The 53,437-nt window shown below is 62.9% G+C and carries 57 protein-coding genes and 2 pseudogenes; 19 read left to right on the top strand and 40 right to left on the bottom strand.

Features of this window, described 5'->3' with window-relative positions; genetic code table 11:
- Window positions 1-308, bottom strand: a 308-nt coding sequence (locus IQ26_RS29985) for an IS5 family transposase (protein ID WP_145722043.1), incomplete at its 3' end; no start/stop codon positions are given.
- A 347-nt stretch (window positions 309-655) separates the two neighbouring features.
- Here IQ26_RS29985 and selD point away from each other — a divergent pair.
- Window positions 656-1,732 carry a selenide, water dikinase SelD gene (gene selD / locus IQ26_RS29990; protein ID WP_145721949.1) on the top strand — a complete coding sequence of 359 codons (1,077 nt, stop codon included), beginning with the start codon at window positions 656-658 and terminating at the stop codon, window positions 1,730-1,732.
- A gap of 28 nt (window positions 1,733-1,760) precedes the next feature.
- On the opposite strand, the pseudogene IQ26_RS29995 reads toward selD, so the two are convergent.
- The 4 genes and pseudogenes from IQ26_RS29995 to IQ26_RS30010 all read right to left on the bottom strand — a co-directional run.
- A pseudogene (locus IQ26_RS29995) lies at window positions 1,761-2,246 on the bottom strand (SRPBCC family protein); the annotation flags it as partial.
- 313 nt (window positions 2,247-2,559) lie between these two features.
- Window positions 2,560-3,186: a LysE family translocator gene (locus tag IQ26_RS30000; RefSeq protein WP_145721950.1), complete on the bottom strand. Its 627-nt coding sequence runs from the start codon at window positions 3,184-3,186 to the stop codon at window positions 2,560-2,562.
- Between the two features lie 141 nt (window positions 3,187-3,327).
- Window positions 3,328-3,744 carry a GFA family protein gene (locus IQ26_RS30005; protein ID WP_145721951.1) on the bottom strand — a complete coding sequence of 139 codons (417 nt, stop codon included), beginning with the start codon at window positions 3,742-3,744 and terminating at the stop codon, window positions 3,328-3,330.
- 23 nt (window positions 3,745-3,767) lie between these two features.
- The gene (locus IQ26_RS30010) at window positions 3,768-4,244 is read right to left on the bottom strand and encodes an SRPBCC family protein (RefSeq protein ID WP_145721952.1); all 477 of its coding nucleotides are present in this window, start codon (window positions 4,242-4,244) and stop codon (window positions 3,768-3,770) included.
- 267 nt (window positions 4,245-4,511) lie between these two features.
- Here IQ26_RS30010 and IQ26_RS30015 point away from each other — a divergent pair, with 267 nt between their 5' ends.
- Both IQ26_RS30015 and folP read left to right on the top strand, forming a co-directional pair.
- Window positions 4,512-5,963 (top strand): aminotransferase-like domain-containing protein, encoded by a 1,452-nt coding sequence (locus IQ26_RS30015; RefSeq protein WP_145721953.1) that lies wholly within the window; start codon window positions 4,512-4,514, stop codon window positions 5,961-5,963.
- A gap of 88 nt (window positions 5,964-6,051) precedes the next feature.
- On the top strand, window positions 6,052-6,885 hold the full coding sequence (gene folP / locus IQ26_RS30020) for a dihydropteroate synthase (RefSeq protein ID WP_145721954.1): 834 nt from the start codon (window positions 6,052-6,054) through the stop codon (window positions 6,883-6,885).
- Window positions 6,886-6,894: 9 nt separating this feature from the next.
- Here folP and pqqE read toward each other — a convergent pair whose 3' ends face one another.
- The 9 genes from pqqE to IQ26_RS30065 form a co-directional block, all read right to left on the bottom strand.
- Window positions 6,895-8,016: a pyrroloquinoline quinone biosynthesis protein PqqE gene (gene pqqE, locus IQ26_RS30025; RefSeq protein WP_145721955.1), complete on the bottom strand. Its 1,122-nt coding sequence runs from the start codon at window positions 8,014-8,016 to the stop codon at window positions 6,895-6,897.
- The gene (pqqD, locus tag IQ26_RS30030; protein WP_145721956.1) at window positions 8,013-8,309 is read right to left on the bottom strand and encodes a pyrroloquinoline quinone biosynthesis peptide chaperone PqqD; all 297 of its coding nucleotides are present in this window, start codon (window positions 8,307-8,309) and stop codon (window positions 8,013-8,015) included. Before pqqD ends, pqqE begins: the two co-directional genes overlap by 4 nt.
- Entirely contained in the window at window positions 8,306-9,064 is a 759-nt protein-coding gene (pqqC, locus tag IQ26_RS30035; protein ID WP_145721957.1) for a pyrroloquinoline-quinone synthase PqqC, read from the bottom strand. The genes pqqD and pqqC overlap by 4 nt, the downstream gene beginning before the upstream one ends.
- A complete protein-coding gene (gene pqqB / locus IQ26_RS30040; RefSeq protein ID WP_145721958.1) occupies window positions 9,061-9,999 on the bottom strand; it encodes a pyrroloquinoline quinone biosynthesis protein PqqB in 939 nt (312 codons plus the stop codon). Before pqqB ends, pqqC begins: the two co-directional genes overlap by 4 nt.
- A 153-nt stretch (window positions 10,000-10,152) precedes the next feature.
- Complete coding sequence (locus IQ26_RS30045; protein WP_101954564.1) at window positions 10,153-10,248, bottom strand: pyrroloquinoline quinone precursor peptide PqqA; 96 nt, start codon at window positions 10,246-10,248, stop codon at window positions 10,153-10,155.
- A gap of 164 nt (window positions 10,249-10,412) precedes the next feature.
- Window positions 10,413-10,970, bottom strand: a complete 558-nt coding sequence (locus tag IQ26_RS30050; protein WP_145721959.1) for a PQQ-dependent catabolism-associated CXXCW motif protein — start codon at window positions 10,968-10,970, stop codon at window positions 10,413-10,415.
- 10 nt (window positions 10,971-10,980) lie between these two features.
- Window positions 10,981-11,844: a substrate-binding domain-containing protein gene (locus tag IQ26_RS30055; RefSeq protein WP_167522713.1), complete on the bottom strand. Its 864-nt coding sequence runs from the start codon at window positions 11,842-11,844 to the stop codon at window positions 10,981-10,983.
- Window position 11,845: 1 nt separating this feature from the next.
- Complete coding sequence (locus IQ26_RS30060) at window positions 11,846-12,370, bottom strand: c-type cytochrome, methanol metabolism-related (protein WP_145721961.1); 525 nt, start codon at window positions 12,368-12,370, stop codon at window positions 11,846-11,848.
- 176 nt (window positions 12,371-12,546) lie between these two features.
- On the bottom strand, window positions 12,547-14,400 hold the full coding sequence (locus tag IQ26_RS30065; protein WP_208760245.1) for a methanol/ethanol family PQQ-dependent dehydrogenase: 1,854 nt from the start codon (window positions 14,398-14,400) through the stop codon (window positions 12,547-12,549).
- A 722-nt stretch (window positions 14,401-15,122) separates the two neighbouring features.
- On the opposite strand from IQ26_RS30065, the gene IQ26_RS30070 reads away from it, so the two are divergent.
- Entirely contained in the window at window positions 15,123-15,476 is a 354-nt protein-coding gene (locus tag IQ26_RS30070) for a hypothetical protein (RefSeq protein WP_145721963.1), read from the top strand.
- A 25-nt stretch (window positions 15,477-15,501) separates the two neighbouring features.
- On the opposite strand, the gene IQ26_RS30075 is transcribed toward IQ26_RS30070, so the two are convergent.
- From IQ26_RS30075 to IQ26_RS30100, 6 genes are all read right to left on the bottom strand, one after another.
- Complete coding sequence (locus tag IQ26_RS30075; protein ID WP_145721964.1) at window positions 15,502-16,365, bottom strand: quinoprotein dehydrogenase-associated SoxYZ-like carrier; 864 nt, start codon at window positions 16,363-16,365, stop codon at window positions 15,502-15,504.
- A 202-nt stretch (window positions 16,366-16,567) separates the two neighbouring features.
- Window positions 16,568-17,539, bottom strand: a complete 972-nt coding sequence (locus IQ26_RS30080) for a quinoprotein relay system zinc metallohydrolase 2 (RefSeq protein ID WP_145721965.1) — start codon at window positions 17,537-17,539, stop codon at window positions 16,568-16,570.
- A 30-nt stretch (window positions 17,540-17,569) separates the two neighbouring features.
- Complete coding sequence (locus IQ26_RS30085) at window positions 17,570-18,310, bottom strand: ABC transporter ATP-binding protein (RefSeq protein WP_145722045.1); 741 nt, start codon at window positions 18,308-18,310, stop codon at window positions 17,570-17,572.
- Entirely contained in the window at window positions 18,279-19,100 is an 822-nt protein-coding gene (locus IQ26_RS30090; protein ID WP_145721966.1) for an ABC transporter permease, read from the bottom strand. Before IQ26_RS30090 ends, IQ26_RS30085 begins: the two co-directional genes overlap by 32 nt.
- A complete protein-coding gene (locus tag IQ26_RS30095; protein WP_145721968.1) occupies window positions 19,097-20,101 on the bottom strand; it encodes an ABC transporter substrate-binding protein in 1,005 nt (334 codons plus the stop codon). The genes IQ26_RS30090 and IQ26_RS30095 overlap by 4 nt, the downstream gene beginning before the upstream one ends.
- A gap of 38 nt (window positions 20,102-20,139) precedes the next feature.
- Window positions 20,140-20,349, bottom strand: coding sequence for a hypothetical protein (locus IQ26_RS30100; protein WP_145721973.1), 210 nt, complete (start codon window positions 20,347-20,349; stop codon window positions 20,140-20,142).
- A gap of 406 nt (window positions 20,350-20,755) precedes the next feature.
- On the opposite strand from IQ26_RS30100, the gene IQ26_RS39825 reads away from it, so the two are divergent.
- Together IQ26_RS39825 and IQ26_RS30105 are read left to right on the top strand one after the other, a co-directional pair.
- Window positions 20,756-20,929 (top strand): hypothetical protein, encoded by a 174-nt coding sequence (locus IQ26_RS39825; RefSeq protein WP_167522714.1) that lies wholly within the window; start codon window positions 20,756-20,758, stop codon window positions 20,927-20,929.
- 402 nt (window positions 20,930-21,331) lie between these two features.
- Window positions 21,332-21,712 carry a c-type cytochrome gene (locus IQ26_RS30105; RefSeq protein WP_145721978.1) on the top strand — a complete coding sequence of 127 codons (381 nt, stop codon included), beginning with the start codon at window positions 21,332-21,334 and terminating at the stop codon, window positions 21,710-21,712.
- A 108-nt stretch (window positions 21,713-21,820) separates the two neighbouring features.
- On the opposite strand, the gene gph is transcribed toward IQ26_RS30105, so the two are convergent.
- The 10 genes from gph to IQ26_RS30155 all read right to left on the bottom strand — a co-directional run bounded on the left by gph (window position 21,821) and on the right by IQ26_RS30155 (window position 31,829).
- Complete coding sequence (gene gph, locus IQ26_RS30110) at window positions 21,821-22,522, bottom strand: phosphoglycolate phosphatase (protein WP_145721983.1); 702 nt, start codon at window positions 22,520-22,522, stop codon at window positions 21,821-21,823.
- Window positions 22,519-23,076 carry a thioredoxin family protein gene (locus tag IQ26_RS30115; RefSeq protein WP_145721987.1) on the bottom strand — a complete coding sequence of 186 codons (558 nt, stop codon included), beginning with the start codon at window positions 23,074-23,076 and terminating at the stop codon, window positions 22,519-22,521. The genes gph and IQ26_RS30115 overlap by 4 nt, the downstream gene beginning before the upstream one ends.
- A 38-nt stretch (window positions 23,077-23,114) precedes the next feature.
- Complete coding sequence (gene rpe / locus IQ26_RS30120; protein ID WP_145721988.1) at window positions 23,115-23,801, bottom strand: ribulose-phosphate 3-epimerase; 687 nt, start codon at window positions 23,799-23,801, stop codon at window positions 23,115-23,117.
- Window positions 23,802-23,864: 63 nt separating this feature from the next.
- The gene (gene cbbX / locus IQ26_RS30125) at window positions 23,865-24,803 is read right to left on the bottom strand and encodes a CbbX protein (protein ID WP_145721990.1); all 939 of its coding nucleotides are present in this window, start codon (window positions 24,801-24,803) and stop codon (window positions 23,865-23,867) included.
- Window positions 24,804-24,811: 8 nt separating this feature from the next.
- Window positions 24,812-25,246 (bottom strand): ribulose bisphosphate carboxylase small subunit, encoded by a 435-nt coding sequence (locus tag IQ26_RS30130; RefSeq protein ID WP_145721992.1) that lies wholly within the window; start codon window positions 25,244-25,246, stop codon window positions 24,812-24,814.
- 18 nt (window positions 25,247-25,264) lie between these two features.
- On the bottom strand, window positions 25,265-26,758 hold the full coding sequence (locus IQ26_RS30135) for a ribulose-bisphosphate carboxylase large subunit (protein ID WP_145721997.1): 1,494 nt from the start codon (window positions 26,756-26,758) through the stop codon (window positions 25,265-25,267).
- Between the two features lie 21 nt (window positions 26,759-26,779).
- Window positions 26,780-27,859: a class II fructose-bisphosphate aldolase gene (gene fba / locus IQ26_RS30140; RefSeq protein ID WP_145721999.1), complete on the bottom strand. Its 1,080-nt coding sequence runs from the start codon at window positions 27,857-27,859 to the stop codon at window positions 26,780-26,782.
- A 13-nt stretch (window positions 27,860-27,872) separates the two neighbouring features.
- Complete coding sequence (gene tkt, locus IQ26_RS30145; protein ID WP_145722001.1) at window positions 27,873-29,894, bottom strand: transketolase; 2,022 nt, start codon at window positions 29,892-29,894, stop codon at window positions 27,873-27,875.
- A 10-nt stretch (window positions 29,895-29,904) separates the two neighbouring features.
- Window positions 29,905-30,777: a phosphoribulokinase gene (locus IQ26_RS30150; protein ID WP_145722003.1), complete on the bottom strand. Its 873-nt coding sequence runs from the start codon at window positions 30,775-30,777 to the stop codon at window positions 29,905-29,907.
- Window positions 30,778-30,782: 5 nt separating this feature from the next.
- On the bottom strand, window positions 30,783-31,829 hold the full coding sequence (locus IQ26_RS30155) for a class 1 fructose-bisphosphatase (RefSeq protein WP_145722004.1): 1,047 nt from the start codon (window positions 31,827-31,829) through the stop codon (window positions 30,783-30,785).
- Between the two features lie 121 nt (window positions 31,830-31,950).
- On the opposite strand from IQ26_RS30155, the gene IQ26_RS30160 reads away from it, so the two are divergent.
- Window positions 31,951-32,910, top strand: coding sequence for a LysR family transcriptional regulator (locus tag IQ26_RS30160; RefSeq protein WP_145722005.1), 960 nt, complete (start codon window positions 31,951-31,953; stop codon window positions 32,908-32,910).
- Between the two features lie 30 nt (window positions 32,911-32,940).
- Here the strand turns inward: IQ26_RS30160 and IQ26_RS30165 are convergent, their stop codons facing one another.
- The 3 genes from IQ26_RS30165 to IQ26_RS30175 form a co-directional block, all read right to left on the bottom strand.
- Window positions 32,941-33,555, bottom strand: a complete 615-nt coding sequence (locus IQ26_RS30165; RefSeq protein WP_145722007.1) for a TetR/AcrR family transcriptional regulator — start codon at window positions 33,553-33,555, stop codon at window positions 32,941-32,943.
- A 140-nt stretch (window positions 33,556-33,695) separates the two neighbouring features.
- Window positions 33,696-36,806: an efflux RND transporter permease subunit gene (locus IQ26_RS30170; RefSeq protein WP_145722009.1), complete on the bottom strand. Its 3,111-nt coding sequence runs from the start codon at window positions 36,804-36,806 to the stop codon at window positions 33,696-33,698.
- On the bottom strand, window positions 36,803-37,915 hold the full coding sequence (locus IQ26_RS30175) for an efflux RND transporter periplasmic adaptor subunit (RefSeq protein WP_145722011.1): 1,113 nt from the start codon (window positions 37,913-37,915) through the stop codon (window positions 36,803-36,805). The genes IQ26_RS30170 and IQ26_RS30175 overlap by 4 nt, the downstream gene beginning before the upstream one ends.
- Window positions 37,916-38,002: 87 nt before the next feature.
- On the opposite strand from IQ26_RS30175, the gene IQ26_RS30180 reads away from it, so the two are divergent.
- The 4 genes and pseudogenes from IQ26_RS30180 (at window position 38,003) to IQ26_RS30195 (ending at window position 40,765) form a co-directional block, all read left to right on the top strand.
- The gene (locus tag IQ26_RS30180; protein ID WP_145722013.1) at window positions 38,003-38,581 is read left to right on the top strand and encodes a TetR/AcrR family transcriptional regulator; all 579 of its coding nucleotides are present in this window, start codon (window positions 38,003-38,005) and stop codon (window positions 38,579-38,581) included.
- A 47-nt stretch (window positions 38,582-38,628) separates the two neighbouring features.
- Window positions 38,629-39,933, top strand: coding sequence for a beta-ketoacyl-ACP synthase II (fabF, locus tag IQ26_RS30185; RefSeq protein ID WP_145722014.1), 1,305 nt, complete (start codon window positions 38,629-38,631; stop codon window positions 39,931-39,933).
- A 135-nt stretch (window positions 39,934-40,068) separates the two neighbouring features.
- Window positions 40,069-40,260: pseudogene (locus tag IQ26_RS30190) on the top strand (cell division protein FtsZ); the annotation flags it as partial.
- 46 nt (window positions 40,261-40,306) lie between these two features.
- On the top strand, window positions 40,307-40,765 hold the full coding sequence (locus tag IQ26_RS30195; RefSeq protein ID WP_145722016.1) for a nuclear transport factor 2 family protein: 459 nt from the start codon (window positions 40,307-40,309) through the stop codon (window positions 40,763-40,765).
- A 67-nt stretch (window positions 40,766-40,832) separates the two neighbouring features.
- Here the strand turns inward: IQ26_RS30195 and IQ26_RS30200 are convergent, their stop codons facing one another.
- Complete coding sequence (locus tag IQ26_RS30200; RefSeq protein WP_145722018.1) at window positions 40,833-41,264, bottom strand: winged helix-turn-helix transcriptional regulator; 432 nt, start codon at window positions 41,262-41,264, stop codon at window positions 40,833-40,835.
- 89 nt (window positions 41,265-41,353) lie between these two features.
- Here IQ26_RS30200 and IQ26_RS30205 point away from each other — a divergent pair, with 89 nt between their 5' ends.
- The 3 genes from IQ26_RS30205 (at window position 41,354) to IQ26_RS30215 (ending at window position 43,049) form a co-directional block, all read left to right on the top strand.
- Window positions 41,354-41,770 carry a hypothetical protein gene (locus tag IQ26_RS30205; protein ID WP_240547301.1) on the top strand — a complete coding sequence of 139 codons (417 nt, stop codon included), beginning with the start codon at window positions 41,354-41,356 and terminating at the stop codon, window positions 41,768-41,770.
- A 92-nt stretch (window positions 41,771-41,862) separates the two neighbouring features.
- Entirely contained in the window at window positions 41,863-42,678 is an 816-nt protein-coding gene (locus IQ26_RS30210) for an oxidoreductase (RefSeq protein WP_145722020.1), read from the top strand.
- Between the two features lie 170 nt (window positions 42,679-42,848).
- Window positions 42,849-43,049, top strand: a complete 201-nt coding sequence (locus tag IQ26_RS30215; RefSeq protein ID WP_145722022.1) for a hypothetical protein — start codon at window positions 42,849-42,851, stop codon at window positions 43,047-43,049.
- 26 nt (window positions 43,050-43,075) lie between these two features.
- Here IQ26_RS30215 and IQ26_RS30220 read toward each other — a convergent pair whose 3' ends face one another.
- From IQ26_RS30220 to IQ26_RS30245, 6 genes are all read right to left on the bottom strand, one after another.
- Window positions 43,076-43,705, bottom strand: coding sequence for a hypothetical protein (locus tag IQ26_RS30220; RefSeq protein ID WP_145722023.1), 630 nt, complete (start codon window positions 43,703-43,705; stop codon window positions 43,076-43,078).
- The gene (locus IQ26_RS30225; RefSeq protein WP_162458118.1) at window positions 43,705-44,538 is read right to left on the bottom strand and encodes an ABC transporter permease; all 834 of its coding nucleotides are present in this window, start codon (window positions 44,536-44,538) and stop codon (window positions 43,705-43,707) included. The genes IQ26_RS30220 and IQ26_RS30225 overlap by 1 nt, the downstream gene beginning before the upstream one ends.
- 35 nt (window positions 44,539-44,573) lie before the next feature.
- Window positions 44,574-45,362 carry an ATP-binding cassette domain-containing protein gene (locus IQ26_RS30230; RefSeq protein ID WP_145722027.1) on the bottom strand — a complete coding sequence of 263 codons (789 nt, stop codon included), beginning with the start codon at window positions 45,360-45,362 and terminating at the stop codon, window positions 44,574-44,576.
- A 139-nt stretch (window positions 45,363-45,501) separates the two neighbouring features.
- Window positions 45,502-46,002, bottom strand: coding sequence for a cupredoxin domain-containing protein (locus IQ26_RS30235; protein WP_145722028.1), 501 nt, complete (start codon window positions 46,000-46,002; stop codon window positions 45,502-45,504).
- A 38-nt stretch (window positions 46,003-46,040) separates the two neighbouring features.
- Window positions 46,041-46,967 carry a YVTN family beta-propeller repeat protein gene (locus IQ26_RS30240; protein WP_162458119.1) on the bottom strand — a complete coding sequence of 309 codons (927 nt, stop codon included), beginning with the start codon at window positions 46,965-46,967 and terminating at the stop codon, window positions 46,041-46,043.
- 66 nt (window positions 46,968-47,033) lie between these two features.
- A complete protein-coding gene (locus tag IQ26_RS30245; RefSeq protein ID WP_145722032.1) occupies window positions 47,034-48,275 on the bottom strand; it encodes an ABC transporter substrate-binding protein in 1,242 nt (413 codons plus the stop codon).
- Between IQ26_RS30245 and IQ26_RS39545 the strand changes: the two genes are divergently transcribed.
- Genes IQ26_RS39545 through IQ26_RS30265 form a run of 5 tightly spaced genes read left to right on the top strand, consistent with a single transcriptional unit; the run spans window position 48,253 to window position 52,941 of the window.
- The gene (locus IQ26_RS39545; RefSeq protein ID WP_162458116.1) at window positions 48,253-48,582 is read left to right on the top strand and encodes a hypothetical protein; all 330 of its coding nucleotides are present in this window, start codon (window positions 48,253-48,255) and stop codon (window positions 48,580-48,582) included. The two genes, IQ26_RS30245 and IQ26_RS39545, sit on opposite strands and share 23 nt — an antisense overlap.
- Window positions 48,579-50,405, top strand: coding sequence for a (5-formylfuran-3-yl)methyl phosphate synthase (locus IQ26_RS40695; protein WP_145722034.1), 1,827 nt, complete (start codon window positions 48,579-48,581; stop codon window positions 50,403-50,405). The genes IQ26_RS39545 and IQ26_RS40695 overlap by 4 nt, the downstream gene beginning before the upstream one ends.
- 3 nt (window positions 50,406-50,408) lie before the next feature.
- Window positions 50,409-50,960: a flavoprotein gene (locus IQ26_RS30255; RefSeq protein WP_145722036.1), complete on the top strand. Its 552-nt coding sequence runs from the start codon at window positions 50,409-50,411 to the stop codon at window positions 50,958-50,960.
- The gene (locus tag IQ26_RS30260; protein WP_145722038.1) at window positions 50,953-52,347 is read left to right on the top strand and encodes a DUF6513 domain-containing protein; all 1,395 of its coding nucleotides are present in this window, start codon (window positions 50,953-50,955) and stop codon (window positions 52,345-52,347) included. The genes IQ26_RS30255 and IQ26_RS30260 overlap by 8 nt, the downstream gene beginning before the upstream one ends.
- A gap of 3 nt (window positions 52,348-52,350) precedes the next feature.
- Complete coding sequence (locus IQ26_RS30265) at window positions 52,351-52,941, top strand: DUF447 domain-containing protein (RefSeq protein ID WP_145722040.1); 591 nt, start codon at window positions 52,351-52,353, stop codon at window positions 52,939-52,941.
- Window positions 52,942-53,437 lie beyond the last annotated feature (496 nt).

Consider the following 53,437-nt stretch of genomic DNA (forward strand, 5'->3'; position numbering starts at 1 on the left):
CGATGCGCCTTGACGTGGCTGCTATCGATGGAAAGCTCATCCGGAACGGGCCCGGCAGCCGCCATCTTCTCGAAGATACGCTGCCAGATGCGGCGCTGCGACCACCTGTTGTAGCGATTGTAGATTGTGGTTGGCGGACCATAGGCTGCAGGCACGTCGCGCCAGCGGCAGCCGGTCTTGAGAACATGCAGGATGCCCGAAATCACCCTGCGATCATCAACCCGAGGTTTCCCCGCTTTGCCGCGAGGAAGATGCGGTTCCATCGCACTCCACGCCTCATCCGACAACCAAAATAAGCTCTTCGACATCACTTCGGCCTCCAGCGACTCATTGAGGGCGAAGAATATCAATGAAAAGCAGTCAATTGTATGAGTTCTCAACCTAGAGATAATCTTACAGTGCCGCGTGGTATTGGAAACGGCTCCCGCGTGCCGGGGCGCTTTTCGGACGACGGCCGACGGTGGCGTAAGCGCGCGCTCCGAGGCTGGATATTTGTCCCGCTTTTCCCCTCCCGCCAAGCGTCTTTTGACCGCTCTCACCGTTTCCGCGTCTGATCTCTCCGTTCCGTCCAATCGATCCCCGAACGATCGCCAGCGTGCGGCCAAGGTCAATTCCGCTTGGTATCTCGCTCGGTGCCAATCCAAGGAGGCTTGCCATGGCAATCGCCGTCTCGCCTGAGGTCGCCGACGCTCCTGTGTTGCGCCTGACCAGCCTTGCGCATGGCGGTGGCTGCGGCTGCAAGCTGGCGCCGTCCGTCCTTCAGCAGCTTCTCGCGGACCAGGTCGAGGCCAACCCCTTTCGCCGGCTTCTTGTCGGCACCGAGACCGGAGACGACGCCGCCGTCTGGCAGCTCGACGACGACATTTGTGTCATCGCCACCACCGATTTCTTCATGCCCATGGTGGACGATCCGTATGATTTCGGCCGGATCGCCGCGACCAATGCGATCTCCGACGTCTATGCAATGGGTGGCCGGCCGATCATGGCGCTGGCCATTCTCGGCATGCCGCTCGACAAGATGCCGACGCATATGGTCCGAGACATTCTGAAGGGCGGCCGGGCCGTTTGCGCCACGGCCGGAATCCCGGTCGCCGGCGGCCACTCGATCGACTCACCGGAGCCGATCTATGGTCTTGCCGTGATCGGCACATGCCGGCCCGAAGACATCAGGCGCAATTCGGGTGCGAGGCCGGGAGACGCCTTGATCCTGACGAAGGCGCTCGGCGTCGGCATCTACTCCGCCGCCATCAAGAAGCAGGCGCTGCCGCCCGGCGGCTATGCCGAGATGATCGCCTCGACCACCCTGCTCAACCGGATCGGATCGGATCTCGCGCAGGATGAGAGCGTCCATGCGATCACCGACGTGACCGGTTTCGGCCTGCTCGGACATGCGCTCGAGATGGCGCGCGGCTCAGGCTGTGCGCTCGTCATCCGTGACCGCGACGTTCCGCTCTTTTCCGAAGCCGCGCTGCTGGCGGAGCAAGGCTTCGTCACCGGCGCGTCGCGGCGCAACTGGGCAAGCTATGGCGATGCGGTGCTCCTGCCTGCCGACATGCCGGAGTGGCGGCGCCATCTTCTCACCGATCCACAGACTTCGGGCGGGCTGCTCGTCGCCTGCACGCGCGACAAAGCGGCGGCCCTGGTCGAAAAGATGGTCGCGGACGGTTACGCATCGGCCTGCGTGATCGGCGATGTCGAGTCCGGCGCGCCCGCCATAACGGTTCAGGCATGAAGCCGTCAAAGCGCGCGTCATGGCCCTTTCAGCCTAGCCACATCTCCTTTGGACCCCTGTTGAACCCTTGTGCATGAAACTTGGGAAGAGGGCAGAGAGGTCGACCCTGCCTCCTCACCCGCATCTCTCCTCCGCGACGACGAGGCGCTGATATAGGTGTGCGGAGTAAATCGGCTGGCCTCCGCGCCGCTTCAGTCAAGTCGATACTGATCAGGAAATCGTTCGGATAGGGGCTGCCCTTGCCGTTTTCGAGCTGTGCCTTGAGGCTGAACAGGAAGCTGGCCCATTTGGTGCTGCAGTGGTGCATGAAGTCCACGGGCTCCCGCCAGCCCTGCTGCTTGAAGCGGATGGTCGTTCCCGCGCCTTCCGGCGAGAGGTTCCAGATGACCTTGATGCCGATCCACTCCTTCGGCGCGTCCACCACTTCCCACATCACGTGCCTTTCCGGCTCGAGCTCGAGCACCTTCATGTCGAAGAAGCTGCGGTCGCCGAACCTGAATTTGATCACGCCCCCGGTCTCGGGCCGCCCCTGAGTATCGCTCGTTCACCAACTGGAAAGCCCGTCGAGGGTGGTGAGGGCGTTATAGACATCGCGAGGCGAAGCATTGATGCCCACTCGGTGCAGAATGTCGACCATTTCAGTGCTCCTTGGGTTGGCGCCGGCGTGGGACCGGTGGTCTCCAGCGGGGTATGAACGGGCGCGGGCTAGGTCCGTCTTGCTCACATTCCGCTCTTCGGACCGACCGAGCGGTGTCTAGGGCGATCTTTCGGGTCGGCGGCGGCTGGCAGCCGTCACGCTTCCGGGAATGGCCCGAAAAACTAATCGCTCAGTTTGGTTTGATGGCTGCGGCAGACAGTCCCGTGGTCACGAAAGTCAGGCCTGCACCGATATTGATCCCGGCCACCACCAGCGGACGGCGAAGCAGCCAATTGCTCAGGGCCGAAGCGAAGCCGCCGATGATGGAGAGACCGACGACCGCGATGACCGCGAGCCACGCGCCGTAGGTCATCATCTGAACCTCGACCGGGCCGCGTTCGGCGCTGACGAACTGCGGGATGAACGCCAGGACAAACAAGCCGATCTTGGGGTTCAATACGTTGGACATCAGGCCGGTCAGATAGATCGCATGCAGCGGACGCCTGGCGGCCGGCGCAAAGGTGACGAGGTTGCGGTAGAGCAGAGCCCTGGTACCCAGCCAGATCAGATAGGCCGCTCCCACCAGCTTGATCGCCAGGAAAGCCATGGCGGAAGTCTGGATGACCAGAGCGAGGCCGTAGGCGGCGGCGACCGTGTGGAACAGGATGCCGGTGCCGGCTCCCAATCCCGAAAGCACTGCCGCGAGCCGGCCCTGGCTCAGACCGCGCGCGATCGAGAGAACGATGTCGGGCCCAGGCGCCAGGACAATCAGGACGCTGGCAAGGGTGTAGGCCAACCAGATGTCGATCGGAAACATGGTTTTTTCCTTTGCTTGGGTTCGGGCCGCGCATGGACGTGAGCTGACGACCGCGCCGGCGGTGGGGCGCAGGGGATCGGTTTCCCGAAGGCAGGAGCCGGAATGTCGTGGAGCGCGTCCGCTATGATGACGCCGGTCCGGTTAGCCAGGCGGCATCTTCTCGAACGTCTTCAGCGCGGTATCCATCTTGTCCCAGGGGAGAGCCCGGATACCGTAGGTCACGACGGTCGGATTGAACCGGCCCGGATCGTCGAGACTTGCGGCATGCACCGAGATCGAGTCCGGCATGGCGGCGAACGTCACGTAGACCGGCGTGCCGCAGACCGGGCAGAAGGAATGGATTTTCTCGTTCCCGCTGTCCGCCACGACGCGCCAGTCCGTCGCCGTGCCGGTGATCTTCACGTCCGCTCGCGACGGAAACGTCAGATAGGATCCATGACCGGTGCCGCTTCTTTTCTGGCAATCGCGGCATTGGCAGTGGTTCTCGAAGACGGGGGCTGCCTTTGCCTCGTAGCGGACCGCGCCGCACGCGCATCCGCCGCTATAGGAAGTGCTCATGTGCTCGGCTCCTTGCTGCGGTGTCATGCCGCCAGTTCGGACGCGCGCGGCTTCGCGAAGACATCGATCGCCTGGCCCGTTTCGAGGAAGGATTTCAGGCTGGAGAGAACGATCGGCCAACCGCGTCTGATGCCGTTTGCCATTCCGCTGCCGGCTTCGAGTTCGTCATGGGTGACGGTCAGCCGGACCATGGCCTCGTATTCCTCGATCTCGAAGGTTACCCGGCTGTAGCTCGCCGGATCAGACGCCTGCGAAGCGTTTGCCCAGGTGATGACGAGACGGGTCGGCGGGGAGACCTCGATGACCTCGCCGACGAGTTCGACGGTCCGTTCATCATTGGTGCGGATATGCTCCCATCTCGAACCGGGCTTCCAGTCAGAGACGTTCTCGTGGCCCCAGTAGCGCCGTGCGAGGTCTGGTTTCGTTATGGCCTCGAACACCTTCCCCGGCGTCGAGACGATATAGGTCGTGTAAGTAAAGCTGATCGCTTCGTTGGTCATTGCTACGCTCCTTTTGTTTCACCAGTACAGGTAGATGGGGGAACGGGACTCGTGTGAGTGACAATCCTGTCGCGATTGATCGCTTCGATCGCAACGCTCGGCTGCTTGCCGGACAGGGATGAACGATAAATCCCCACCCGTGGCGCGGACAGTCACAGTGACCAGGCATCTGATATGGTACAGTGTTGTGTCTGAGCGAACTGTACCATCCAAGAAGACAGCCATCTGTACCAGTCGGCGTCGGTGGATTCGCGGTAGGTAGGGAGCATGCAAGATCAAGAACCCGTCGAGATTCTGTATCTGCAGGTAGCGGAATCGCTCGCAACACCGATCCGCGCCGGAACACTCGTTCGCGGCGAACGCATCCCCTCGGTGCGTGAACTGGCGCGCAGCCGCGACGTCTCTGTTGGCACTGTCCTGCAGGCCTACCGGATACTGGAGGACGCACATCTGATCGAGGCGCGGCCGCGCTCGGGCTATTTCGTCGCCGCGCGGCCGCCGCGCCTCCCCGAACCCGAGACCTCAAACCCCCCGGCGGATTCCATGGCAGTGGACGTCAGTTCGCTCGCGGCGCGCGTGATGCACCTAGCGCACGATCCCGGTTACGCATCGTTCGGCGCGGCCTGTCCGGGCGCGGAGCTGTTCACCGAGGAACGGGTGCGCCGTGCGGTCAGCCGCGCCGTGCAACACCATCGCGCGACGTTATGTCAGTACACGACCGGCTACGGCGACGAGAGCCTGCGCCGGGCAATTGCACGCCATGCGCTGCGCATGGGGTGCCAGATCGACCCGCGCGACGTCGTGGTGACTAATAGCTGCCTCGAGTCGATTACGCTGTGCCTGCGCGCGGTGACGCGACCCGGCGACATCATCGCGCTCGAATCGCCGACCCTCTTCGCTTTTCTGGAGATCCTCGAGAACCTGCACCTGCGCGCGCTCGAGATTCCGACGCATCCGCGCACCGGGTTCTCGCTCGACGCCCTGCAGCTCGCCTTTGACACGCAGCCGATCAAGGCCGTGCTTGCGGTGCCCACGCTCTCCAATCCGATCGGATCGAGCATACCTCTGGCTGATCGGCGCCGCCTCGCGCAAATGGTCGCCGAACGCGGTATCCCGCTGATCGAAGATGTCCTCTACAACGACTTTGCCGAACACGAAGACCAGCGCCAGGCGGTGCGCTCGTTCGACACGACGGGGCACGTGATGATTTGCGGCTCGTTCTCCAAGACGATCGCGCCAGGGCTTCGGCTCGGCTGGGTCGACGCCGGGCGCTGGGGCGCGAAGCTTGTGCGCATGAAGGAATCGACCAGCGGCAGCCAGACGACGATAATCGAGCGGGCGTTGGCCGATCTGCTGGCGCAGCCCGGCATCGAGGCCGGGTACCGCCAGATCCGCGCAACGATCGCAGCACGGGTCGACGAAGCGCGTGGGCTGATCGCGCGGCACTTTCCGGGAGGCACGCGCGTCACCGATCCGAGGGGAGGTTTCATTCTGTGGCTCGAACTGCCGCACGGCATCGATTCACTCGACCTGTTCCAGGCCTGCCTGGCCGAGAGCATCGTGATCGCCCCGGGCAAGATGTTCAGCGCGACGAACCATTTCCGCCACTGCATTCGGCTCGGGCTCGGCGGACGGTGGGACGACGCCCATCGTCACGCCCTGCGGCGCGTGGGAGAACTGGCGGAAACTATGGCACTGAGCAGAGTTGCTCGCGGGTGACCGCCGACATGCCTGCGTGGCGAACAGCGATACAGAAACGACAGCCGCGCCGAGCCAAATGGCTTCCAACACGACAGAAGGTTGACGCATGACGCGCTGGCAGCTTGCTCATGGACGGCATCTCGATCTTGGCGTGAAATCGTTGCTGATGGGGATTTTGAATGTTACGCTGGACAGTTTCTCCGACGGGGGAGAATTCGACCGGCCGGAGCGGGCGCTCCAGCAGGCCCGGCGCATGATCGGCGAGGGCGCGGCGATCATCGATGTCGGCGGCGAGTCCACCCGGCCCGGCGCCGGCGCCGTATCGGCGTTGGAGGAACAATCGCGCATTCTCCCGGTCATCAAGGCGCTGTCGTCCGAAGGCGGCAGCCTCGTTTCGGTCGACACCTATCGGGCCGAGACGGCGCGTCTGGCGGTCGCGGCGGGCGCGCATATCGTCAACGACGTGCATGGCTTGCAGCGCGAACCCGACATCGCGCATGTCGCGGCGGAAACCGGCGCCGGCCTCGTCATCATGCACACCGGGCGCGGTCGCGAAAAACTGGCGGATGTGATCGCCGACCAGTTCATGTTCCTGAACAGATCGCTGGAGATCGCGCGTGACGCCGGCATCCCGGACGACCGGATCGTGCTGGACCCGGGCTTCGCCTTCGCCAAGGACGGAGAGGAAAACCTCGAGCTCATGGCTCGCTTCGGTGAATTGCGCGCTCTCGGTTTTCCATTGCTCGTCGGCACGTCACGCAAGCGTCTTGCCCGTCACTTGGTCGGCGAAAGCGATGAGGCGCGCGACGTCGGCACGGCGGCAACCAGCGTCATCCTGCGGTTGAAGGGCGCTTCGATCTTTCGCGTGCACAATGTCACGCTCAATCGCGATGCACTGGCTTTCGCCGACGCGGTGCGCGAGCGCGAGACCATGGAATAGAAGAGCGCGTCAGGCGGGCTCGGTCACGACGCCGATCCGCCGGTAGACGAAAGGTGTGTCCGTCGAGGGAACTGCCGCGGCACGCTGGGCTTCGTCGATCAGCATTGCCATGCGCGCATGGATCGGCGATTTCGCGCAAGCCGGGTCCGTCGCGGCAGCATCGCCGGCGATCGCCATCGCCTGGCAGCGGCAGCCGCCCCAGTCGATCTCACGCCGGTCGCAGCTGCGGCAGGGCTCCTGCATCCAGTCGGTGCCGCGAAAGGCGTTGAATGCCGGCGAATCGGCCCAGATCTCGGCCAGGCTGCGCGGCCCGAAACGCTCGAAGCTGAGCGACGGGATGGTCTGTGCGGCATGGCATGGCAGTACGGTGCCGTCCGGCGTCACCATGAAGGCGTCGCGTGCCCAGCCGCCCATGCACGGCTTGGGATAGATAGCGAAATAATCCGGCGGCACGAAATCGATGTTCATGATGCCGGAGAGCCGTTCGCGCGCCGCCGCGACGATCTCCGCCTGCCGGTCGACCGCGGCACGCTCGGGCATCAGTTGATCGCGATTGGTCAGCGCCCAGCCGGCATATTGCACGTTGGCGATCTCGAGCCGCTCCGCGCCCAGCGAAAGCGCCAGATCGATGAATTCCGGCACTTCCTCGATGTTGTGGCGATGGATCGGCGCGTTGATGGTCAGCGGCAGGCCGGCCGCTCGGGCGCGGCGTGCCGTCTCCAGCTTCTTTTCGTGGCCGCCTTTGTGGTTGCCGATGCGGTCGGTGGTCGCCGGCCGAGCACCCTGAAAGCTCAGTTGCAGATGGTCGAGCCCGGCTTCGGCAAACGCCACGATGCGGCCTTCGGCAACACCGACGCCGGCGGTGATCAAATTGGTGTAGACGCCGCGCGCCGAAAGCCCGGCGATCAGTTGCTCGAGGTCGCGGCGCAGCGTCGGCTCACCGCCGGACAGATGCACCTGGAGAACGCCGAGATCGGCGGCCTGCGAGAACAGGTCGAGCCACGTCTGCGTGTCGAGTTCGCGATTGGCCTTCAGCAATTCGAGCGGATTGGAGCAATAAGGGCATTGCAGCGGGCAGCGGTGCGTCAGTTCCGCCAGCATGCCGATCGGAGGGAGAAGGGGCTCGCTCATAGCTTGACCAGAAGCTTGTCCGACCATTCCTGCAGAAAGGCGATGACGTCGGCCGCCACGGCCTCCTGTTCTGCGTCATAATCCACGGCAAGATCGGCAATGATGTGGCCGACCGTGGAGCGTCCATCGCAGCGGCGCAATATATCGAGACTGATGTCGTTCGGCCAGAACACCTTTTCCGGCGAAAGCACGGCGAATGCCTGCCGTACGGGGTCGTACTGTATGCGCACGTGCTGCGGCAGCGATGGCACCGACTGCGGCGACACCAAGGCTCTTTCGCGCAGCGCCATCATGGGGCTGCCTCCGGACGGAAGGCGCCGGGCGGGATGTTTCCCGGCTCGCCATAGGCGTGTTGAAGCGCGTCGAGCATGGCCCACAGTATATCGCATTTAAACACCAGTGCATCGATCGCCTGCTGCTGGCGTTCCGCCGTGTCGGCATGGCTAAGCACATAGGCGAGGGCGAAGTCGGCGTCGCGCGAGGCCTGTTCGGGCCGTCGCTTGAAATAAGCCAGCGTATCCTCGGTGATGTAATCATATTTGGCCAGCATCGCCGGCACCCGCTCGCCGATGATGACCGGTGAGAACATTTCGGTCAGCGACGACGCGACCGCCTCGAACAGCGTCCGGTTCGTGCAGAAGGAGAGGTAGGCGCCGACCGCGAAACGCGTCGCCGGCAGCGCCAGCCTTTCGCTCTTCACCGCATCGGCATCGAGACCGAGCGAGGTCGCCAGATGCAGCCAGCGCGCGATACCGCCGCTCCAGCCGTCCTCGCCGTCATGGTCCTCGATGCGTTTGCGCCAGGCGGCGCGAAACGCCGGGTCCTCGGCACGTGCCAGGATCATGGCATCCTTGCGTGGGATGACCGCCTGGTAGCAATAGCGATTCAGCGCCCAGGCCTGCATCTCGGCCCTCGACAGCGCACCGCTGGTCATCCTGTGATGAAAAGGATGACGGTTGTGATAGCGATCGGCACCGACCTGCCGCAGCACGGCTTCGAGTTCGCTGGAGGACAGGCCGTTTCTGGCCGCGTCGTGAAAATCACTCAAAATTCCATCTCCATGCCATCGCGGGCGATTTCCCAGCCTGCCGCTTTGACCGCTTCGTGTTCGGCGGAATTCTCGTCGAGAACAGGATTGGAGTTGTTGATATGCACGAAGACACGCCGGCCGATCTTCACATCGGCCAGGCCGGCGATCGAACCCGCGTCTCCCGACATCGCCAGATGCCCCATGCGCGAACCGGTTTTCTGGCCGACGCCGGCAGTAACCATCTCGTCGTCGGTGTAGACCGTGCCGTCGAACAGGAGGCAGGCGGCATCGGCCAGGCGCGTGCGCAGGGTCGCATCGATGCGCGCGCAGCCCGGGATATAGAAGACGGAGCTGCTGCTGCCGGCGCCGGCGATACGGACGCCGATCGTGTCGCCGGAATCGGAGCTGAAATTGGCATCCGGCTGGCTCCTTTCCTCGAGATAGAGCGCTATCTTCCCGGGCACGGAAAAGCTCTCGACAGTCACGCCGGTGTCACGACCGTCCGCATCGCGGATCATCAGTTCCTTCGCTGGCGGCAAGGTGCGTCGCGGCACGAGCGCCGGATCGAGAACATTGAAAATCGAATTCGCCTCCAGCGTCGCCAGAACCTGTGTCGTTGCATAGATGGCGAAAGGCTGCCGCTCACGCAGGCTGAGCAGGCCGGCGACATGATCGACATCGGCATTGGTCAGCACCACCGCGCGGATGGGCGTCGAACGCAGCGGCGCATCGTGCGCGGGCTGCAATTCGGGCGTTTGCGCAATCTGCTGGCGAATATCGGGCGAGGCGTTGAAGAGAACCCAGCCGGCCCCATCCGCTGACGCGGCGATGCTTGATTGGGTTCGTGAATGCACGCCAGCCATCCCGGTGCGAGCCGCGCGGCTCAGGCGATAGTTGCAGTTCCATTGCGGAAAACCGCCGCCTGCCGCAGAACCGATGATCTTCAAGCGCATGGCAACGCCCGCTCCGCGGCTTCTCTAGCGAGTTGGATATTTGCAGCCGCAAAAAACTCATCGCCCGCAAAGCGTGCGTCAAAGTCCTTCACGAGAATCCCATGCGGCAAGGCGGTGCGTGTCCCCGTTGCCAGGGACACGCACCTCTGCGGGCTACTTCTTGGGAGGAATTTCAGCAGGCAGATACCGCGAAATTTCGAAGCCCGCAGCAACTTGGCACATGGTCGGTTTCGTCCAGCTCTTCTTCATGGCATTTCTCCTCTTCTACCAGCCCGAAGGGGCCGATCTTTTTTTCAGTCAACCATTGCTGGGCACCATTGCAATGGCTCGTCCATCACATCTCAAATGGACAAATGAAACGGTAGGTTCTGAAAAGTCGAAAAATATGACGATCGAAATAACAATGCGTATGCTCAATTGCCGATCACGTAAGGCTTCTTCTCTTCCAGCGGAAGGTTTGCACGTTCCCATCCATCGGCGCCGGGCGGATACCAGATCACCGAACTGTAGCCCCATTCGATAGCCCGTTTCGCGGCATTCCAGGACATCCAGCAATTCGTCATGCAATAGAACACGATCGCGCGCGACTTGTCGGCACCGGCTTCGGCCGCGAGGCCCTGGCGAAAATAGCTGGCGGTCTCCTCGGAGATAGCGCCGTAACCGACATTGGCCAGCCAGATGCTGCCTGGGATGTCCTTTCTGGCCGTCTCTCGCCAAATCGTTCCTGCCGGCAGATTGGCCGGCTTCGGCGTGTTCGGCATGACGTCGAAGAACACGGCCTTCTTCTCTCGCCACAGCGCCTCCGCTTCCGCCGTCGTCACCACCTTGGCGCCTTGCAGCGTCTGCGGTACCGGCGCCCGGTACTCATCCATCCGGTAGCCGCCGGGTTCGGCGATATCGCCGGCCCACATCGGTTCGGCCAGACCCAGAAGGCTCGCAGCGACCAGCAAAATCGTCTCCTTTCCCTTCATACCGGTTTCGTCATTGCGTGATCGGATTGTCGTGTTCATCGATCAGCGGCACATTGTAGTCGAGCAGGATCTTGTTGATCTCCGCCTGGTTTTCCCTGATCACCCGATTGAGCGTCCGCTTCCATTCCTGGTCGGATGGACGCACGCCCATCGTGATGCGGTAGGACATGCGCGAGCCGGTCTTCTCCTTCACCAGCGGGACGATCGTGAGATCGGCGCCGAGTTGCTTGGCATAGTAGCCCGCCATCGGTCCCCAAATGACCGCCGCGTCGATCTTGCCGGCGAGCATGTCCTTGATCATGACCTCCCCCATGGAAGGGGTGAGGCGCGTGTCCACCGCCAGCGGATAGATTTTTGCCGTTCGCAAGAGCTTGTTGGCGGCCATGTTGGCAGTCGGCGGCGTGCTTTCGACGACGCCGATCCTCTTACCGGTGAGTCTCGGATCCTCGATCGTCTCGACGCCTTCCATGCCGTTGCCCTTCGGGTGCACCAGCACATAGGAGGAGCGATAGTAGGCGTTGGTGTTCTGCACCAGTTCATCGCCCTGGGCATAGCCCATGACGATGTCGCAGCGGTTGGCCGCCAGCGTGTTGCGCACGAAGCCGGCGACAATGGGAAACCATGTGTAGGCGACGGACTTCCGACCGGTTTTCGCGGCAACCAGCTCGGCCAGCTTGTTTTCGAAGCCTTCGCCGCTCTGGTCGGTGAAAGGCATGTTGGAAGGATCGGCGCAGACGCGCAGAATGTCGGGGTCGACCAGTTCTCCCGCGGCGCCAAGGCCGGCGCCCTGCGCCTGGGCGTTCGAAGGCAGCAAGGCGAATGCGCCGAGGATCGGCAGGACAAAGCGCAGCTTCGATGCATCGCGGCTGATCATGTCATCTACCCATGCAGGATGCCTCGGCATCCTTCGCTGCCTGCGGCTTGTCTGCTTTCTTCGGCGGCCTGCCGCGGGGCGCCGCACCGTCGGCGCGGGCACGCAGATAGACGTAGAGATCGTCCATGTAGCAATAGACGTTCTTGTTGTCGCCAAAGGCGGGCATGACGTTCTCCTTGCCGCCACCGACATTCTTGCGGCCTTCGGCGACGATCGACAGGAACGTGGCGTAATCCATGGTTTTCAGGCTGTTGACCAGGCCCGGCGCATAGGTCGAACCTGTGCCGTCCTGTCCGTGACAGACATGGCAATCGGAGTGATAGCGGCGGTAACCGCTGAACGTGTACCAATCCACAGTGCCGTTTTCGATCTTGAAGGTCGGATTTCCGTCCGCGTCGAAGTACTTGCCGTTTTCTTCCGTCACCGCCTTGGCTTTTTCCGCGCTGTCCTCGGCCTGCGCGAGACTTGAACTTGCCAGAGGCAGCAGGGTCAGAGCGAGAGCGGAAATTGCAATGCGAACGGACATTCAGACTCTTCCTTCATTTCGCCTGGACACGGTTTTGCTGTCGTGAAGCGGCATTGATCGGTGTTTTGGGTGCGCGGCGAAATCGAGAGCCCGGTCCTGGCTTCCCGGTGATCCGGGCTCTCGTTTTTCAAGCCTCGGTCTTCTACAAGACCCGCGGCGTGCCTAAGGTTCCCGTATCAGTCCGGGAGACCGAAGACGGTGAGCTGGCCGCCCAGCGTCGTATAGTCTGCAAGTGCTGCGTAGCCACCGACCGCACCCAGACCAGCGGTCCCAACGACCGCGGCCTCGTCGCCTTGCGCACGGCCCTGATCGACGGCGCCATGCCAGGCAGCGGCGTTGTCGGGCGAAAGCAGTCCGCCTGCCAGGCCGATACCGGCCCATCCGCCGACGCCGGACAGAACGGCGATGTACTGCTTGCCGCCATGCTCGTAGGCCGTGATGTTGCCGATGATGCCGGACGGGGTCTTGAACTTGTAGAGCTCGTTGCCGTCATGATCGACCGCCTTGATGTAGCCCTCGAGCGTGCCGTAGAAGACGACATCGCCGTCGGTTGCCAGCGCGCCCGACCACACCGAGAACTGCTCGGGCTTCGACCAGACGATCTCGCCCTTGGCGGCATCCCAGGCAATGAAGTTGCCCATGTTGCCGTCGCCTCCGGGTGGAGGATACATCGACACGGTTGCGCCCACGTAAGGCTGGCCGGCAGTGTAGCTCACCTTGTAGGGCTCATAGTCCATGCAGACATGGTTTGTCGGCACGTAGAACAGGCCGGTCTTCGGCGAATAGGCCGCCGGCTGCTGGTCCTTGGTTCCAAGCGCCGCCGGGCAGATGCCCGTCGTGTTGGTGTCTTCGCCATTCTGCTGGGTCGAATATTTGGCCACGACCTGCGGGCGGCCATACTGGTCGCTGTTGGGGTCCATGTTGACTTCCGTCGCCCAGTTCACTGCCGGATCGTATTTCTTGGCGACGAGAAGTTCGCCAGTGGCGCGATCCATGGTGTAGGCAAAGCCATTGCGGTCGAAATGCACCAGCACATCGCGCTTGGCGCCGCCGACCTCCATGCCATCGACGAGAATCATCTCGTTGATGCCGTCAAAATCCCACTCGTCATGCGGGGTCATCTGGTAGAGCCATTTGGCAACACCGGTGTCCGCATCGCGGGCCATGATCGTCATCGACCAGCGATTGTCGCCGGGGCGCTGGACCGGATTCCATGTCGAGGGATTGCCGGTACCATAGTAAACCAGGTTCAGCTTGGGATCATAGGAATACCATCCCCATGTCGTGCCGCCGCCTGTCTTCCACTGCTCGCCTTCCCAGGTGTTCGTGCCGGAATCCTTTCCGACAGGCTTGCCGAGATGGGTGGTCTTTTCGGGATCGATCAGGGTGTCTGCGTCCGGACCTTCCGAATAGGCTTTCCAGGCGAGCTTGCCGTCCGACAGATTGTAGGCGGCTAACCAGCCGCGAACGCCGAATTCAGCGCCGGAGACGCCGACGAGCACCTTGTCCTTGACGACTACGGGCGCTGACGTACCGGATTCACCCTTTCCGCCATCGGTCTGCTCGCCGTTCTTGACTGACCAGACGACCTTGCCGGTCTTGGCATCGAGCGCGACGACGGTGGTGTCGGCCTGGTTTAGAATGATCTTGCCGTCACCATAGGCGACGCCACGATTGACCGTGTCGCAGCACATGATCCCGATGACATTCGGGTCTTGCTTGGGTTCGTATTTCCAGAGGATCTTTCCATCATTGTTGAGATCGAGAGCGTAGACGGTGTTCGGGAACGGCGCGTGGACATACATCACATCGCCGATGATCAGCGGCCCGCCTTCATGGCCGCGCAGCACGCCAGTGGAGAAGCTCCACTTGACCTGCAGGTTCTTCACATTGTCCTTGGTGATCTGGTTAAGCTTGGAAAAGCGGGTGTTGGCGTAGTCACCCGTCTGCATCACCCAGTCCTTGGGGTTTTCGGCCATTTTCATCAGCTCTTCATTGGCCGATGCCATGTGGACCGCGCCGAACGACATGAGCGCCGCGGTCGTTAGTAGGTAGGCAGTTTTCGCAAATACACGCATCAAAGTCCTCCCAGGGTTCACAATGACGAATCGTCCGTTGAGCCCACGAGGGCTTGCCCAAGCGATTCATGTGGGGGAAGTATTTCCGGCAGCGTGTCACGACCTAAGCCAGATGAGCAGAGGGCACCGTTACTGCCCATCCCACTTGGCCTACGAAAGACTGTCGCCGCTCCCTAATGACGGTGACGCCCTTGAAGCCGGAAACAGGATGAAGCTATGTCATCCCCAGGCGGAAGGCAAGAAAAATCAATTCCGCCCATGTTGCACTGCAATATAGAGAAATAAATATTAAAAAACTCATATAGAAAGCTATTTATCGACTGCGATCGGGGCCGGATTTATATAAGTTGGCCAATTTTGCGTATTTTTTTGGCAGAATGTATTGATTTTTATTTAGGAATATTCATCTGAACGGGAGACCCTAAGTATGCGCGCGTCGCTTCGGGTGCCGATAGTGGGGGAGGCATGAAATGAAGGCCAGCACCAGGATTCGGAGCGGATGATCGTGGTGTCGGAGAGGTCTTTTGCCGGCCGGTACGGCACTGCTCCTTTGGTACTATACGGTGAGCATGAGAGCTTGACTGGCCTGGTGGCAGGGGGCCAACTGATATGGTGATCTGTCTCGATCCGTCGGGCTCGATCTATCGCGTCCCAGGCCAATCGGAGGGTTCCCCATGATCAGATATGTCGGCTTTTCGACCTTGCCGCTGTTGCTTACATCGGCCCTGGCCTTCGCAAATCCGGCGGGCGCCGCCGGAGACTACCCAACAGCCACGGTCGTCGACTATGTGCTCGGCTGCATGCAGACGAACGGCCACACACGCCAGGCGCTGGAGAACTGTTCCTGCTCGATCGACGTCATCGCCTCGATCCTTCCCTTCGACCATTATGAAAAGGCCGAGACCTTCAAGAGCATGTCCTTGACGACGGGGGAGCGTTCGGGACTGTTTCGCGAAAGCGCGCCGGCGAGAGCCGCCAGCACGGAACTGAAGCGCGCGCAGGCGGAAGCCGACGTGCGCTGCTTTTAGAGCGCCCTGCCACGCGGCGACGGCTTCAGAGCCCCGTAGCCTCCAGTGGCCATTGATCGCGAAATACCTTGCCATCCGTATCGATCGCTTCGACCTGGATTTCGCCATTGCCGTGCGCCTTGAAATCGAACCGGAAATTGGGGTCTTCCGAAATCGATATTCCGCCTTCCATCGAGAGGATCGGCTGGCCCGCCTGCGAGATCGACAGTTTCTGAACAAAATGCGCGGGGATGAAATACTGGGTCAGCGGATTCCGCTGCAGGCCCGAATTGTTCGGGTGCCGGATCATCAACTGCAATTCCTGTGCCTTTGTCATCGTCTCCTGAGGCGGGAATTGGCGCAGCTTCATCTGCCCCATCGTCGCTCTCGCTTCGTCCTGGTTCTTGACCGCCGGGGCGGAGCATCCGCCTGACGCCTTGACGAACGTCTGGGCCATGTGAAGTTCGCCGCCCTGCGTCTCCGCAATGGCACGCAAATAGGAATAGTCGTTGACGCGCACGCGCGTCGACAGATGCGTGACGCCGGCATCCTTGCCGATCTGGAACGCCGCCGCCACCGGTGCCGGATTGACGTCGATGATCAAGGTAACGGATTTGATGCCGTCGGGTGCCTTGTCGGGGTCGATATAGATGTCGACGGGGACGATGGCGGCATCCTGTGCCCGCTTCGGCGCCTCGATCCTGACTACGCCAGTATCGATCAGAATTGCCCGATCGCCGAATACGTCGCCTTTCAAATCCTGCCAGATACTGTCCGAAGATGCGGTTGTTTGCTGCGCGTCGGCGGCCCCGGGGGAGCCAAGGAACGTGCCGACGGCCAGGATGATCGCGGCGAAGATGGCTGCGAGCGGCAAGGCAGGCTGCCGGCTCCGGTAAGCGTGGTCTTGCATTTCGATGCCTCCACCAATGTCAGAGAGGTGGTGCCCAGGCTGGTGTCGAGGATATGCCTTTGACGATGTGTTGGCAAATCGATCCATTTCATCACGTCTAGAGCGGCGGGGTGCCGCCGCTCTATCTTTTTGTTTGAGCATCGGATTTTCCCAAACCGGTATCCACTTTTGGGTCCGATGCTCCAGCGCCTGTCGTTGCCGCCTATTCCCATTCGAGTTCGGCAAAAGCGGCCGTTGCATTGCGCTCGTTGTGGTCGTCGAACAGACGCCAATTGCCCCGTTCGCTTCGGCCGGCGGTCTTGACCGCCTCGCTGAGCGGCATTCCGACGGCGATCGCCTTGCGAATATCGCGCGCCAGCGCCTCGAAATAACGCCGCTCCGCCGTCAGCGCCTGCGGCCAGTCGGCCGGCACCGGTCCATGACCCGGCACGACGCGCGCGGCGCCGATCCCGGCGAGCGCATCCATCTGGCGGAGCCAGCCGAGCAGCGATCCGTCGAGCGTCGGCAAGGATCCTATGAAAACGAGATCGCCGGCAAACAGCGTGCCGGTCGCGCCGTCGAAGACGGTCAGGTCGTTGTCGGTATGGGCCGCCTTCCACGCCTGCAATTCGAGCACGCGCCCGCCGAGGTCGAGTTGCAGGCGATCATCGACCAGCATCGTCGGCGGTACGATCTCGATCCCTTTCATGAGCGCTTCGCCGATCTGTTCGCGAAAGCTCTGCAGGTAGAACGCGCCGCGCGCCTCGAGCGCGCGCGGCAGATTGTGATGGCCGACGATGGTCGCGCCGATCCCCCGGAACACCGCGTTGCCGAAGATATGGTCGGGGTGCATGTGGGTGTTGATCAGGTAGCGAACCGGCTTGGCGGTCATTTTGCCGATCGCGGCGATGAAGGCGTGCGCTTCGACCAGGCTGCCGCCGCTGTCGATGACGGCAACGGCGTCGGTCCCGACGACGACGCCGAGGTTCGAGATCGCGCCCTGGTTGGCGGGGCTCATCAATTCATCCACGCCCTGGAAAGCGAAGACGCCGTCGGCGACTTCGCTGACCTTGAATTCAAGGCTGCCGGCAGCGGCGAGAGCGGCTCGCCCGAGACAACAAGGCAGCACCGCGGCGCTGGCCGCGGTGCAGGCGAAGCCATTCACAAGCTTGCGTCGTACGCTGTCGATCGGCATGGCTATCCCTCGATATGCATTGCTAGGCGATCAGGCGACGCCAGGAAATTTCTGGTGAAACGACCGCAAGAGGTCGCTCATCACCTGTGGATTGCGATAATGCCGCGGCAGCCTTACGTCGAACATGCCGAGCACACGGGCGGGCCGCTGCGCCAGCACGATGATGCGATCCGACAGCATCAGCGCCTCGCGCAGATTGTGCGTTACCATCAGAGCGGTCGTAGGCCGCGCCGACCACACGGTCAAAAGCAGGTGCCGAAGCCGCTCGGCGGTCCGTTCGTCGAGTGAGGCAAAGGGCTCGTCCAGGAAAAGCACCGCCGGTTCGGTGGCGAAGGCCCTGGCAAGCGCTGCCCTGCGCGCAAGGCCGAGCGAAAGCTCGGCCGGATAGAGCGAGCGCATGCCGGCGAGGCCGAGCGTGTCGAACAGCCCATCGAGGTTCTTCGTTCTCAGGCCTTTCGGCAGCGCCAGCCTGACATTCTGCTCCACCGTCCGCCACGGCAGCAAGGTTGGTTCCTGGAATACGGCGGCGATCCGGTTGGAGCCGCCTTCAGGCAGTTGGAAGGACCCTGAAAAGTCCTTGTCCAGTCCAAGCAGAATGCGCAGCGTCGTGGTCTTGCCGCAGCCCGACGGGCCCAGCAGGCAGGCGAATTCGCCTTGCCGGACCTCGAAGGAAAGGTCCTGGAGCGCCGTAACCGAGACGCCTTGCGCGGACCTGAATATCTTTTCGGCGATGTCGACCCTAAGCGGGACGGCGGCGCCAACGGGTTGCATGTCGTTCAACGGGCTGCACCAGAAGGAGTTCGATGACAAGCATCACGGCCACGAAAGCCAGCGTGTAGGCAAGAATGGCGGCGACGTCGAAGAGTTGGAAATAGAGATAGATCTGGAAGCCGACACCGTTGGAGCGGCCGAGCAGTTCGACCACCAGGACGATCTTCCAGATGAGGGCGATGCCGGATCGCGAGGCGGCGGCAAGATAGGGCTGCAGTTGCGGCAGCAGGACATGGCGGATGCGATCGAAGGGGCCGAAGCGGTAGACGGCGGCCATTTCGGCGTAACCCGGGTCAAGCGCCCTGGCGCCTTCGCGCATGGTCACCACGACATTCGGGATCTTGTTCACGGCAACCGCGCCGACCGCCGCCGCCTCGTTGAGGCCGAACCAGATGTAGGCGAGCACGATGACCACCAGCGCGGGGATGTTGAGGAACAGGATCACCCAGGGGCTGAAGAAACGGTCCGCGCGGCGGTAGCTGCCGAGGAAAACGCCGATGACCGAGCCGACGACCATCGCGATGACGTATGCCGCGGCAACCCGGCCGAGCGTCGCGCCGAGATGGTAGAAGAGGTCGCCGTTCGCCGCCTCCGCGAGCAGCACCTGCCAGACCTGTCCCGGCCCGGGAAAGGCACGGCTCGGCCAGGCATTTGCCGCAAGGCCCCACAGCAGGCAAAGCCCGAGCAGAGAGACCGCGACCGTCAGCACGGGTGCCACCGCCGTCGCAAGGCCGGATTGGCTGTCGGCCGCAGCGCCGGGCGCGCGATCGCCGGTGTCAGGTGCGGTCATTTCGGAAGTTCCTGCCAGAACGTGCCGGGCGCCATCTCGGGTGCGCTGCCGACCAGCCTTTCGCCGCCGATCTCGGCCAGCACGCGGTAGAGCCTGCCCGCGTCGGCCGCATCCTCGGCGATAGGACGCCTGGGAATGCCCTCGCGATAGCGGTCACGCAGTTTAGCCAATTCCTCGCCTTGCGCGCGGACGATCGGCGCAAGGCGCAGCCATTCATCGTCGGATCTGGCCAGCAAGTCCTTGGCCTGCGCGGAAGCCTTGATGAAGCCCCTGACGGCGTCGGGATTTTCGTTCGCCCATTCATCATGGAAGACGTAGCCGAGCGCCGACACGGCGCCTGATGCCCCGAGCGCTTTCGCCGCATCGTTTGCGCCGATCAGCCGACGAAAGCCGTTGGCCTCGAGCCGGGCGCAAAAATGCCAGAAATTGAGCACCGCATCGAGTTCGCCTTGCATCGCCTTTTCCGAAATCAGTGGCGGCGCGCCAAAGACGATATCGCTGGTTGCGGGCAGGTCGAGGCCGTGATCGCGCCGGGCCAGCGCCTGGATCAGCAGCCAGCTCTTGTCGAGCGGCCCGCCGGCGACGCCGATCTTTTTTCCCTTCAGATCGGCGATGGTCCGGATCGGCGATTCCTCCTTGACCATGATCGCCCCGACGGCGGTCGAATAGGGAACCAGTGTGAGGTCGACGCCCTCCGAACGCTGGCGCGAGACCCACAGCCAGTCGGTCACGATCATGTCGATCGCTCCGGCCAGCATCGCGACGTTGGTTGCGTCCTCACCGGCGAAATCGATGACTTCCAGATCGATGCCGCTGGCTGTGTCGAACTTGTGTTGTTTCATGGTGTCAAGCGCCCAGCTCACGGTGCCGAACTTCAGCACACCAATGCGAACCTTGGCCGTGGCGAAGGAGGGGCCTGTGGCGGAAGAGGGCCTTGAGACAAGAGCCGCGGCTGTTCCAAGGGCTGCCAGACGGAGCGTTCGTCGACGCGAAATCATCATGATGTCCTCCTCCCGAGGCGTGCTGAACCAGGGCGCGATCAGATCGCACGGCCCTTGTTCGGGAAAGCGCATTTCCAGCGCTTGACCTTGAGAGCCGGGTGTTCCTGCGACCATTTCGCGATTTCGCTGGGCGCCAGCACCATGCACTGGACGAGAGAGCCACGACTCTCGAAATAGAGATGTTCGTCTCGGCAGTCGCCCGGATTGGCAATCAGGCAAACCGTCAATATGAGGTCGACCATATCCATTCAGCACCTCTTGCGCGCTTAAAGACGCCCGCTTCGGCGAGATCCGGCCCGATCCGCGAGCTTGGACAAAATCGCCACTTACCGGAGTCCGAGGTGCCCATGGAAACCGGAATGGTTCGAGGCTACGCGTTCGCCCGATGGCCGTCAACAAAGGCGAATGGATAGGCTGGCATTCACTGCAGGCGTCGATTCGCAGCCCTGAGGGACGGCGCCGAAACCTGAAATAAAAAACCCGCCTCGGCGGCGGGTTGTTGGCGCAAAATCAGCACCGTGCTCATATCAATAGCATAACTGCCGTCACAAAGCAATTGATGGCAGTGTCTCAGTTTGAAATCTGATGGACCCGCTGCCACGAAAGGCGTAACGTCTAGCTAGCTCGAAAAGCCCTCCACGAAAGGAGCGCGCGATGCCAGGCAAATACGATGAGTTCGTGCACCTCGAAAACATCAGGAATTTCGAAAAGAAACTAGAAACGGAAACAGATCCCGTAAAGCGCGATCTGCTTGTTAAGTTGTTGGCCGAGGAGAAGGTGGGAAAACTCTCGCCCACTGTTACTGAGCCTCAGGCCCGCTTTTTGTAAGGACCGCGTTTGCCCGGTCGAATTTCAAACTGAGACACTACCCAATTGATCGCGAGCTCGTAACCAGGGCAAATCGCTTCAGGTTTGCGCTGCCACCCATTGCCCTGCCGGGCACCTCTCCGCACAGGAACGGGGAGAAGGGCGCCTTCGCAAAGGATTTCGCCGGCATCGTTTCGCCATGGGTTGGACGCCGTCATTTGTCTGAAGCGATGCCTGTGCTTGCGTTCTCTAAACCTTTGCATGGTTGACATCCCTCATCTGCCGGGTAGCTTCCAGGATGCAGGCGCCGCAACTTCACAAGGGAGAGGCGGATTTCGCTCTGCCATAAACGACGCATGCCGATGATCAAACAACGGCATGCGCAATCGTCCAGGGCACCTTGACGATCAATGAGGAAATGCCATGCGCGCAATCGCGTTTTTCGCCGTCGTGTCCGTTGCGACGTTCATCACGAACCAATCCCAGGCGCAGGACGCCGCCGCGGGCGAGAAGGTCTTCGCCAAATGCAAGGCCTGCCACGTCGCCGACGAGGACAAGAACAAGATCGGCCCGTCGTTGAACGGCGTCATCGGCCGGACGGCCGGCACGCATCCGGGGTTCAAATATTCCAAACCGATGACCGAGGCGGGGGCATCCGGCGTCAAATGGGACGATGCCACGCTGACGGAGTACCTTAAAGATCCGAAGGCCAAGATCAAAGGCACGAAGATGGCGTTTGCCGGCCTCAAGAAAGACGAGGACCTCGCCAACGTCATCGCCTACCTGAAGCAATTCTCCAAATGACCCGGTTCTTCCGCAGGAAGTAACCCGGTTCTTCCGCAGGAAGTAACCCGGCTTCGCCGGCCAGTCGAACGTTCGGCCGGCACCCCGCCCTGGCGGTGGGTGCTGCGGTCAAGAGGCGTCCTGCAGCCTCTGCATCGCAGAAGGCAGATCGAGGAGGCTGTCGCAAACGAGGTCGGCGTCAAGCTCTTCGACGGAAATCTGGGTGTAGCCGCCCCGCAGCAGGATGACCGGCATGCCGGCGGCGCGCGCGGCGACGACGTCGGCGCTGCTGTCTCCGACCATCAGCGTATCACGCGGTTCGACCTGAAGCTGGTCGAGCGCCAGCAGCAGAGCGTCGGGCGCCGGTTTCATGTATGTCACCGCGTCTCCGCCGACGATCGCGCCGAGATACTCCGTCAGTCCAAAATGCAGCAGGATTTCGCGAGCCGCCAACTGCGGCTTGTTGGTCACCACGCCCATGGCTATTCCGCTCAGGTGGAAGTGCGTGAGAACCTCCCTGACGCCAGGCATCAGCCTCGTCAGGCCGGTCAGATGCCGGCGGTAGATCGGCATCATGACACGGTTGGCCTCATCGAGCGCACCGCCGAGGAGCGGCGTTCCGGAAGCCGTGAAGGCCCGTTCGACCAGTTTCCTGATGCCGCCGCCGATCATCGCCTTGACCTGCTCCAGGCGCAGCGGCGGTAGATCGCGGCCGGCCAGCAATTCGTTGACCGCGGCCGTTATGTCAGGCGCCGAATCGACCAGCGTGCCGTCGAGATCGAACAGGATCGCCTTTGGCGATCGAAACGGCCTGCCCGCGCCGACGTTCATGCGGCGTCCTTCCACTTGATCGAGCAGCCGATCGAGGCGATCTGGTCGAGCGGTCCGTCGCCGGTTCGGGCAATTTGCTTCATCGCCTCGAACAGGTCGCGCCTCAGCCTGGGCGGTCCGGCATCTCGTCGCGACGCGTCCAGCCGGCCGCGATATTGCAGCGTCAACTCGCTGTTGAGCCCGAAGAAATCCGGCGTGCAGACGGCTCCATAGGCATGCGCCACCGTCTGGCGCTCGTCGTGGAGGTAGGGGAAGGTGAAGCCGTTCGTCCTGGCGAAGAGCTTCATGTTGTCGAAGGAATCATCCGGATAGGCGTCGGCATCGTTGGCGTTGATCGCGACGAAGCCGATGCCTTCGGCCTTGAGGTCGTTGGCATCGCGCACGATGCGTGAAATCACCGCCTTAACATACGGGCAGTGGTTGCAGATAAAGGCCACTACCAGCCCGTTCGGGCCGGCGTGGCTGAAGATCGAATGGCGTTTGCCGTCGACGCCGGGCAAGACGGCATCGACGGCTTGCCAGCCGAAATCGCAGACAGGTGGGATTGCCGCCATATTTGCCCTCCGATGAAATTTGCCCTCCGATGGACGGTTTACGCGGCCTTCCGGATCGCCCCGTCGGCTGCCTGCCTGATGGCGCCGATATTGGCGCGGTAGGCGGCCTCGGTGCCGCCCTTGAAGATGGCCGAGCCGGCGACCAGCACATTGGCGCCGGCCGCGGTGACCAGCGGCGCGGTCTCGGGCGTGACGCCGCCGTCGATCTCGATGTCGATCGGGCGGTTGCCGATCATTGCCTTGACCCGCCTGACCTTGTCGACGACCGCCGAAATGAAGGCCTGGCCGCCGAAGCCCGGATTGACCGTCATCAGGAGGACCAGATCGAGCCGGTCGAGCACATATTCGATGACGCTTTCCGGCGTCGACGGGTTCAACGACACGCCGGCCTTCTTGCCGAGATTCCTGATCGCCTGCAACGAACGGTCGAGATGCGGCCCGGCCTCGGCATGCACAGTGATGATGTCGCAGCCGGCATCGGCGAAGGCGGCGAGATAGTCGTCGGCCGGCGCGATCATCAGATGGCAGTCGAAGACCTTGTCCGTTCGATCACGGATCGCCTTGATCACCGGCGGACCGAAGGTGATGTTGGGCACGAAGTGGCCGTCCATCACATCGAGATGGATCCAGTCGGCGCCAGCCCGGACGACCGTTTCGACCTCATCGCCGAGCCGCGAGAAGTCCGCAGAAAGCACCGAGGGCGCAATGATTGTCTTAGTACCCATGGTCGTCGGCTCCCATTCTGTCTTCCGTTTCCGGTCGCTGCACACCAACCGGCGTCATCTTTGTCAGCGCGCCTTCGTCTCCGGTTCGCCTTCGAGCTTACCTTCCGCGAACACGCGGCTGCCGCGAATATCGGATTCCTCAATGGTGACAAGGTCGGTTTTCGTCAACGCCCGGTCGCGCGACGCGAAAAGCCGGTTGGCCTGGCGAAGCCGCGCCCGGTCGAGCCCATTGCGGACCGAGCGAGCGTTGGAGAAATGCGGCAGCCGCATGCGGATCGGGAGATACTCTTCGAGCGCCTTGGCCGCCGCCTCGCTGAGGCGGTAATTCTGTTCCGCCAGCATGATCTCGGCGATCGATTTGAGTTCGCTGACGCCGTAGTCGGGAAAATCGAGGTGGTGGGCGATGCGCGAGCGCATGCCGGGATTGCTGTCGAAGAAGCGGTCCATCTTGTTCTTGTAGCCGGCAAGAATCACAACCAGATCGTCTCGGTTGTTTTCCATGCATTGCAGCAGGATTTCGATCGATTCCTGACCGTAGTCGCGTTCGTTCTCGGGCTTGTAGAGATAGTAGGCCTCGTCGATGAAAAGCACGCCGCCCATGGCGCGCTTGATCACTTCGCGGGTTTTGGGCGCGGTGTGGCCCACATACTGGCCGACGAGATCGTCTCGCGTCACAGCGACCATGTGGCCTTCGCGGACATAGCCGAGACGATGCAGGATTTCGGCCATCCTGAGCGCCACGGTGGTCTTTCCGGTACCGGGATTTCCCGTAAAGTTCATGTGCAGCGTCGGCGCGCCCGAGGTCAGCCCGAACTTGCGGCGAAGCCGGTCAACCAGGAGGAGAGCCGCGATCTCGCGGATGCGGTTCTTGATGGGCTTCAGGCCAACGAGATCGCGGTCGAGCTTGTCCATCACCTCGTCGATGTTGGACGCCTCGAACTCGGCCTGCAGATCAACCGATTCGTCCTGCCCGGCAGCACCCTTTGCTATCGCATCCAGCATGGCTTCGGCTAGCTCCGCTCGCCCTCGGGCCTGTCGGTCGCATAAGGCACGATCGAATAGCCCTGGCTGCGGCCGTCGCGCTCCTGGCGCAGCAGCCGGAATCCGGGTTCGTTGGGCGGCCGGTTGACGATGAACGACATGCGCGGCGCTTCCCAGCCCTTGGTCGAATCGAAGGTGGTGACCCGGACATACATGTTGGGCATGGCTTTCCGGCAATTGTTGACTTCAAGCAGGATGCCCGCCGGGTCCTTCAGGTCGAACATCGGGTTGCCGTACATTTCCCAATAGGTGTTTCGCGGATGCGGATCGTCCGTGTACTCGACGCTGACCGCCCAGTGGTTTTTCAGCGCGTATTTGATCTGCGCCGAAATCTGCTGATCGGTCAGTGCGGGCAGGAACGAAAACTGTCCCTGCGTGACCTTGTTTCCAGGATTGGTCATCATGGCGACGGTTCCTTTCGTCTAGAAGCTGGGCGTTGCGGTTGGCACGAAGTCGGCCGTGTCGGTCGATTCGTAGTTGAAGGTGACGTCCTTCCAGGTCTCCAGGGCCGCCTTCAGCGGCGTGCACCATCTGGCTGCCTGTTCGAGGATCTTGGTCCCTTCGCGCAGATAGTCGCGGCCTTCGTTGCGGGCGAGGATCATCGCCTCCAGCGCGACGCGATTGGCCGTCGCGCCGGCCTGGATGCCGTCCGGATGGCCGATCGTGCCGCCGCCGAACTGCAGGACTACGTCCTCGCCGAGATAATGGATCAACTGGTGCATCTGGCCGGCATGGATTCCGCCCGAGGCGACGGGCATCACCTTGTTGAGCGAGGCCCAGTCCTGATCGAAGAACAGCCCGGTTTCGAGGTTCTGCGGCGTGCGCTCCTCGCGCAGCGTGTCGTAAAACCCCTTGATCATCAGCGGGTCGCCTTCCAGCTTGCCGACCACCGTGCCGGCATGGATGTGATCGACGCCGGCCATCCGCATCCATTTGCAGATCACGCGAAAATTCATGCCGTGGTTCTTCTGGCGCGAATAGGTCGAGTTGCCGGCGCGGTGCAGGTGCAGGATCATGTCGTTGCGGCGTGCCCACTTGGCCATCGACTGGATCGCCGTGTAGCCAATGACCAGGTCGATCATGACGATGCAGGAGCCAAGCTGTTTTGCGAATTCGGCGCGCTCGTACATCTCCTCCATCGTGCCGGCGGTGACGTTGAGATAATGGCCCTTGACTTCGCCGGTGGCGGCCGACGCCTTGTTCACAGCCTCCATGCAGTAGAGGAAGCGGTCGCGCCAGTGCATGAAGGGCTGCGAGTTGATGTTCTCGTCGTCCTTGACGAAGTCGAGGCCACCCTTCAGCGCCTCGTAGACGACGCGGCCGTAGTTGCGGCCTGACAGGCCAAGCTTCGGCTTCGTCGTCGCGCCGAGCAGCGGCCGGCCGAACTTGTCGAGCCGCTCGCGTTCCACCACGATGCCGGTCGCCGGGCCCTGGAAGGTTTTGAGGTAAGCCACCGGGATGCGCATGTCCTCGAGCCGCAAGGCCTTGACTGCCTTGAAGCCGAACACGTTGCCGATGATCGATGCAGTCAGGTTGGCTATCGAGCCCGGCTCGAACAGGTCGAGGTCGTAGGCGATGTAGGCGAAGTATTGTTGCTCGGTCCTGGTGCCGGGACCGGTGTTCGGCACCGGCTCGGATTTGAACGCCTTGGCGCGGTAGAGCTCGCAGGCGGTCAGCCTGTCGGTCCACACAACGGTCCACGTCGCGGTCGAGGATTCGCCGGCGATGGCGGCCGCCGCCTCCTCGTGGTCGACGCCGGGCTGCGGCGTGATCCGAAACATGGCGATCAGGTCGGTCTCCTTGGGCCGGTAGTCCGGCTCCCAGTAGCCCATCTTCTTGTAGGGGATGACGCCTGACTTGTAGCGTTCCTTGCCTTCCTTGAGCGTGCCTGCTGACGGCATGTCGATCTTGTTCATGACAGGTCTCCTGTTTGCCGCTCAGGCGGCTTTCGCGGTTGCGATGTGCGGGTCGAGTTTTCCCGCGGCGTAACGTTTCGCCATCTCGTCCATGGCGATGACCCTGATCTTCGAGGCGTTGCCCGCGGTGCCGAAGCGCTCGAAGCGATCGCGGCACAGGTCGCGCAAGGCGTCCATGGCGGGTATCAGGAATTTGCGCGGATCGAATTCGCGCGGGTCCTCCGTCGCGACGCGGCGGAACTGCCCGGCCATGGCCATGCGGCAATCGGTGTCGATGTTGACCTTGCGCACGCCGTAACGGATGCCGCGCTCGATCTCCTCGACCGGAACGCCAAAGGTCTGGGGCATCTCGCCGCCATATTTGTTGATGATGTCCTGCAGTTCCTGCGGCACCGAGGACGAGCCATGCATGACCAGATGCGTGTCGGGCAGCTTTTCGTGGATCGCCTCGATCACCTGCATGGCCAGGATGCCGCCATCGGGCTTGCGGCTGAACTTGTAGGCGCCGTGCGAGGTGCCGCAGGCGATCGCCAGCGCGTCGACCCGGGTGGCGGTCACGAAGTCGACCGCCTGATCGGGATCGGTCAAAAGCTGGTCGTGGGAAAGCGCGCCTTCGGCGCCGTGCCCGTCCTCGGCTTCGCCCTGGCCGGTTTCCAGCGAGCCGAGCACACCGAGCTCGCCTTCGACGGAAGCGCCGACCCAATGCGCCATGCGCGCGACACGTTCGGTGATGGCGACGTTGTAGTCGTAGCTCGCCGGCGTCTTGGCGTCCACCATCAACGACCCGTCCATCATCACCGAGGTGAAGCCGTGGCGGATCGCCGAAAGGCAGGTGGCTTCGTTGTTGCCGTGATCCTGGTGGATGCAGAGCGGAATGGCCGGATGCATTTCGGTCAAAGCCTCCATCATCTTGGCCAGCATGATGTCGTTGGCATAGGAGCGGGCGCCGCGCGAAGCCTGGATGATGACCGGCGCGTCGCAAGCCTTGGCCGCCTCCATGATGGCGAGGCCCTGTTCCATGTTGTTGATGTTGAATGCCGGAACGCCGTAGCCGTGCTCGGCGGCGTGGTCGAGAAGCTGGCGAAGGGTGATGCGGGCCATTGTCGGGTTTCTCCTAGATGATGAGCTTCAGCGCCGCCGCGGCGACGGCCTCGGGCGTGATGTCGAAATGCCGGTAGAGATCCGGGGCAGGGGCGCTGGCGCCGAAACCGGCCATGCCGACGAAAGCGCCGGTGTCGCCGATCCAGCGGTCCCAGCCGAGCCGCGCCGCGGCTTCGATGGCGATGCGCGGCGCCGAGCCGAGGACGGCCTTGCGGGTGCCGGCGTCCTGTTCCTCGAAGAGCTCCCAGCACGGCATCGAGACGACCGCGGCGGCGATGCCGTGCTCGGTCTCCAGCCGTTCGGCGGCGGCAACGGCGATCTCGACCTCCGACCCGGTGGCGATCAGCGTCACGGCGCGGCGCCCAGCTGGCTCGCGCAGGATGTAGGCGCCCTGGCTCGACCGGTTCTCGTCGCTGTATGCCGGGTCGCTGTGTGCTTGGCGCAGCATCGGCAGGTTCTGGCGCGAGAGCACCAGCACGCTCGGCCGGTTCTCGCTCTTCAGCGCCAATTCCCAGCATTCCGCCGTTTCGATGATGTCGGCCGGACGGAAGACATTGAGGTTCGGCGTCGCCCGCAGCATCGCCAAATGCTCGACCGGCTGGTGGGTCGGGCCGTCCTCGCCGAGGCCGATGGAATCATGCGTCATCACATAGACGACGCGCTGGCCCATGAGCGCCGAGAGCCGCATCGCGCCGCGCGCATAGTCGGCGAAGCACAGGAACGTGCCGCCATAAGGCACGAAGCCGCCATGCAGCGCGATGCCGTTCATGGCCGCGGCCATGCCGTGCTCGCGGATGCCGTAGTGGATGTAGCGGCCGGCATAGTCATCCGGCGCTATACGGTCCATGCCCTTGGTGATCGTCAGGTTCGAATGCGTCAGGTCGGCGGAGCCGCCGACGGTCAGCTCGGTTGCGGCATTGATTGCGCCCAGCGCCATTTCGGAGGCTTTTCGCGTTGCAACCTTGGTCGCCTTCTCGACATGCTCCTTGCGGAACGCGCCGAGCGCTTCGAAGACAGCGTCGGGCAGCTTGCCGGCGATCGCGCTCTCGAAGGCCTGGCGCCGCGGGGAGGCGGCAAGCCGCTGCTCCCAGGCATGCCGTGCCGCTTGCCCGCGCTCGGCAATTTCGCGCCAGGCAAAGAGGATGTCGTCCGGCACTTCGAACGGCGCGTAGGCCCAGCCGATGTTTTCGCGCGTCGCGGCGATCTCCGCATCGCCCAGCGGCGCGCCGTGCGTTTTTTCCGAACCGCCCAGATTGGGCGCCCCCTTGCCGATCACCGTGCGGCAGGCGATCAAAGACGGCCGATCCGACTGCTGCGCCGCTTCGATCGCCGCGGCGACGGCTTCCGTGTCGTGGCCGTCCACCGATTGGACATGCCAACCGGCGGCCTTGAACCGGGCCGGCTGGTCCATCGATGTCGACAGCGACGTCGGCCCGTCGATCGAGATCGCATTGTCGTCCCAGAAGACGATCAGCCGGGAGAGCTTCAGGTGGCCGGCAAGGTCGATCGCTTCGTGGCTGATGCCTTCCTGCAGGCAGCCGTCGCCGGCGATCACGTAGGTGAAATGGTCGACGAGATCGGCGCCGTGGCGGGCGGCAAGCATGCGCTCGGCCAGCGCCATGCCGACGGCGGTCGAAATGCCCTGTCCGAGCGGACCGGTCGTCGTCTCGATGCCGAGGGCATGGCCAAATTCGGGATGTCCGGCGGTGCGGCTGCCCAGCTGGCGAAACCGCTGCAATTCCTCGACCGGCATGTCCTTGTAACCGAGGAGGTAATGCATCGCATATTGCAGCATCGAGCCGTGCCCGGCCGAAAGCACGAAGCGGTCGCGATCGGGCCAGTCCGGCGTGGACGGATCGATGGTGATGAAGCGGCTGAACAGCACCGTCGCGACATCGGCCATGCCCATCGGCATGCCCGGATGACCGGAATTGGCCTCTTGGACGCTGTCCATCGCCAACGCGCGAATGGCGTTCGCCATATCGCGCTCCGAGACGGCGGCGGCGACAGGCTTCAAGGCTGCTTGGCTGGTCATGGCGTCCTCCTCACGACACGCGTTTCTTGCGTTCGATCAATTGCAGGATGAGCGGCGTCAGGATCAGCTGCATGGCAAGGTCGAGCTTGTTGCCTGGCACCACGATGGAATTCGGCCGCGACATGAACGAGTCGTGGATCATCGAAAGCAGGTATGGGAAATCGATGCCGCGGGGATTGGCGAAGCGGATGACCAGCATCGATTCGTCGGGCGTCGGAATCCAGCGCGCGATGAACGGGTTGGACGTGTCGACGATCGGCACGCGCTGGAAGTTGATGGCCGTCTGCGAGAATTGCGGGACGATGTAGCGGACATAGTCCGGCATGCGGCGCAGGATCACGTCCATCACCGCTTCGGTGGAATAGCCGCGCGTTGCGCGGTCGCGATGGATCTTCTGGATCCATTCGAGATTTATGACCGGCACCACGCCGATCTTGAGGTCCGCGTGCCTGGCAAGGTCGATCTTGTCGGTGACGACGCAGCCATGCAGGCCTTCGTAGAAGAGCAGGTCGCTCGGAGGGAACTCGCGCCATTCGGTAAAATGTCCCGGCGGCGTGCCGTACTGCTTCTCCTCGTCCTCGTCATGGATGTAGGTGCGGGTCTTTCCGGTTCCCCGGCGGCCATACTCCTCAAACACCTCTTCGAGGATTGCGAGCTCGTTGGCCTCGGCATTGAAATGGGTGAAGTTCGGGTTGCCCGCCTTCTCCTCCTCGGTCACTTTCGCCTTCATCGTGGCGCGGTCGTAGCGGTGAAATGCATCTCCTTCGATGAAGGCGGCCTCGATATTCTCGCGCCGGAAGATCAGATCGAAGACGCGCTTGACCGAGGTGGTGCCTGCGCCCGACGACCCGGTGATGGTGATGATGGGGTGCTTTGCCGACATGGTGCTCAGGCCCTGAAAAGGCCGCGGCGGCTGAACAGCGGCGCACGCTCGCCGATCGCGCTGGGCTCGGTGTGGTAGCGGGTGATGCGCGCGACTTCCCGCGCCGATCCGAACACCACGGGCACGCGCTGGTGCAGGCTCTCGGGTTCGATCTCGAGGATGCGGGTGATCGTATCGGTGGCGGCGCCGGCCGCCTGTTCGACGAGATAGGCGATCGGGTTGGCCTCGTAGACGAGGCGCAGCCGCCCCTGGCGGTAGCCCTTGCGCTGGTCGCCTGGATACAGGAACACACCACCGCGCATCAATATCCGATAGCAGTCTGCAACCAGGGATGCGATCCAGCGCATGTTGAAATCCTTTCCGCGTGGGCCTTCGGTGCCTTCGAGGCAGTCGTCGATGTAGAGCCGCACCGCCTCGTCCCAATGCCGGTAATTGGCGGCGTTGATGGCGAACTCCTGGGTGCGCGCCGGGATGATCCGGCTCTCGTAGGCCTGGACGAAGGTGCCGAGCCTGGTCGAGAGAACGAAGACATGCGTGCCGCTGCCGAGCGACAGAACGAGCGCCAGCTGCGGCCCATAGATGAAGAAACCGGCCCCCAACAGGTTCACGCCTGCCTGCAAAAAAGAGGCGGCCGGATTTCCATCCGGCGCGCCAGTTGCAGGGAGGAGCGAGAAGATCGTTCCGATCGACACGTTGGTGTCGATGTTGGAAGAGCCGTCGAGCGGGTCGATGGCGATGGCGAGAGGCGCCTGCCTGTCTAGCAGGACCGGCAGCTCCAGTTCCTCTGAGGCGTAGAGCGCCACCGGAGCGTGGCGCATGGCGTCGAGGAAGATATCGTCGGCGAAGATGTCGAGATCCTTCTGGATGTCGCCGTCGGCGTTGGCGCTGCGGGTTCCGGCAAAGGCGGCGCCGAGCACCCCTTGATTGATGGTGTTGCGGATCTTGGTGGCGGCCTGCGTCAACTGACGGATGGTCGCGACGACCGCGGAGCGCAGTTCGTCGGGCGGGCCAAGATAGGAATTCAGAAATGCGTCGAGCGTCGCCGCTGGCATTGTAACCTCCCGATCCAGCCGCATCTCCTCGGAGGCCGGATTGGGAAATGAAAACAAACGATGCCGGATAAGTAAAATTCAATAACTTTACTTTAGCAGTAAAAAAATTTTAGTATGCGCTATGAGAAACCTCACGCTCAAGCAATTCAAGACCGTTCAGGCGATCATCAGCCATGGAAAAATCGTCAGTGCGGCCAAGGTGTTAGGCCTGTCTCCTCCAGCGGTGACGATCCAGTTGCGGCAGGTGGAGGAGGAGTTCCAATTGGCCCTGTTCGACCGGACGTCGGACGGCATGCGTCCCACTGCCGCAGGTCTGGCCTTCGTCGAGACGGCGCAGGCCATCGAGGAGCGGCTTCGTCTGCTCGAAGACAAGATGGATGCGATCAAGGGCGTGCGCACCGGCAGCTTGAGGCTCGGCGTCGTTTCCACCGCCAAATATTTCGCGCCGCGGCTGATGGCCGGCTTCATGAAGGAGCATCCCGACATCGACATGCGGCTCGCCATCGGCAACCGCGCCGAAACGATCGACAGTCTGAAGAACCACGACATCGACATCGCGCTGATGGGACGCCCGGCGAAGGAAGTCCCGGTGCGTGCCTCGGTCTTCGGCGATCACCCGCTGGTCATCATCGCGCCGCCCGACCACCCGCTGGCGTCGGCACGCGACATTTCCAAGGAGCGGATCGCCGAAGAGCATTTCATCATTCGCGAGCCCGGTTCCGGCACGCGCATCTCGCTGGAAATATTCCTGAGCGACGTGCCCGGCCGCATCGACGATCTCGGCGTCGAGATGGGCTCGAACGAGACGATCAAGCAGGCGGTGATGGCCGGTCTCGGCATCGCCTTCATCTCCGCCCACACCATCGCCGCGGAAACCGAAGCCGGCCGGCTGGTCATCCTCGACGTTGTCGGCATGCCGATCCGCCGGCAATGGTTTTCGGTGATGCGCACCGATCACGCGGTCTCGCCGGCCATGGCGACGTTCCACGATTTCCTGATGCGCAAGGGCGCGATGTACCTGCCCCTGTTCGGCAAGCTCTATCCGCACGACGAGCCGAACACCAGAGATCGCGCGAGTTAGGGCGCGCGGCCGCCCTGCGTACGGCACGCCTTAGTTCGACGTGCCGAGAGCTTTCAGGATAAAGCGAATCTGCTCGCGCAGGGCCGCTTCGGTGTCTTCGCCGTTTTGAACGCACTGCTCGATCAGAATCGGGTGGAAGAACGGCGTGAACGCGGTCCTGACCGCACGCGCCGCTCCCGAGGGATCTTCGACCTTGAGTTCGCCCGCTTCGATGCCCTCGCGGATGATCGCCTCGAAGATCGTCGCCATCCGCTCGACATGCGCCCTGACGATCGCCCAGTTTTCCTGCATGGCGGCGACAATCAAGGCGTGCATGCGCTTTTCCTTGGCCAGTTTCGTCTTGTTGTGGTGGTGAACGGCAGTCAGGAGCCGGTCGAGCTTCTCCGAGGCTGGCGCGTTCGCGCGTGCGATCGCAAAGGCGATGTCAACGACCTCGTTCATGACCCGCCCGCAGATGGCCTCGTTGATCGCACCCCTGGAGGGGAAGAAACGGTAGACGTTCGCCGGGCTCATGCCCAGTACAGTGGCGATGTCGGCCACCGACGTCTTGTGGTAGCCGATGCGACGATAGTGCTCCTCCGCTACGTCCAGGATGCGCGCACGCACCTCGTCGGGATCAGTTCGCGTTCGGACCGAGCGATTCACGGATGTCTCCAGAACTGATGAAGCGATCTGCCGGATTCGCCGTGGATCATCTGTAAGCGGCAAGACGTGCAGCTGGCCCTGCGTATGTTCAGGCAAAGCCGGGGGCGAGAACTTGACCCGTCTCCTCTGACAAAAGGGCCTCACTCGGCAGCCATTGCTATTCGCTGTTCCGGTTCCTCCGTCGATACCTCATGGTTCTCATCGGCAGTCGGCCTGATCCGGAACCACGCGGCATAGAGCGCGGGAAGGAAGAGCAAGATCAGCACCGTGCCGACCGCCGTGCCGCCGATCAGCGTATAGGCCATCGATCCCCAGAAGACGGAGCTCGTGAGGGGGATGAAGGCCAGCACGGCGGCGAGTGCCGTCAGGATCACGGGCCTCGTGCGTTGCACCGTGGCCTCGATGACGGCGTGATAGTCGTCAAGGCCGGCAGCACGGTTCTCCTTGATCTGTTCAGTCAGGATCAGCGTGTTGCGCATGAGGATGCCGGCCAGTCCTATCATGCCCAGAATGGCGTTGAAGCCGAAGGGCTGGTTGAAGGTGAGCAGCATCGGCACGACGCCGACCAGGCCAAGCGGCGCCGTCAGCATGACCATGGACATCGTCGAGAAGGACCGCACCTGCAGCATGATAACGATCAGCATGGCGGCTATCATGACCGGGAAGACTTTGGCTAGCGCGGTGTTGGCCTTTTCAGCCTCCTCGATCGATCCGCCCAATTCGATGCGATAGCCGGCCGGAAGGGATGCGATCAGCGGCTGAAGCGCCTTCATGATCTCCCTGGAAACCTCAGGAGGCTGGGTCGCCTCATTGATGTCCGAGCGGATCGTGATGACGGACGTGCGATCGCGGCGCTTGAGGATCGGCTCTTCTAGACGAATTTCCGAATGGCCGATCTGGTCGAGCGGTATCGAGCGGCCGTCCCGGCTCATCAGGGAGAAGTCCGCCAAACGCGCCGGATCCAGCCGCTCGCCGCCGGCGCTGCGTGCCACGACGGGGACATTGCGGATGTCTTCGCGAACCTGCGTAACGGGGATGCCGGTGAGCAGGAACTGTAGTTGCTGGGCCGCCTCGGCCGGCGAGAGGCCAATGAGGCTCAGCCGATCCTGGTCGGGGACGAAGCGGAGCACAGGCGTGCGATTGCCCCAGTCGCGGCTGGCCTGCCGCACGTCCGGAACGCCCCGCATGATGTCGAGGGCCTTTTCGGAAATGCTGTACAGTTGCGCGGAATCGGGTCCCATGACCCGGAACTCGACCGGGAACGGCGTGTAGGGGCCGAACACGAGCTGCGTGACGCGCACATAGGCCTCGGGTGCAAGCCCCTGTGATACCGCCTCTCGGAGCCGGTGCTTCAAAGCCTCACGTGCCTCGGCGTCCGGGGTCAGCACGACAACCTTGGCGAAGGCAGGGTCAGGCAGCTCCGGCGCCATCGCGAAGAAGAAGCGCGGAGCGCCTTGACCGACATAGCTCGTGACGATTTCGGCCTCGGGCTGTTCGTCCAGCCAGTCTTCGAGCTTCTTCACTGTGGCGGTTGTCGTCTCGATGCTGGTGCCTTCCGGCAGGCGAACCTCCACCAGCACTTCGGGGCGGTCGGATGTCGGGAAGAACTGCTGTTTGAGGGAACCCATGCCGACAACGGAAAGTGCGAAGGCGATAGCAACGATACCGGAGGTTGCGAACTTGTGGCGCACAGCAAAGGTGATGAGCCGCCGCAGGCGCCGATAGTTCGGTGTGTTGTAGATCGCGTGGTGGCCGCCTTCGACCGGTTTGATCTCGGGCAGCATCTTAACGCCAAGATAGGGCGTGAAGATCACCGCGACGATCCAGGAGACGATGAGGGCGAACCCCACGACCCAAAAGATGTTGCCGGCGTATTCGCCCGCCGTCGAGCGCGCGAAGCCCACCGGCAGGAAGCCGGCGATCGTGACGAGGGTTCCCGACAGCATCGGCGCCGCGGTGTGGCTCCACGCATAGGCCGCCGCCTTTATGCGATCCATTCCCTCTTCCATCTTCACCACCATCACCTCGATGGCGATGATGGCATCGTCCACGAGAAGGCCAAGCGCCAGGATGAGGGCGCCAAGCGTGATGCGGTCGAAGAACCGACCGGTTTCCAGCATGATGAGGAACACGACGGCAAGCGTCAGAGGGACGGCGGCCGCGACGACGATGCCGACGCGCCAACCCATGCTGATCAGGGCGATCAGCAGCACCACGCCGAGCGCCATCGCGAATTTCATCATGAATTCGTCAACCGCCGAGGTGATGTTGACGGCCTGGTCGCTCACCTTGTCGAGCGTCATCCCGAGCGGCAGTGTCTTTGCGATGGCCGCTGTCCTGTCCTCCAGCGCCTTGCCGAGCGCGAGGCCGTCCCAGCCCTCCTGCATGACCGCCGCGAGCATGATCGTGGGCTCGCCCTGGCGTCGGATGAGATAGGTGGGAGGGTCCTCGTAGCCTCGGCGGACCTCGGCGATGTCGGAGAGCTTCAACGTCCGCCCGGCAGCGACGATCGGCGTGTCGGCGATCCCCTGGACACTGTCATAGGCGCCGTCGACCCGGATGAAGACTCGCGGCCCCTTTGTGTCGATCGAGCCCGCCGGCGTGACGGTGTTCTGCCGCTGCAAGGCGGCGACGATGTCCTGTGCCGACACGCCGAGGGTCGTCAGTTTGGCATAGGAAAACTCGACGAATATCTGTTCGGGACGTTCACCGAGAATATTGATCTTTTTGACGCCGGGCACATGCAGTAGGTCCTGGCGGATCACTTCGGCCTGCCTGGCCAGTTCACGCATCGGCATGCCCTTGGCCTTCAGCGCATAAAGGGCGAAGCTCACGTCCGAATATTCGTCGTTGACAAAGGGGCCATAGACGCCCGGCGGCAGGTTGCGGGCTTCATCCCCGAGCTTCTTGCGGGCCTGGTAGAATTCCTCCTGCACGACGGATGGCGGTGTGTTGTCCTTCAGCGTGACAGTCATATACGCATAGCCTGGCCGTGTGGTCGTCTCCACCCGGTCGTACCAGGCCAGCTCCTGCAGCCGCTTCTCCAGCGGTTCGGCGACGAGATCCTGCATCTCATGTGCCGTCGCGCCCGGCCAGGCCGTCGTGACCGTCAGGGTCTTGATGGTGAAGTTGGGATCCTCCGCCCGTCCGAGCATGAGGAACGCATAGGCGCCGGCGGCCACAAGCAGGAGGATGAAGAACAGGGTGACGGCCCGTTCGCGAACGGCGATTGCGGAAAGATTGAGGTTCATCCCTTGTCTCCGCTTTCAGACGCAGTCCTGACGCGCGCGCCCTCCTGCAGGAGATGGGCGCCGAGCGAAACGATCGGGTCGTTTGAGTTCAGTCCGGTGACCACGGCGGTTTCGCTGGTCACCCGAACAAGCTGGACGGGCTGAAATTTCACCGTCGAGGTGGCGCTGTCCAAGACCCAGACGCCGGTCTTTTCACCGTCGTCGAGCACGGCTCCCAGCGGCACCTGGACTTCCGCCTGGCGTGCCGGGCTCGCAAGCCGAACGGTTACCGTCGCGCCAAACGGCGCTGCTGCGGCCTCACCGTCGAGCACATAACGCGCCTCATAAGTACGGGTACGGACATCGGCGGAGTTCGACAATTGCCGGAGACGTGCCGTATAGCGACGCCCATCGCCACCATACACGCTGGCCTCGGCCGCCGACCCGATCGCCGGCCGGATTGTTTCGGGAAGCGCGACCACCGCTTCGCGGGCGCCGGCCTTGGCGACCCGCACCACCGCCTGGCCGGCGGAGACGACCTGCCCCGGCTCCCCAAGCGTCTCAACCACCGTTCCATCCGCGTCCGCCAAGAGGACCGCGTAGGCTGCCTCGTTCTCGGCGACCCTTGCCTCCGCGGCGGCGGCGGCGAGTTGCGCCTTGGCCGTATCCAGCGCGGCCGTCGCCTGCTCGTAGCGCTGTCGGGGGACAAATCCATCCTTAAGCAAACTGGCGTATCGCCGTTCGTCCGGTTCCGTCTGAACGACCATCGCACGCGCTGCGGCAACGGCGTTGCGCTTCGCCGTGAGCGCGAGGCGAAGGTCGGTATCGTCGATCCGCATCAGCGGCTGACCGGCCTTGACCTCCTGACCGACATCCACGAGCCGTTCCACGATTTTGCCGGGGACGCGAAAACCGAGATTGCTCTCCACCCTCGCTCCGATGATGCCGGTGAAGTTGCGTTCGGACCCGGCCACCGGCGCTGCCGTCACTAGCCTGACGATCGGCCGTTCCTGTCTCGGGTCGCTCACGGTGGAGGTTTCCTGAGTGGAAAGGGCAAATGTGGCGAATGCCGCCGACACTGACGCTGCGGCCAAGACACCGGCTAATACCACAAGATTTCTCTTTTTCATGCCCGTCGCCCTCACATCAAAAATAGATTGCATTCACACTCTATATTCGATATAGATTACGAATGCAATCTAAAAAAGGAGATGACGATGCGCGTAAGTCGCAGTCAGGCCGCGGAAAACCGCGAAACCGTGATCAATGTGGCAAGCCGCCTTTTTCGGGAGCGAGGCTTTGACGGCATCGGCCTCAAGGATCTGATGAAGGGTGCCGGGCTGACCCAAGGCGCCTTTTACAAGCAGTTCGCATCAAAGGAGGACCTGGCGGCGCAGGCGTCCAGGCGGGCAATGGAGAGCGCCACCCTCCGATGGTCGGCCGCGACCGCAGCAAAACCAGAGGATCCACTTGGCGCGGTGATCGCGTTCTACCTCAGTATGGACCATCGCGGAGAAAGGATGGACGGCTGCCCGATCGTAGCGCTCGGTTCGGATGCCGCCAGACAGGGCGTGGACGTGAAAGCGCCGTTCGAAGCGGGGATCAAGGAGCATCTCGAGATCCTTGGCCGTTTCATTGCCGAGACCAATGGCGAGGAGTCCGATGGAAAGGCCATGGCCATTCTCTCGACGATGGTCGGTGCGCTGACACTATCGCGCGTCGTCAACGACCCCGACCTCGCGCAGGCCTTTCTGGATGCGGCGACCAATCAGATTCGCGAAGCAGTCGCCGCTTGAACGGCGTGGGCAACGCTGGCGGCGCACCCAAATTGATAGGAGAATAGATGCGACGGATTGTCGTTACAGGCATGGGAGCGGTCACGCCCCTTGCTGCCGACGTCGAAGCGTCCTGGTCGCGCCTCCTGGCCGGTCGCTCGGGCATCCGGAGGCTTCCGGACGATGTGGTGGGAGACCTTCCGGCGAAGATCGGAGGGGTGGTTCCCTCCCTGGAAGAAGACCCCGAAGCCGGCTTCGATCCGAATACCGTCCTGGCTGCGAAGGACCAGCGCAAGGTAGACCGGTTCATCCTCTTCGGGCTCGCGGCTGCACAAGAGGCACTCGCCCAAGCAAGATGGGCACCCGTCTCGGAAGCGGATCGCTTGCGCACGGCCACGATCATCGCCTCGGGCGTTGGCGGGTTCCCGGCCATAACCGAGGCGGTACGCACGGTCGACCGGCGCGGCGTCCGCCGCCTATCACCTTTTACAGTGCCATCCTTCCTGGTGAACCTCGCAGCGGGCCACATCTCGATCCGCTACGGCTTCAAAGGACCACTCGGCGCACCGGTGACGGCGTGCGCGGCCGGCATTCAGGCGATCGGCGATGCGGCTCGCCTTATCCGCGCCAATGAAGCCGATATCGCCGTGTGCGGTGGAACGGAAGCATGCATGAACATCGTCAGTCTCGGTGGTTTTGCCGCGGCTCGCTCCCTTTCCACCGGCTTCAATGAGACGCCGGCTCAAGCCTCGCGCCCCTTTGATATGTTGCGTGACGGCTTCGTCATGGGCGAAGGAGCCGGTGTCCTGGTCATCGAAGAATTGAACCACGCGCTTGCGCGCAGCGCGAAACCGATCGCTGAACTCGTCGGCTACGGCACGACGGCGGATGCTCATCACGTCACTTCCGGTCCCGAGGACGGCGACGGTGCGCGCCGAGCCATGGAGATCGCGATCGCCCAGGCCGACATTTCGGCGCGTGAGGTTCGCCACCTCAATGCGCACGCGACCTCCACGCCCGTCGGCGATCTGGGGGAAATCGAGGCGATCAGAAGAGTCTTCGGCGCAGATTTCACCATAGCTGTCAGCGGAACGAAGTCAGCGACCGGACACCTGCTTGGAGCCGCCGGCGGGCTTGGAGCCATCTTCACAATCCTGGCACTCAGGGATCAAGTGGCTCCGCCGACCCTCAATTTGAGCGCTCCGGATCCAGCCGGCGAGGGGATCGACTTCGTCGCAAACCAGCCCCGGCCAATGGGGATGGACTACGCAATCTCCAATGGCTTCGGCTTCGGAGGCGTCAATGCCAGCGCACTATTCCGGCGCTGTACGGACGAGCTGGCCGGTGCGAGCATCGGAGAGTCCGGTGATTGAAGCCCTGCCTCTGACGCCTGGCAGCCCGACGCTTGCGATCGCCCCCCGCCTGATCCCGCGCGGGAGACGGGCATTACCCTATTCGTGTGCTCCCTGCCGTCACAGGCTTGGATTCCGACTCGCTGGAGATTGGCGATGACTGCCACCCCCAACATCGTTGAACTGAAGCCCAGGATCACCGTGATCGGCGTGGGCGGCGGCGGTGGAAACGCCGTCAACAACATGATCGCGCAGAACCTTGAGGGCGCAGAGTTCATTGTTGCGAACACCGATGCCCAGGCGCTCGCCATGTCGAAGGCATCGCGCCTGATCCAGCTGGGCGTCAACGCTTGATGCCATCCCAATCCCACTGTCGCTTTGGAGGAGAAGTCCAATGTTATACAGTTACATTGTGAAGAATGAAATCCGAAAGACCTTCGACCACGTCAACAACCATCGCTGGGATGAGGCGGTGAAAGCAGTCGCGCCGTATGTCCATCACCGCGTTTCCGGCGCCCACGCGCTTGGTGGTGAGCGCCACGACAAAGAAGCCCTGCGCCGCTGGTTTGAGCGCCTCGGCCGCGTCCTGCCTAACCTCCATCTCACGGTTAACCACATCTGGGTGCAGGGCTGGCCGTGGCATACCACCGTGTTTGCCCAGTGGGACGGCACCGCAACGTTGCTCAACGGCGGCGCGTCGTACGTGAACCGTGGTCTCCACGTGTTCACCCTGCGGTGGGGCAGGGTCCATGCACTCGAGGAATTTCAAGATTCACAAGCAGCGGGCCGTGGTCTTGCCGCCCAAGCGGCAGCTGGCCTCGAAGAAGCTGTCGCCGAACCAATTGTAAGTTAGCCAAAGCGGCAAGCGCGACGCTCTGTGACGTCAAGCTTGGTCGTCACGCGGCGACTGACGGCGGATGCTATTCGGGTGTTGCAACGCGAATTGGACGGGTGCCGATCTTTGCCCCTGTGACGGCATCCACGGCGACCGGCTCGATTTCATCGCCTGTCTCTGCGTCTATGTATCGCGCCAACCTGCCTTCGCCACGGTACTGGCGTCCCCACGCACCCATCAAGATGAGCACCGGCAAGAAGTCGCGTCCGGCGGCGGTCAGCACGTACTCATCGCGCGGAGGCCGCTCCGAGTAGCGCCGCTTTTCCAGTAATCCCTCCTCCGTCAGCGTCGCCAGCCGCCGGGTCAGGATGGTGGGGGCGATGCTCAGACTTTTCCGGAATTCGTCGAAGCGGGTGAGCCCCTGGCTCGCGTCGCGAAGGATCAACATGCTCCACGCATCGCCGACGCAGGTAAGGCTGCGGGCGATCGGGCAAGAGGCGTCGGAAAGATTTTTCATGTTCGTATCATTTTGATAGTGACTTGATATCGAAATGATAGTAACATCATTTCGATACCTAATCCAGCACAAAGAAAGGAGTGCCTACCATGAACAAGACCAATCTTGGCGTCACCCATCTAGAACCTAGCCGTCAGCGAAGCCTCGCGGCGATCAGCCTCATCGGTGGTGTGATGGCATTCGGCCTGGCCGTGTCCCCGCTGCATGCCGGTGAGCTGTCGGCCATGGCCGGGGAGAGTATCCATCTCGGCGGTTTTCGCGGCGTCTTACACTACACCGACGAAAATGACGGCTATCGGGTGATCGCAACGATAGCCGATGGTGAGGCCGGGCTCCCGATGCGCTTCTCGGCCACTCTCTCCGAAGGGCAGTCGGCTACGATATCCGTGCCGCGGAAATTGGGCGAACCCGACCAAAGCCTCGAGATTTCGCGCTCCGGCGACAAGCTTACCGTCACCGAGGTGGGATCGGTGTCCAACCAGCGAACTGGGGCCATTGCCGAGTAATGGCCTCATCGGATCGCCGGGGAGTGCGCCACATCTCCATTTGTGCGCACGCCTGCAGCCGGCAATCGAACCCAAAGAAAGAAATGATTTCGATGAACAAGACCAATCCTGGCGTCGCCCTGGTGACGGGGGCGTCCTCCGGCATCGGGCGCGCGACGGCCATAGCTTTGCAAAGCGCCGGTTTCCGCGTGTTCGGCACCAGCCGTCGCGCAGCCGCCAAAAACTCTGACGGCCTGACCATGCTGGCCTGTGACGTGACCGACGACGCGTCGGTGGCGAAACTGGTCGATGACGTGCTGGCCGAGACCGGGCGCATCGACCTGCTCGTCAACAATGCCGGCATGGGTCTGTTCGGCGGCGCGGAAGAGTCCTCGCTGGCGCAGGCTCAGGCACTGTTCGATGTGAACGTCTTCGGCGTGCTCCGCGTGACCAACGCGGTCCTGCCGACAATGCGCCGTCAAGGCAAGGGTAGAATCGTCAATCTGAGTTCGGTGCAGGGGTTCATCCCAGCTCCCTATTTCGCGCTTTATGCGTCGACCAAACATGCCATCGAAGGCTATTCCGAATCGCTCGACCACGAACTGCGCCCGTTCGGGATTCGCGTTGCATTGGTCGAACCCGCCTATACCCGCACGTCCTTCGAAGACAATCTCGCCAGGCCGGACCAGTTGCTTGATATCTATGACGCTGCGCGCGCTGGCATGAACGCAGTCGTGCGCAAAGCAATGGAAAAAGGCGATTCGCCCGAAGTGGTAGCCAAGACGATTTTGGCGGCTGCGACCGATGCCGTTCCGAGGAGGCGCTATGCGGCGGGAAAAATGGCGCGCCAGGTCAGTCTCCTGCGCCGTTTCGTCCCCGCGTCCGCATTCGACAAGAGCCTGCGAAAGCAGAACGGGTTGCCGGTCTGAGGCGACCGTTGGCGTTAGATAAGCAGTATGTTATGTTGCACTGCGAAAAGAACGGGGGCCACGTCCTTTCACGCCTGTAAGCGATCTGTATGTGCGACCCCTGCAGACTGGTCGGTATCTCGGAAACCTCCCGGGCATGGGGTTCGGGAATTCGATGGGGACAAGGGGTAATGCTTTACACACTCGTTATGATGGTCTGCCTGACCGATGTGCCGCAGACCTGTGAACAGCGCGAACAAATGGTGGACGGCCTGGCGATGAATCCCGGGACCGCCTTCATGCAGGCGCAGCCGCTGGTGGCCCGGTGGGTCGAGACACATCCCGGCTATTTCGTGCAGCGTTGGCGCGTGCTGCCTGGCCGCGGGATATGAGATCCGCCGCGAAGATCGGATAAGGTCTATTTCTTCGCGGCTAGCGTCTCCGAGACAGTCTTGGACAGTTGATAGAGCCGCTGCTCGATTATCGTCGGCACCTCGCAGACGTAGGTCAGCGATTGGACGCGTTCATTGAAAATTCGCGTTGCGAAAGTCAGTTGATCGGTTCGCCGCTGGATTTCGTCGGGACCCGCATCGGGCTTTGCCCGCAACGCATCGACGTCGGACGCTTCCTTGCGCAAGCCGGCGGCCATTTCGATCTGCTTGCGGGCGTAACGGGAAATGCCCGACATCACCTGCGAACGCTCGGCGTCCATGTGGTCGAACATGCCTTGCACCAGCATCGCCATTTTCGGTGCAAGCTGCTCAGCCGGCATGGCGGCGGCGAAATCCCTGATCTTCTTCTGGGCTTCCGCAATCGGCACCCTCCGGGCTGCCACCTCCTCTACCAACTCGGAAATGGCGGGGTCCTTCGACCAGCCCTTCGCCGCCGGGGGAAGCTCCGGCCCGTTCCAGATCTGGCCGAGCGAGAGTTGCGGCACCTTGCGCTGTATGCAGGGCCAGTCCGGATCGGCGTTCGCCGCGTTGGCTTTCACGCCAGGCGCGAGCAGGGCAAGCGCAACCAGGCCGCGAACAAGGCTCATTCGTGCCATCAGGCATTTCCTCCCGTGTCCTGTTTGCGGGTTATCAGGCCGCGCGAAGGGTCGTAGGCGATGATGGCGGCGGCAAGGAACAGCACTGTGCAGCCGGCAACGACGCCCAGCGAAAGCCAGTCGACCTGGCCGTAGAAGGCGAAGCGGATCAGTTCGACGGCATAGGTGAACGGATTGGCGAGGCAGATCTTGTAAAGCAGCGGGCTCGCCTCCTGGATGCGCCACAACGGATACAGCGCCGGAGAGGCGAAATAGCCGGGGAAGATGACGAAGTTCATGATGCCGGCGAAGTTTTCGAGCTGCTTGATCATCGAGGACAAAAGCATGCCGAGCGCGCAAAGCATCATGCCCGACAGGAACAGCGCCGGCAGCACCATGAGATAGCCGAGCGGCGGCGCCTTGACGCCCCAGAACCAGGCAACGATCAGGAACGCGTAGACCTGCGCGATCGATACGGCGACGCCGGCGAGCATCTTCGACACCAGAAGAAACCAACGCGGGAAGGGGCTAACCAGCAAAGTGCGCATGTTGCCCATCTCGCGGTCATAGACCATCGACAGCGAAGACTGCATGCCCGAGAACAGCAGGATCATGCCGCACAGGCCCGGCGTGATGTAGACCTCGTAGAGCACGTAGGTCTTGTAGGGCGGGATGATCGATACGCCGAGCACCTGCCGGAATCCGGCGGCAAAAATGAACAGCCAGATGAGCGGCCGAACCAGCGAGGATATGAAGCGCTCGCGCTGGTGCAGGAAGCGCAGGCACTCCCGCAGGACTACGCCCTTGAGGCAGATGAGATAGTGGCGCAGGCCGAATTTTTCGAACCTCGGCATGATGCCGGCGACTTTTTCGGGCATTGCGGGAGCGCTCATGGCGATATCTCCGCGCTGCCGGCCGGTTCGATGCGGCTGAGCCTCGAAAAGGCGTCGCGGATCGAACCGGCACCGCTCGCCCTGACGACATCGGCCACCTTGCCCTTGGCGACTAGGTCGCCCTGCCGCAAGACGACGGCATGGTCGCCGTCTTCGACCTCATCGATCAGATGCGTCGCCCACAGCACGCCGATGCCCTCGGTTTCGACGAGCTTGCGAATGGTGGCGAGAATGCCCGCGCGCGACTGGATGTCGAGGCCGACGGTCGCCTCGTCGAGCAGCAGCAGGGACGGGCGGTGGAGCAGTGCCCTGGCGATCTCGATGCGCCGCATCTGGCCGCCGGAAAGACTGCGTGCCTTGTCATGCTGACGGCCCTGCATGTCCACTGTATCGAGCAGCGCGGCAATACGCTGCCGGGCCTCGCGTCCTCCGATGCCATGCAGCGAGGCGTGGTAGGAGAGGTTCTGGTGGACGCTGAGATCGAGGTCGAGCGTGCGTGCCTGGAACACGATGCCGACACGCCTGAGCGCTTCGCCCGAGGCGCGGCTGACGTCATGGCCGAAGATGCGGATCGATCCGCGGCGCGTGTCGTAAAGATGGCTGATCAGCGAGAACAGGGTTGTCTTGCCGGCGCCGTTGAGGCCGAGAAGAACGGTGAAAGTCGCCGGCGCGATCGAGAACGAAACGTCGTTGAGCGCCCGCTTCGGACCATAGAAATGGCCGACGCCGGCAACGTCGAGCGCCGCCACCTCATCTCCTGGCCCGCTTGTCCTCACATGCTGCACGCCGGCTGGCTCCTTGTCGTCGACGATAGTCTAGCGCCCCGGGAGTCTAGCACACTAGGAGCCCGGCGCACCGGCAGTCTGGCGCACCGGGCTCGATGGCGCAGGCCCTGCTTTCCGGTGACCCCACTTGCCGCTGACCCTACTTGATCGTGATCGTGCCTTTCATGCCCTTGTCGGCGAGGTCGGGCACCGACCACGTGTAGATGCCGGGCCTCACGGTGGTGAACTGTACCTGGATGGTGCCGTCGGCGTCGAATTCGAGCCATGCGGGCGCGCCGTTCATGTGCACCTCGAGGTCGTTGATGACGATCTGATTGTTCCACACATTGCGGAAGAGGTCGGTATGGAATTTGTACTCCAGCCCGCCGGCCGCGGTGATCTTCCAGCGATAGCCCTGGCCGGCGATCAGCTGGAAGTCCTTCTGGTTGACGGTGAACTGGTCGTCCTTGGCGCCGAGGATAAGTTCCGGCACGTCCTTGCTGGCCCGGGTTGCCTTCTCGGTTTCGGGACTGGCGTCCGTCTTGGTGGCGGCACCGGCGGCTGCGTCATCGTCATCGTCGTCGTCCTGCGCCCAGGCGTGGCCCTGCGTGAGTGCCATGCCGACCAATGCAGCGAATGCAAGTGCCCGAAATTTCCGCATGATTTCCTACCCTTCTGCTGTTTTTCTGCCTGTTTGATTCAATTGGGCGAGACGACGACACCCCACGGCAGCGCGCCGACGGTCACCGACTGCACCGGCTCGTCGGTCGCCACGTCGATGAAGGTGATGTCGTTCGATACGCCGTTGGTCGAGATGATGGTCTTCTGGTCCGGGGTGAAGGCGAGCTGCCAGACACGTTGGCCGACCAGCACGTATTTCTCGACCTCGTATGTCTCAGTGTTGATCACCGCGACGCGGTTGGCCGGTCCGAGCGCCACATAGGCTTTCTTGCCGTCGGCGGTGATGCGCACGCCGACCGGCTGGATGGATTCGGCCCTCAGCCCAGCAATCTCGAAGGTGATCTTGTGGACGATCTCGCGCGTTTCATTGTCGATCACCGAAACCGTGCCGCCGATCTCGGCACTCACCCAGGCCTGCTTGCCGTCGGGCGTGAACTCGACGAAGCGCGGACGCGTGTCCACCAGTACATTGTGGGTGATCTCGTGGGTCGTCGTATCGATGAAATGCGCCATGTTCGTCGTTTCCGACGTGTTGACCATGGTCTTTCCGTCCGGACTGACGCCCATGCCTTCCGGTTCGACGCCGACCGGGATCTCGGCCAGCACCTTCTTGCTCTCGATGTCGATGACGGTGACGAGATTGTCGTCCTCATTGGCGACGTAGAGTGTCTTGCCGTCAGGCGAGAGCACGAAGAGTTCCGGGTCGGGCCCGGAGGGCAAGGTATCGACGATCTCCAGGGTTGCCGTGTCGATCACCTCGATCGAATCATCGTCGCTGGCGCAGAGATAAACGTGCTTGCCGTCATGTGAGATGGTGATGCCGCGCGGACGCTGCCCCACATTGACGGTCTTCACCACCTGCATCGTCGCGGTGTCGACGACGCTCATCGTGTTGTCCTTCTCGTTGGAAACATAGGCCGTATAGGCCGCCGCCGGGCCGGCCATGAAGCCGGTCGCGAAAATGGCGAGCGCGTAAGCTCCTCTCTGCACTGAAATCCCTCCCAATTTGTTCTACTCAAGCACGCATTTCGTTTCCGGCTCATCGACCCCGAGCGTATCGAGCTCGGACACCTGGTGCAGAAAACCTTCCTGCGGCGAGGTCGAGACGACCGACCGGTTGTCGCCGAGGAAGATCGGCTGCCGCAACTGCTGGTTCCACTTGCGGAAGGTCAGCTTCTGCCCCTTGAAGGCGGCGATCGAGAAATCGTCGGAGCGGATGAAGTCGGCCATCTTGCGCGGATCGGCGCCCTGCGTGCGGGTCGCGGCCTCGCCGAGGATGCGCACCGCGGTCCACGCCGCCATGTCCTTCGATATCATGCGGCGGCCGTTTGCCTTGGCGAAGCGGTTCTGGATCTGGGTGCCGCCCCATTGCTCGCTGGCCGGATGCCAGGCCGACGGCGTGAGGCCGGCGGTGCCGGCGACCGGTCGCGCAATCCAGGTGCGGAACGGAACGTAGGTGCCGAACACCTCGCTCTCGTCGGCGACCAGCAACACGTCGTGCTCCGGCAGGTCCTGGGTGAAGACAGGCATCTGCCGCTGGATCTGGACGACGCCGGAATCGGTCCGCCGTGCCGTGCCGGTATCCTTGAACTCCTTTTCGCCGACGATCTCGCCGCCGAAGCGGGTCGCCGCCCGACGCAGCGCCTCGGCGAAAAGCTGGTCCCGCTCGTGCGAGCCGTAGATCAGCACCCAGCGCCGCCATTGCTTCCAGATGAGATATTGCGCCAGCCCGTCGGCCAGCATGCTGCGCGTCGGGATGGTGTGGAAGATGTTGGCGCGGCATTCCTCCTCGCGAAGACTGTCGTCGGTGGCGCCGGCATTGAAGATCAAGACGCCGTTGTCGCGGGCAAGATCGGCGATCGACAGCAATTGCCTGGCCGAGAGGTCCGCAACCACATAGCGATCGCCCTTGGCGATCATTTCCTGGAAGGCCGGAACGACGTCCGCGTCCGGCTTTACCTCGGTGACGTCGAGGCTGAATTTCTGGCCGAGGAAGCTGCCGGTCGTGTTGTTGTCGGCAATCGCCACATTGGCGCCGGCAACACCTTCATCGCGCGGCGGGACGTCGACCACCGACAAAGCCAGCTGCGGCGCATAGGCGCGCAAATAGCCTATCTTGATTTCGGTTACCTTTTTCTCCGGCTTGGCCGTCGCGGCCGGCGACGCTTCCTGGGCTAGCACGCCGGGAACGTTGACGGTCAGGGAAAAAAAGCACAAAAAGGCCGCGAGAGTGCACGGCACCGCGCTCGTCATCGATAAAATTACCCGTTCTTGCGCTAAAGTCCGATTGTTGTCGGACCGGCGCGAAGTCAAGGTGCCCGTGATGAGCTTAGCTGACCCGCAAAATTTATCAAACCCTAGAAGTGGACTTCTTGCGTCTGCTTTAGTCCGAGGCCTTCTCGCCGGAACGGCAGCCGGGCGGATTTCGGTATACGGGCCCAGGATCAGCAATGCCCTTGCCGATATGGAGTCTGCCGCCGACGAGGCGGTGGGCGAATCCTCGCACCGGAAGATCAATCGTCTCGACAAGGGCGTCCTGTCGCCGGAGAAAGTCCAATGACCAGAATGCTGGCCAGCGTCACCGGCGTCGACGAGGCGGAGATCGCGCTTGCGGGCGGCGTCGACATCGTCGACCTGAAGGACCCGAAGGCGGGAGCGCTGGGCGCGGTATCCATTCAAACGCTCAGCCGGACGATTTCGCTGATTGCCGGCCGGGCGCCGGTCAGCGCGGTGTGCGGCGACCTGCCGATGGAACCCGAAACGATCCGCGCCAAGGCCGAAGAGATCGCCGCCACCGGCGTCGATTACGTCAAGATAGGCTTTTTTCCGTCGGCAAATGCCGCTGCTTGCGCGGCGGCGCTCGAGCCGCTCGCCGCGCGAACGAAACTGATCGCCGTGCTTTTCGCCGATCTGGCGCCGGATTTCGAGCTTTTGCCGGTATTTGCCAAACATCGCTTCCATGGCGCCATGGTCGACACCGCGAACAAGGCGAACGGGCGGCTGCTCGACCATCTGCCGCCTGAGCAAATCCCGGGGTTCGTCGATCGAGCGAAATCGCTCGGTCTCATGGTTGGCCTGAGCGGATCGCTGGAGGCCCCCGACATTCCGCGCCTGTTGCCCTTCGCTCCCGATTTTCTCGGCTTTCGCGGGGCGCTGTGTGGCGACTCCGGCCGCACCGGTTCGATCAGCGCCGAGGCGGTTTCGCAGATCCGCGAGCTGGTTCCGGAAGTCTCCCGGGCCGGCGGCTCGTCGAGCGTCGACTACCGCCTGCTGGCGGCGAGGGGCTATTCGCCGGACACCGACCCGACGCTGGGCACGGACAAGATCTTCGTGCGGGACTTTGTCCTGCCGGTCCAGATCGGCGCTTACAGCTTCGAGCACGGCCATACACAGAAGGTGCGTTTCGACGTGACCGCCGACGTGCTGCAAGTCACCGACCATCCCGAAGACATGCGCCATGTGTTCTCCTACGACATCATCATGGACGGCATTCGCACCATCGTTGCGCGGGGCCACGTCCAGCTTAGCGAGGCCCTGGCCGAGCAGGTGGCGACGTACATCCTGGAGAACCCGCGTGTCGTGCGCGTCACGGTAAGGGTGGAAAAGCTCGAACTCGGCCCAGGCGGCGTCGGCGTCGAGATCGAACGCAAGCGCCAATCGGCAGGCCGCGGCGTTGCCTCCGGTTCTGCCGGCCGAAAAGGCCAAAGCGCTGTTTCCCAGCCGCGACAGGAAAGGCCCGAGGTCGTCAGGCGCGCCGTCGTCAAGCTGGGCGGCAGCACGGTCCGTGCGGCGGAACTGGAAAGCTGGATCGCGGCGCTGGCCGGTTCCAAGCTGCCGGTCGTCATCGTGCCCGGCGGCGGCCTCTTCGCCGACCAGGTGCGCGAGACGCAGATCCGCATGGATTTTTCCGACACCGCCGCCCACGCCATGGCGATCCTCGCCATGGAGCAGTTCGGCCAAATCATCCTCGACCGTGACGAAAGGCTGGCGCCGGCACGGTCGCTGCAGGAAATGGCGCGGGCGTCGGACGCTGGGAAGGTCCCGGTGTGGCTGCCGTCGTCATTGGCCCTGTCGGCGCCGGACATTCCGGTGTCCTGGGACATCACCTCCGATTCGCTTGCCGCCTGGCTTGCCGGCAAGCTCGGCGCGAAGGCGCTGCTGCTGATCAAGCAGACCGGCGCCTTCTTCGGCAGCGACACCATCGACAGCCTGGCCACCAGAGGCATCGTCGACGCCGGCTTCGCCGCCATGCTGCCCGACGGCGTCGATTTCCATCTCGCCGGCCCGAAAGATGCCGCCGGGGCCGGGGCGCTGCTCGCGGCGGGCAATCTGCCCGGCGTCGCGATCGCGGCGCCGGTCAGGCCGGCAAGAAAAGCAGGGTAGGCGATGGCGACGCTGCATACGCCGCGCTGGGCATGGGTTTTGACCGGTTCCGGTCATTTTTTTACGGAGAGCTTCGCACTCATTCACCAACTCGAGCATTGCGATGTCTTCGTGTCGAAAGCCGCCAACGAAGTGCTGCGCATGTACAAGCTCAAGCTGGATTTCCCGCAGACGACGCGCGTGCTGCACGACAAGACGGCGAGCGCGATCCCGGTCGGCGAATTCTATCACGGCGTCTATCACACGGTCGTGGTGGCGCCGGCCAGTTCCAACACGGTCGCCAAATGCGTGCACGGCATTTCCGATACGCTTGCCACCAATGTCTTTGCCCAGGCGGGAAAGTGCCGGGTGCCGGCCATCGTCTTTGCCTGCGACACCGCGCCGGAGCTCGAAACCATGGCGCCGCATGGGCTGGTCAAGGTCTATCCGCGCAGGATCGACCTGGAGAATACCAACCTGCTGAAGAGCTTCGAGCGCACCCAGGTGGTCGAGTCGCTCGCCGATCTCGAAACCTCGGTCAGGCGGCGCCACGCCGAACTCGCAAGCCATGGCTGAGCGGCTGGTCTTCCTTACCGGCCATCTGGCCAAGGTCCGGTTGGAACGGCTGCTGGCGGGGCTTGGCGAAACCGAATTTGCGTGGGAGATCATCGACATCGGCGTCAAGGTTGCGGCGCTAATGACCGAAGACATCATCAAGCGGCGGCTCAGCCTGACAGGCGGCACCGACCGCGTCATCCTGCCCGGCCGCTATCGGGGGGACATCGAGCACCTGTCGAACCATTTCGGCGTGCCCTTCATACGCGGCCCCGACGAGATCGCCGATCTGCCGGCCTTTCTCGGCCGGGCGGGCGAGCCGCCAGACCTTTCGCGTCACGACATGCGCATCTTCGCCGAAATCGTCGATGCGCCGATGCTGTCGGTCGAAGGGCTGGTGGCGCGGGCGCGGGCGCTGGTTGCGGCCGGCGCCGACGTCATCGATCTCGGCTGCCTGCCGGAAACGCCGTTTCCATTGCTGGAAGAGGCTGTGCTCGAGCTGAAGGCACGGGGATTTCTGGTCAGCGTCGATTCCGCCAGCACGGACGAACTGTCGATCGGCGCGCGCGCCGGTGCGGACTATCTTCTCAGCCTCGATGAGAACACGCTGCCGCTGGCCTTCGGCCACAAGGCTGTGCCGGTGCTGATCCCGTCCGCCCCCGGCGATCTTGATTCGCTCGGGCGGGCCATCGATGCGGCGCAAAAGGCCGGCGTCGCCTTCATCGCCGATCCCGTGCTCGACCCGATCCATTTCGGCTTCGCCGCCTCACTCGGGCGTTTCATCGAGGCGCGCCGCCGCTGGCCCGAGGTCGAACTGCTGATGGGCACCGGCAATCTCACCGAATTGACCGACGCCGACAGTTCCGGCGTTACCGCCGTTCTGGCCGGGCTCTGCTCGGAACTGCAGGTCCGAAACGTGCTTGCCGTGCATGTCAGCCCGCACACGCTGCGAACGATCGAGGAGCACGATATTGCCCGCCGCATCCTGTTTGCCGCGAAGAACGACGGTGCGCTGCCGCGGAGTTACCATCCGGGGCTGCTGCAGGTTCACGACCGCAAGCCGTTTACGGCCTCGACCGGCGATATCGAGGCATTAGCGGCAGAGGTGCGCGACGCGAACTTCCGCATCATGACCGCCGAGGACGGCATCCACGTCTTCAACGGCAAGGGGCATGCGGTTGCCAGGGATGCGTTCGAACTGTTTGCCGGGCTCGGCGTTGAGGCCGATGGCGCGCACGCGTTCTACCTCGGCGCGGAACTGATGAAGGCCGAGATCGCGTGGCGCCTCGGCAAGCGCTATGTGCAGGACGAGCCGCTCGCATGGGGCGTTGCCGCGCCGGCTCCCGAAACCGACCGCACCCGTCTTGCGGAAGCGGGCCACACGCTTCGCGCGAAGAAAGAGCGCTAAACCATGCCCTACATTCGCGAATCGATCATCACCACGGTCAACAAGGCCGGAACCGTCCACATCGCGCCGATCGGCATTATCGCTGAGAAGGACGGCTGGGTCATCGCGCCGTTCCGGCCGTCGGTCACGCTCGACAATCTCGCCGAAGTGCCATTCGCCATCGCCAATTATACCGACGACGTGCGTATCTTTGCCGGCTGCCTGACCGGCCGCAAGCATTGGCCAACCGTTGGGGTTGACGGGTTTGCGGTGCCGAGGCTCGCGGCGGCGCTCGCGCATTCCGTCCTCGAAGTCGAAAGTGTCGATGACGATGGTATGCGGCCCCGCCATTTCTGCCGCGTGGTGCGGGAGGAAACGCATGCGCCGTTCACCGGCTTCAACCGCGCCAAGGCGGCGGTGCTGGAACTGGCCATCCTGGTCAGCCGGCTCGGCATGCTGCCGCGCGACAAGATCGAGGCGGAAATCGCCTACCTTTCGATTGCCATCGAAAAGACCGCTGGCGAGGGCGAAAAGGAAGCTTGGGGCTGGCTGATGCAGCGTGTCGGTGAGCACTTGGCGGCCAAGGATGCCAGTGGCGAGGATGCACGGGGCTGAACCGGATACGCTGAACCAGAGTAAGCGTCCGGGCTGACGCGTTTTAGCATGGTACACGGTGGCCCCTGATCTCAAACGGCAGTTTTCGATCCTTTTGCAGGCATTGAGCCCGGTATGCACGATGACCGGAGTGGGGCCGAAACCGGTCGGGCCGCTTCCGTGAAGAGTTTCGGGCGCCGGCAGGCGTACGAAAGTCCCCGAGGAAGGAACCCGCGGGCCACAGGCGATGGCTATGGGGATTTCGGATTTCGGCAGATGTCGGCGATTGCGCGACCGCCGTCGGGAAGCTCTGGGGTGAATGCGGACAGACCGCTTCGTTGCGCCTCCGCGCGGTGTTGTCGGGACGGTGGGCAGCTGGGCGCGGCCCTGTCGGCGCCGATGATCACCATGGACGCGCGTGGGTTCGCCGCCGGAGGCTGAGTGCCTGCAGCTGAAGGCGGAACCATTCCATGCCGGGTCATGGCGTGCTGCTGCTCCCGGTCGACGGGGAACCGTG

This window comes from Mesorhizobium tianshanense, from assembly GCF_007830515.1.
GTDB lineage: Bacteria > Pseudomonadota > Alphaproteobacteria > Rhizobiales > Rhizobiaceae > Mesorhizobium > Mesorhizobium tianshanense.

Coding starts and splice junctions, on each gene's coding strand:
- IQ26_RS30075 (WP_145721964.1), bottom strand. CDS start 16,365: ATGCAAGACCACGCTTACCGGAGCCGGCAGCCTGCCTTGCCGCTCGCA.
- pqqD (WP_145721956.1), bottom strand. CDS start 8,309: ATGATGGCGCTGCGCGAAAGAGCCTTGGTGTCGCCGCAGTCGGTGCCA.
- IQ26_RS39825 (WP_167522714.1), top strand. CDS start 20,756: ATGCCAGGCAAATACGATGAGTTCGTGCACCTCGAAAACATCAGGAAT.
- pqqB (WP_145721958.1), bottom strand. CDS start 9,999: ATGCGCTTGAAGATCATCGGTTCTGCGGCAGGCGGCGGTTTTCCGCAA.
- IQ26_RS30000 (WP_145721950.1), bottom strand. CDS start 3,186: ATGTTTCCGATCGACATCTGGTTGGCCTACACCCTTGCCAGCGTCCTG.
- IQ26_RS30050 (WP_145721959.1), bottom strand. CDS start 10,970: ATGAAGGGAAAGGAGACGATTTTGCTGGTCGCTGCGAGCCTTCTGGGT.
- IQ26_RS30055 (WP_167522713.1), bottom strand. CDS start 11,844: ATGATCAGCCGCGATGCATCGAAGCTGCGCTTTGTCCTGCCGATCCTC.
- IQ26_RS30105 (WP_145721978.1), top strand. CDS start 21,332: ATGCGCGCAATCGCGTTTTTCGCCGTCGTGTCCGTTGCGACGTTCATC.
- IQ26_RS30115 (WP_145721987.1), bottom strand. CDS start 23,076: ATGGCGGCAATCCCACCTGTCTGCGATTTCGGCTGGCAAGCCGTCGAT.
- IQ26_RS30200 (WP_145722018.1), bottom strand. CDS start 41,264: ATGAAAAATCTTTCCGACGCCTCTTGCCCGATCGCCCGCAGCCTTACC.
- IQ26_RS30240 (WP_162458119.1), bottom strand. CDS start 46,967: ATGGCCGGCCCGGCGGCGGCCTATACGGCCTATGTTTCCAACGAGAAG.
- IQ26_RS30135 (WP_145721997.1), bottom strand. CDS start 26,758: ATGAACAAGATCGACATGCCGTCAGCAGGCACGCTCAAGGAAGGCAAG.
- IQ26_RS30045 (WP_101954564.1), bottom strand. CDS start 10,248: ATGAAGAAGAGCTGGACGAAACCGACCATGTGCCAAGTTGCTGCGGGC.
- IQ26_RS30130 (WP_145721992.1), bottom strand. CDS start 25,246: ATGATGACCAATCCTGGAAACAAGGTCACGCAGGGACAGTTTTCGTTC.
- IQ26_RS30220 (WP_145722023.1), bottom strand. CDS start 43,705: ATGGCACGAATGAGCCTTGTTCGCGGCCTGGTTGCGCTTGCCCTGCTC.
- IQ26_RS30155 (WP_145722004.1), bottom strand. CDS start 31,829: ATGCCAGCGGCGACGCTCGACGCATTTCTGAATTCCTATCTTGGCCCG.
- IQ26_RS30225 (WP_162458118.1), bottom strand. CDS start 44,538: ATGCCGAGGTTCGAAAAATTCGGCCTGCGCCACTATCTCATCTGCCTC.
- IQ26_RS30095 (WP_145721968.1), bottom strand. CDS start 20,101: ATGATGATTTCGCGTCGACGAACGCTCCGTCTGGCAGCCCTTGGAACA.
- IQ26_RS30245 (WP_145722032.1), bottom strand. CDS start 48,275: ATGACGAGCGCGGTGCCGTGCACTCTCGCGGCCTTTTTGTGCTTTTTT.
- IQ26_RS30210 (WP_145722020.1), top strand. CDS start 41,863: ATGAACAAGACCAATCCTGGCGTCGCCCTGGTGACGGGGGCGTCCTCC.
- IQ26_RS40695 (WP_145722034.1), top strand. CDS start 48,579: ATGACCAGAATGCTGGCCAGCGTCACCGGCGTCGACGAGGCGGAGATC.
- gph (WP_145721983.1), bottom strand. CDS start 22,522: ATGAACGTCGGCGCGGGCAGGCCGTTTCGATCGCCAAAGGCGATCCTG.
- selD (WP_145721949.1), top strand. CDS start 656: ATGGCAATCGCCGTCTCGCCTGAGGTCGCCGACGCTCCTGTGTTGCGC.
- IQ26_RS30150 (WP_145722003.1), bottom strand. CDS start 30,777: ATGTCGGCAAAGCACCCCATCATCACCATCACCGGGTCGTCGGGCGCA.
- IQ26_RS30255 (WP_145722036.1), top strand. CDS start 50,409: ATGGCGACGCTGCATACGCCGCGCTGGGCATGGGTTTTGACCGGTTCC.
- cbbX (WP_145721990.1), bottom strand. CDS start 24,803: ATGCTGGATGCGATAGCAAAGGGTGCTGCCGGGCAGGACGAATCGGTT.
- IQ26_RS30175 (WP_145722011.1), bottom strand. CDS start 37,915: ATGAAAAAGAGAAATCTTGTGGTATTAGCCGGTGTCTTGGCCGCAGCG.
- rpe (WP_145721988.1), bottom strand. CDS start 23,801: ATGGGTACTAAGACAATCATTGCGCCCTCGGTGCTTTCTGCGGACTTC.
- IQ26_RS30265 (WP_145722040.1), top strand. CDS start 52,351: ATGCCCTACATTCGCGAATCGATCATCACCACGGTCAACAAGGCCGGA.
- IQ26_RS30015 (WP_145721953.1), top strand. CDS start 4,512: ATGCAAGATCAAGAACCCGTCGAGATTCTGTATCTGCAGGTAGCGGAA.
- IQ26_RS30195 (WP_145722016.1), top strand. CDS start 40,307: ATGTTATACAGTTACATTGTGAAGAATGAAATCCGAAAGACCTTCGAC.
- IQ26_RS30090 (WP_145721966.1), bottom strand. CDS start 19,100: ATGACCGCACCTGACACCGGCGATCGCGCGCCCGGCGCTGCGGCCGAC.
- IQ26_RS30060 (WP_145721961.1), bottom strand. CDS start 12,370: ATGTCCGTTCGCATTGCAATTTCCGCTCTCGCTCTGACCCTGCTGCCT.
- IQ26_RS30100 (WP_145721973.1), bottom strand. CDS start 20,349: ATGGATATGGTCGACCTCATATTGACGGTTTGCCTGATTGCCAATCCG.
- fabF (WP_145722014.1), top strand. CDS start 38,629: ATGCGACGGATTGTCGTTACAGGCATGGGAGCGGTCACGCCCCTTGCT.
- tkt (WP_145722001.1), bottom strand. CDS start 29,894: ATGACCAGCCAAGCAGCCTTGAAGCCTGTCGCCGCCGCCGTCTCGGAG.
- IQ26_RS30065 (WP_208760245.1), bottom strand. CDS start 14,400: ATGTCGTTCGGCGCGGTCCACATGGCATCGGCCAATGAAGAGCTGATG.
- IQ26_RS30005 (WP_145721951.1), bottom strand. CDS start 3,744: ATGAGCACTTCCTATAGCGGCGGATGCGCGTGCGGCGCGGTCCGCTAC.
- IQ26_RS30260 (WP_145722038.1), top strand. CDS start 50,953: ATGGCTGAGCGGCTGGTCTTCCTTACCGGCCATCTGGCCAAGGTCCGG.
- IQ26_RS30235 (WP_145722028.1), bottom strand. CDS start 46,002: ATGCGGAAATTTCGGGCACTTGCATTCGCTGCATTGGTCGGCATGGCA.
- IQ26_RS30070 (WP_145721963.1), top strand. CDS start 15,123: ATGATCAGATATGTCGGCTTTTCGACCTTGCCGCTGTTGCTTACATCG.
- IQ26_RS30010 (WP_145721952.1), bottom strand. CDS start 4,244: ATGACCAACGAAGCGATCAGCTTTACTTACACGACCTATATCGTCTCG.
- IQ26_RS30215 (WP_145722022.1), top strand. CDS start 42,849: ATGCTTTACACACTCGTTATGATGGTCTGCCTGACCGATGTGCCGCAG.
- IQ26_RS30080 (WP_145721965.1), bottom strand. CDS start 17,539: ATGCCGATCGACAGCGTACGACGCAAGCTTGTGAATGGCTTCGCCTGC.
- IQ26_RS30160 (WP_145722005.1), top strand. CDS start 31,951: ATGAGAAACCTCACGCTCAAGCAATTCAAGACCGTTCAGGCGATCATC.
- folP (WP_145721954.1), top strand. CDS start 6,052: ATGACGCGCTGGCAGCTTGCTCATGGACGGCATCTCGATCTTGGCGTG.
- fba (WP_145721999.1), bottom strand. CDS start 27,859: ATGGCCCGCATCACCCTTCGCCAGCTTCTCGACCACGCCGCCGAGCAC.
- pqqE (WP_145721955.1), bottom strand. CDS start 8,016: ATGAGCGAGCCCCTTCTCCCTCCGATCGGCATGCTGGCGGAACTGACG.
- IQ26_RS30205 (WP_240547301.1), top strand. CDS start 41,354: ATGAACAAGACCAATCTTGGCGTCACCCATCTAGAACCTAGCCGTCAG.
- IQ26_RS30170 (WP_145722009.1), bottom strand. CDS start 36,806: ATGAACCTCAATCTTTCCGCAATCGCCGTTCGCGAACGGGCCGTCACC.
- IQ26_RS30085 (WP_145722045.1), bottom strand. CDS start 18,310: ATGCAACCCGTTGGCGCCGCCGTCCCGCTTAGGGTCGACATCGCCGAA.
- IQ26_RS30180 (WP_145722013.1), top strand. CDS start 38,003: ATGCGCGTAAGTCGCAGTCAGGCCGCGGAAAACCGCGAAACCGTGATC.